Below are 47,444 nucleotides of genomic sequence, written 5' to 3'. Positions count from 1 at the left end.
TCGCGAGGGAGTCCAGGTCAGGCGTCACAACCGACCTTTGGACTCCCTCGCTTCATGTCATGCGTGCCAGCGAGCCCTTGGCATCAATCATCTAGGGGAAATCCGTAGAGGCGCCCCCACGCGCCCCTGTGGTACCCCCCTGCTGGGCCTGCTTGGCCCTCAGGCGTCGCGGATGCGGCGGGCCAGGGAGGCCGCGGCCGCGCCCGGGTCCTCGGCGGCGGTGATGGCGCGGACGACGACGATCCGTCGCGCCCCCGCGGCGAGCACCTCGTCGAGGTTGGTCCCGTCGATGCCGCCGATGGCGAACCACGGACGGTCCGTCACGGCCTTCGCCGCGTAGGAGACCAGGCCGAGGCCGGGGGCCGGGCGGCCGGGCTTGGTGGGGGTGGGCCAGACGGGGCCGGTGCAGAAGTAGTCGACGCCGGCCTCGGCGACCGCCGCGTCGACCTCGGCCTCGGCGTGGCAGGACCGCCCGATCAGGACGTCCTCGCCGAGGATCGCGCGGGCCGCCGGCACCGGCAGGTCGTCCTGCCCGAGGTGCAGCACCTGCGGTCCGGCGGCGTGCGCCACGTCCGCCCGGTCGTTGACCGCGAAGAGCTTGCCGTGGCGGCGGGCCGCGTCGGCGAAGACCTCCAGGTACTCCAGCTCTTGGCGGGCCTCCAGGTTCTTGTCCCGGAGCTGGACGATGTCCACCCCGCCGGCCAGCACCGCGTCGAGGAACTCGGCCAGGTCGCCCTGCTCGCGGCGGGCGTCGGTGCACAGGTAGAGCCGGGCGTCGGCCAGCTGCTCGCGCGGGTCGGCCATCAGAGCGCCATCGCCTGGGCGCGGCGCTTGACCTCGGTGGCACGGTTCTCGTGCAGGGCCTGGATGGGGCTGCCGGGCAGCGACGGGTCCTCGGTGAAGAGCCACTCGAGGATCTCCTCGTCGCTGAAACCGGAGTCGCGCAGGACGGTCAGGGTGCCGATCAGGTGCTTGACCGGACCGTCCGGCGTGATGAACGCGGCGGGCACCTGCAGCGACCTGTTCTCGCCGCGGCGGACGGCCAGCAGGGTGTTGGCCTTCACCATGTTGCGGACCTCCGTGACCTGCACACCCCACAGTTCGGAGATGTCGGGCAGGTACATCCAGGCCGGGACCAGGGCGTCAATCTTGGGATCGATCTCACTCACGGCACCAGACTGCCACCTGCCGGGCCCCGCGCGCACGCAGCCCGCCCGGCCCGCCCGGTACCGATGACGGATCGTGACCGGACGACCGCCGGGGACGGCGGCCCCGGGTGGGCGCGGCTCAGGCCGCGGCGGCCTTCAGCTGGACGGCCGGGTCGGCGGCGCGGGCGCGGTCCAGCGGGGTGCCGCGCTCGATGAGCCGCTTCGCCTGGTTGAGGTCGCGGGGCCGGTCCACGGCGAGCAGGGCGACGGCGGCGCCGCCGCGCAGCCACAGCACCGACCAGGACGGCTCGTCGGGGCTGCCGCGCCACAGCAGCTCGTCGGCGTCGGCGTGCCGGCCGGCGTACTGGACCATGCGCCCGAACTGCTCGGACCAGAAGTACGGCACCGGGTCGTAGGGGGTGTCGGAGCCGAGCAGCGAGGCGGCCGCGGCGGCGCCGGACTGCAGGGCGTGGTCCCAGTGCTGGACGGTGAGCCGGGTGCCGGAGCGGCGCGAGGGGTAGGAGGTGCAGTCGCCGGCCGCCCACACGCCGGGGGCGCCGGTGCGCAGCCGCTCGTCGACCAGGACGGCGCCGGCCGCGTCGAGGGCGACGCCGGAGCCGGCCAGCCAGCGGGTGGCGGGGCGGGCGCCGATGCCGACGACGACGTGGTCGGCGTCGATCCGGCTGCCGTCGGCGAGCAGCAGGCCGGCGGGTTCGACGGCGGCGACGCCGGTGCCGCAGCGCAGGTCGACGCCGGCGTCCGCGTACCAGCGGGCCATCAGGGCGCCGAGCTCGGCGGGCAGGACTCCGGGCAGCGGTGCGGGGCCGGCCTCGACGACGGTCACGTGGCAGCCGAGCTGCCGGGCGACGGTGGCGGTCTCGGCGCCGATCCAGCCGGCGCCGACCAGGGCGATCCGGGTGCCGGGGGTGAGGTCGGCGCGCAGCGCGAGGGCGTCGTCGAGGGTTCGCAGCATGCGGGTGCCGGCGGCGGCGGGCAGGGTGGTGGCCTCGGCGCCGGTGGCGATCACCAGGGCGTCGTGGGCGAGCGGGCCGGCGTCGGTGTGCAGGACGCCGGGTTCGAGGCCGGTGGCGCGGCGGCCGAGCAGCAGCTCGACGCCGAGCTGCTCCCAGTCGATGTCGAAGGCGGTGGAGTCGCTCTTGCCGAGCAGGACGTCCTTGGAGAGCGGCGGCCGGTCGTACGGGCGGTGCGGCTCGTCGCCGACCAGCGCGACCGTCCCGCGGAAGCCGCCCTGGCGCAGGGCGAGGGCGCACTGGGCGCCGGCCATGCCGGTGCCGGCGATCAGGACGCGGTCCGTTCCGTTCAGCTCTGCCACGGCGGCCACCCTATCGCCGGGGTGTCCGGCCCGTGTACGCCCTTTCGGGGTGGGCGACACCCGGCGTTATGGTGGGTGCACACCACACGGGAGCCCGGAGCACCGGGCTGAGAGGCGGGCTGGAGCGGCCTGCGACCGTCCGAACCTGATCCGGGTCATGCCGGCGAAGGGAGAATCAGCGACGTGGCACGGTCCCATTCAGACGTGCTGGTGGTCGGCGGCGGCATCATCGGGCTCGGCGTCGCCTGGCGGGCGGCGCAGCGCGGCCTGGCCGTGGCCCTGGTCGATCCCGTGCCCGGCGGCGGTGCAGCGCAGGTCGCGGCGGGCATGCTGGCGCCGGTGACGGAGCTGCAGTACGGCGAGGAGCCGCTGCTGCGCCTGGGCATGGCGTCGAACGAGCGGTACGCCGCGTTCGCGGCCGAGCTGACCGAAGTGACGGGCCTGGACACCGGCTACCGGCGGACCGGGACGCTGGCGGTGGCGCTGGACGCGGACGACCGCGAGGAACTGCGCGAGTTGCACGCCTTCCAGGCCCGGCTGGGCCTGGACTCGCAGTGGCTGACCGGCCGGGAGTGCCGCCGGCTGGAGCCGATGCTGGCGCCGGGGGTGCGCGGCGGCCTGCTGGTCACCGGGGACCACCAGGTGGACGGGCGGCGCCTCGCCCGGGCGCTGGTGGTGGCCTGCGAGCGGGCCGGGGTGGTGCTGCACCGGGAGTCCGCGGTCGAGCTGCTGGTCGAGGAGGGCCGGGCGGCCGGGGTGCGGACGGACGGCGGCGCCGAGCTCGCGGCCGGACGGACGGTGCTGGCGGCGGGCTGCCGCAGCCATCTGCTGCCCGGTCTGCCGGAGGGGGTGCTGCCGCCGGTGCGGCCGGTGAAGGGCCAGGTGCTGCGGCTGCGGATTCCGGAGGCGTACCGGCCGTTCCTCTCGCGCAACGTGCGGGCGGTGGTCCGCGGGCAGCACATCTACCTGGTACCGCGGGCGGACGGCGAGCTGGTGATCGGCGCGACCAGCGAGGAGCAGGGCTTCGACACCACGGTGACCGCCGGCGGGGTCTACGAACTGCTGCGCGACGCCCACGAGTTGGTACCGGGTCTGACCGAGCTGCCGCTGGTGGAGACCGGTGCCGGGCTGCGGCCCGGCTCGCCCGACAACGCGCCGCTGCTCGGCCCGACCCGGCTGCCCGGGCTGGTCGCCGCCACCGGCCACTACCGCAACGGCGTGCTGCTGACGCCGGTGACCGCCGACCTGCTCGGCGAGCACCTGGCGACCGGGAGCGTCCCGGAGCTCGCCGCCCCCTTCTCCCCCGACCGTTTCCACGCGAAGGCCCTCGCATGCTGAACACCGATCCGGTGCCCGTCCCCCTGACCGTCAACGGCGAGCCGCAGGAACTGCCTCCGGGCACCACGCTGGCCGAGGTGGTGGCCCGGGTGTCCGCCGCGAACACCGGGGTGGCGGCGGCGGTCAACGAGGCCGTGGTGCCGCGCGGCGCCTGGCCGGCCACCGTGCTCGGCGCGGGCGACCGGGTGGAGATCCTCACCGCCGTCCAGGGAGGCTGACGATGGCCGACGACCTGTTCACGATCGCGGGCACGGCGTTCACCTCGCGCCTGATCATGGGCACCGGCGGCGCCCCCAGCCTGGACGTGCTGGAGCAGGCGCTGCAGGTGTCCGGCACCGAGCTGACCACGGTCGCGATGCGCCGGGTCAACGCCTCGACCCAGGGGTCGGTGCTCGACGTGCTGACCCGCAACGGGATCCGGGTGCTGCCCAACACGGCGGGCTGCTTCACCGCCGGCGAGGCGGTGCTGACGGCCCGTCTGGCCCGCGAGGCGCTCGGCACCGACTGGGTGAAGCTGGAGGTGATCGCGGACGAGCGGACGCTGCTGCCCGACCCGATCGAACTGCTGGACGCCGCCGAGACCCTGGTCGACGACGGTTTCACGGTGCTGCCGTACACCAACGACGACCCGGTGCTGGCGCGGAAGCTGGAGGACGTCGGCTGCGCGGCGATCATGCCGCTGGGGTCGCCGATCGGCTCGGGCCTGGGGATCCGCAACCCGCACAACTTCCAGCTGATCGTGGAGGGCGCGGGCGTGCCGGTCGTCCTGGACGCCGGCGCGGGCACCGCCTCCGACGTGGCGCTGGCGATGGAGCTGGGCTGCTCGGCGGTGATGCTGGCCTCGGCGGTGACGCGGGCTCAGGACCCGGTGCTGATGGCGGACGCGATGAAGCGGGCCGCCGAGGCCGGCCGGCTGGCGTACCGCGCGGGCCGCATCCCGCGCCGCTTCCACGCCGAGGCCTCCTCCCAGATGGCCGGCCGCGCCCACCTCGACACCCGCGAACACCCGGCGTTCTAGGGCGACCCCCGCGCGCGCGCCCCCGACTCGGCCGCCCCCGGGGGCGCGATCGCATGTCTCAACATCGGCACAACCGCACCGGAGGCGGCGCCGTGCCGGGCCGGGGGTCACCCCTGCGCCCTACACTCCTCGGGTGGACATGACGCTCGACGACCCCCTGATCGGTGCCCTGCTCGACGGCCGGTACCGGGTTGATCGGCGCATCGCCGTCGGGGGCATGGCCACGGTGTACCGCGGGACGGACACCCGGCTGGACCGCGTCGTCGCGCTGAAGGTGATGCACCCGGCGCTGGCCGCCGACGGCGGCAACGAGTTCACCGGCCGGTTCATCCGCGAGGCGAAGGCCGTGGCGCGGCTGTCCCACCCGAACGTGGTGAACGTCTTCGACCAGGGCGCGGACGGCCGGGCGGTGTTCCTGGCGATGGAGTACGTGCCCGGGCGGACCTTGCGCGACCTGCTGCGCGACCGCGGGGCGCTGTCGGCCCGGGCCGCGCTGGACATCCTGGAGCCGGTGCTGGCGGCGCTCGGCGCGGCGCACCGGGCGGGCCTGGTGCACCGGGACGTCAAGCCGGAGAACGTGCTGATCACCGACGGCGGCATGGTGAAGGTCGCGGACTTCGGCCTGGTGCGGCTGCTGACCGGCACGGAGGGCGCGGGCGACGCCGTCACCAGCACCACCTCGACCGGCACGGTGCTCGGCACCGTCTCCTACCTCGCGCCGGAGCAGATCCGCCAGGACGGCCCGACCGACCAGCGGGTCGACGTGTACGCGGCCGGCATCCTGCTGTACGAGATGCTGACCGGCGCCAAGCCGCACACCGGTGAGAACGCCATGCAGGTGATCTACCGGCACCTGAACGAGGACGTCCCGGCGCCGTCGCTGGCCGCCCCCGGGGTGGGCCGCGAGCTGGACGCCATAGTGGCTGCCGCGACCGCCCGCGACCCGCAGGCCCGCCCGTGGGACGCGGTGGAGATGCTGGCCGCGCTGCAGCGGGCCCGCCGGGCGCTCACCCCGGCGCAGCTGGACGCCGAGCCGCCGGCCTCGACCCGGCCGACCCCGCAGTACCCGACCGGTGAGGTCACCGCGGTGGTGGACCGCCCGGTGGAGCGCACCAGCGTGCTGGACGTGCCGGCCGACCTGCTGACGCCGCCGCGGCCGTACGACGAGTCGGTGCCGGCCCGGCCGCCCCGTGCGCCGCGGCCGCCGCGCTCGCGCGCCCCGCTGATCTGGGGCGCGGTGATCGCGGTGGTGCTGCTGCTGGTCGGCGGGGCGACGTACCTGCTCTCGGACGGGCTGTACACGACGGTGCCGACCGTGCTCGGGCAGACCGAGGCGCAGGCGGTGGCGACCCTGGACAGGTCGGGGCTGCGCGGCACGTTCAGCCAGCAGTTCAGCGAGACCGTGACGGCCGGGCAGGTGATCTCCACCGATCCCGGGGTGGGCGCCCGGGCCCGCAAGAGCGATCCGGTGAAGGTGGTGCTGTCCAAGGGGCCGGACCGGGTGGCGGTGCCGCCGCTGGAGGGCCTGCCGCTGGAGCAGGCCCGCAAGGCGCTCACCGATGCCAGGCTGACCCCGGGGACGACCCGGGAGGCGTTCGACGACGACGCGCCCGAGGGTTCGGTGATCAGCGCGGAGCCGGGCGCCGGCACCTCGGTCAGCCCGAACACGCCGGTCGCGCTGGTGGTCAGCAAGGGCATGCAGCCGGTGCCGGACGTGGTCGGCCTGAGCAAGGACGACGCCACGAAGGCGCTGACCGACGCCGGTTTCAAGGTGCAGGCCACGGGGCTGAACCTGTTCGGCACCGGCAAGGTCTCCGCACAGGTGCCCAAGGCCGGCACCCCCCGTGCGCAGGGCAGCACCGTGGTGATCAGCTTCGGGCTGTTCTAGCGGGTCGTCGGGGGCCGGCGGCCGTCAGCGCAGCGGTCCGTCGCCCGGCTCCTCCTGGTAGGAGTAGCGCTGCTCGGCCCACGGGTCGGCGAGGTTGTGGTAGCCCCGCTCCTCCCAGAAGCCGCGGCGGTCGGCCCGCATGTACTCGACCCCGCGGACCCACTTGGGGCCCTTCCAGGCGTACAGGTGCGGCACCACGAGGCGGACGGGGAAGCCGTGCTCGACGGTGAGCGGCTCGCCGTTGCGGTGGGTGGCGAAGACGGTCTGCGGGTCGGTGAAGTCGGCGAGCCGCAGGTTGGCGCTGTAGCCGTACTCGGCCCAGACCATGACGTGGGTGACGCCGGGGGCCGGTGGCACCAGGTCGAGGACGGTCTTGGCGGCGACGCCGCCCCACTCGTTGCCAAGCATCGAGAAGCGGGTGACGCAGTGCAGGTCGCCGCGGACGGTCACCCGCGGCAGGGCGTGGAAGCCCTCGAAGTCCCAGCGGTGCTTCTCGGCCGAGGCGGTCGCCCCGAACACCTGGAAGTCCCAGCTCTGCGGCTTGAAGCGGGGCACCGGTCCGTAGTGCAGCACCGGCCAGCCGCGCTGGAGGCGCTGGCCGGGAGGGAGCCGCGGGTCGGACGGCTGCGGTGGTTCCGGTTCGTACTGACCCATGCCTCCATGGTCGCAGACGGCGGACGGTCCGTGTCGCGCGCCCCTCGTGCACGCCCCCTCTATCGAACCCGCACATCGGGAAATCGGACATTAGCCATAGACCGGGGTAAGTGTGAACTTACTGGAAACCGTGCCCGCTCCAGTGCCACCATGCGGGCAAGCGACGGACGGCTATCAGGAAGGCACGCCATGCAGGGCGACCCCGAGGTCATCGAGTTCCTCAACGAGCAGCTCACCGCCGAGCTCACCGCCATCAACCAGTACTTCCTGCACGCCAAGATGCAGGAGAACAACGGCTGGACGAAGCTCGCCGCCTACACCCGGCACGAGTCCTTCGACGAGATGAAGCACGCGGAGACGCTGACCGACCGGATCCTCTTCCTGGACGGCCTGCCCAACTACCAGCGGCTGTTCCACGTCCGGATCGGCCAGACGGTCAAGGAGATGTTCGAGGCCGACCGGCAGGTCGAGGTCGAGGCGATCGACCGGCTGCGCCGCGGCATCGTCGTCATGCGGGCCAAGAACGACGTCACCTCGGCCAACATCTTCGAGGCGATCCTCGCCGACGAGGAGCACCACATCGACTACCTGGACACCCAGCTCGAACTGCTGGAGAAGCTCGGCGAGCCGCTCTACCTGGCCCAGCTCATCGAGCAGCCGGAGAGCTGAGGGCCCGGCGCCGCCGGCGGGACCCCTAGGCGGCCTCGAGACCGCGCTCGGGCGCGGTCTCAACCGCGGGATCGGCCAGCCCCAGCTTCGCGGCCAGCCTGGCCGTCGGGCACGGGCGGGCACCGTGCTCCCCGAGCAGGGCCTGGATCCGGCGGACGCAGGAACCGCAGTCCGTGCCGGCCTTGCAGCCCTTGGCTATCTGCCGCGGAGTGACGGCGCCGCCGTCGATCTCCTGCTTGACCTGGGCCTCGGTGACCGCATGACACATGCACACGTACATCGGCGGCTCTCCCGGGCTGGTGTTCCTTGATCGGCAAGGCTGGCCTTACCTCGCTAAGCCTTACCTTACCCAAGGTACCCGCAAAGCGAAGCCCCTCCGCCCCCGGAGACCGGGAAAGCGGAGGGGCCTTTGTCACATTGCGATCATCGCGGCCGCCGGACTCACTGGCTGCGGTACATCTCCGCGACCAGGAAGGCCAGGTCGAGCGACTGGCTGCGGTTGAGCCGCGGGTCGCAGGCCGTCTCGTAACGCTGGTGCAGGTCGTCGACGAGGACCTCGTCGCCGCCGCCCACGCACTCGGTGACGTCGTCACCGGTGAGCTCGACGTGGATGCCGCCCGGGTGGGTGCCGAGCGCGCGGTGCACCTCGAAGAAGCCCTTGACCTCGTCGAGGACGTCGTCGAAGCGGCGGGTCTTGTGGCCGGTCTCGGCCTCGAAGGTGTTGCCGTGCATCGGGTCGCAGATCCACACCGGCTGGGCGCCGGAGGCGGTGACCTTCTCGACCAGGGCGGGCAGGTGCTCGCGGATCTTGCCTGCACCCATCCGGGTGATGAAGGTCAGCCGGCCCGGCTCGCGGTCCGGGTCGAGCCGGTCGATCAGGGTGAGCGCCTCGTCGACCGTGGTGGTCGGGCCGAGCTTCACGCCGATCGGGTTGCGGATCTTCGAGGCGAACTCGATGTGCGCGTGGTCCAGCTGCCGGGTGCGCTCGCCGATCCAGACCATGTGGCCCGAGACGTCGTAGAGGTCGCCGGTGCGCGAGTCGGTGCGGGTCAGCGCCGTCTCGTAGTCCAGGATCAGCGCCTCGTGCGAGGAGTAGAACTCGACCGTCCGGAACTCCTCCGGGGCCACCCCGCAGGCGTTCATGAAGGCCAGCGCGTTGTCGATCTCCCGGGCGAGCTGCTCGTAGCGCTGGCCGGAGGGCGAGTTGCGCACGAAGTCCTGGTTCCAGGCGTGCACCTGGCGCAGGTCGGCGTAGCCGCCGGTGGTGAAGGCGCGCACCAGGTTGAGCGTCGCGGCGGAGGCGTTGTACATCCGCTTGAGGCGCTCCGGGTCCGGGATGCGCGACTCCGGCGTGAAGTCGAAGCCGTTCACCGAGTCGCCGCGGTAGACCGGCAGGGTGACGCCGTCCCGGGTCTCGGTCGACTTCGAGCGCGGCTTGGAGTACTGGCCGGCGATCCGCCCGACCTTGACCACCGGCACCGAGGCGGCGTACGTGAGCACGGCCGCCATCTGCAGGAGGGTCTTCAGCTTGTTGCGGATCTGCTCGGCGGACACGCCGTCGAACGCCTCGGCGCAGTCACCGCCCTGCAGCAGGAAGGCCTCTCCGCGCGCGACGGCACCGAGCCGGGCGCGCAGCTGGTCGCACTCGCCGGCGAAGACGAGCGGCGGATACGAGGCGAGGTCCGCAAGGGTCTTGCGCAGTGCCTCGTGGTCCGGCCATTCGGGCTGCTGCGCCGCGGGCAGGGACTGCCAGGAGAAGGCAGCCCCGTTTGTCTCAGTTGTCACGGTCACGGAAGCAAGGCTACGGGGTGTGACAACCGAATTGTGCCCGCCGCCCGATGGGTGAGACGGGTGATGGACATTTCGGTGAGCGACTTCACACGCCCGGGGCATCCGCTACGCTCGTCCCCGTGACCGCACCGCACACCTTCTCCTGGTGGTGGGCCAGCCCGATGGGCGGCCCACAGCTCGCGCGTCCCTAAGACGACACGACGGCCGCCCCTCGGGGCGGCCGTCTGCGTGTTCCGAAGGAGCAGGCGGCCCTCCCGCGAAGAGCGACCGACCCGCCCGCCTCCCGGAAGGAACGCCGCACCGTGACCCGTCCTGCCGACCTGGTCGCCCGCCTCACCGCACCCGGCGCCCCCGCGTTCGCCCTGCTGCACCGCCGCGCACCCCGGCTCGCCCCGGACACCGTCGAGGTGCTGATCGGCACCGTCGGCGTGCACGACACGCTCGCCGACCTCCCGGTGCCGGACGGCGTGCCCGCCGGCGGCCCACGGCACGACCTGCTCGCCCTCGTCCCCTACCGGCAGATCCGCGAACGCGGCTTCGACGCCCACGACGACGGCACCCCCCTGCAGGCGCTCGCCGTCGAGGAGCAGTACGCCCTCGCCCTCGACGAACTGCTGCCCGCGCTGCCGCAGAGCCCCGTCCGGCTCACCGGCGGCGGCTTCGACATCGCCGACGAGGAGTACGCGGAGATCGTCCGCCGCGTCATCCGGGACGAGATCGGCCGCGGCGAGGGCGCCAACTTCGTCGTCCGCCGGGACTTCCGCGGCCGGCTGGAGGGCTTCGACACGGCGCTGGCGCTCACGCTCTTCCGGCGGCTGCTGGAGCAGGAACGGGGCGCGTACTGGACCTTCCTGGTGCACACCGGGGAGCGGATCGTGGTCGGCGCCTCGCCGGAGGTGCACGTCCGGCAGTCCGGCGGCACCGTCGTGATGAACCCGATCTCCGGCACCTACCGGCACCCGGCCGGCGGGCCGACCCTCGACTCGCTGCTGGAGTTCCTGCACGACCCCAAGGAGCTGGAGGAGCTCACCATGGTGGTCGACGAGGAACTCAAGATGATGTGCACCGTCGGCGACCTCGGCGGCCAGGTGCTCGGCCCCCGCCTCAAGGAGATGGCCCACCTCGCCCACACCGAGTACGAGCTGCGCGGGCGCACCTCGCTGGACGTCCGCGAGGTCCTCAAGGAGACCATGTTCGCGGCGACCGTCACCGGCAGCCCCGTGCAGAACGCCACCCGCGTCATCCGCCGCTACGAGGCCACCGGCCGCGGCTACTACTCCGGCGCGCTCGCCCTGATCGGCCGCTCCGCCAGCGGCGGCCAGCAGCTCGACTCCCCCATCTGCATCCGCACCGCCGACATCGACCCCGCCACCGGCGACCTGGTGGTGCGGGTCGGCGCCACCCTCGTCCGGCACTCCGACCCGCACTCCGAGGTCGCCGAGACCCACGCCAAGGCCGCCGGCGTGCTCACCGCGATCGGCGCCCGCCCCGCCCCCGCCGGGCCCGCCGGACGCGGCGCCGGCCCGCGCCTCGCCGACGACCACCGGGTGCAGGCCGCCCTCGACGCCCGCCGGGCCGGCCTCGCCCCGTTCTGGCTGCGGATGCAGCAGCCCACCGCTCCCGTCGAGGGCCCGGACGCCCTGGTCGTCGACGGCGAGGACACCTTCACCTCGATGCTCGCCCACCTGCTGTCCTCGCTCGGCCACCGGGTCACCGTGCTGCGCTACGACACCCCCGGCCTGCGCGAACGGGTCGCCGCCCACACCGGGCCGCTCGTCCTCGGCCCCGGCCCCGGCGACCCGGCCGACCCCGCCGACCCCAAGATGGCCGTCCTCCGCCCGGTCGTCGCCGACGCCCTGGCCGCCGTCCGCGCCGGCACCCGCACCGCGCCGCTGCTCGCCGTCTGCCTCAGCCACCAGCTGCTCAGCGCCGAGCTCGGGCTGCCGCTGGCTCGCAAGGCCGTCCCCTACCAGGGCGCCCAGGAGAGCATCGACCTGTTCGGCACCCGCCGCACCGTCGGCTTCTACAACACCTTCACCGCCCGCTGCGACGACGCCGCCGCCGAACGGCTCGCCGCCGAGGGGGTCGAGGTCGCCCGCGACCCGCTCACCGGCGACGTCCACGCCCTGCGCGGCCCCGGCTTCGCCGCCCTCCAGTTCCACCCCGAGTCCGTCCTCACCCGCGAGGGCGTCGACATCGTCGCCGGACTCCTCAACAGCACGGCCCCCGTCGCCGGCTGAGCACCCGCACGTCCACCGCCCGGCCCCGGACCACCACCGTCCGGGGCCGGCGCAGGCACCGGACCACGCGGCCTACGAGTGCACCTCGGAAGTGCGCACCGGGAGGTGTCTCCAGGGGCGCGTGGGGGCACCCGCTAGCCCTGGCTCAGTTCGTCGTCCAGGCCCTGCTCGATCGCGTAGCGGACGAGCTCGACGCGGTTGTGCAGCTGCAGCTTGCCGAGGGTGTTCTGCACGTGGTTCTGCACGGTGCGGTGCGACAGCACCAGCCGGTCGGCGATCTGGCGGTACGACAGCCCCTTGGCGACCAGCCGCAGCACCTCGGTCTCCCGGGTGGTCAGCTGCGGCGCCGCGGGGGACGCGGCCGGCGCGGGCTCGGTGGCCAGCCGGCGGAACTCGCCGAGGACGAGCCCGGCCAGGCCCGGGGTGAAGACCGGGTCGCCGAGCGCGGTGCGGCGGACGGCGTCGATCAGTTCGTCCCGGCCCGCGGACTTCACCAGGTAGCCGGTGGCGCCGGACTTGACCGCCTCCAGGACGTCGGCGTGCTCGCCGCTCGCCGAGAGCACCAGCACCCGGGCGGTCGGGTCGTGGGTGACGATCCGGCGGCAGACCTCGACGCCGGGCAGCGCGGGCAGGTTGAGGTCGAGCACGACGACCTGCGGCACGGTGGCCAGGGCGCGGCGCACGGCCTCCTCGCCGTCGCCCGCGGTGGCGACGACGGCGAACCCGGCGTCGGCGAGGTCCCGGGAGACGGCGTCCCGCCACATCGGGTGGTCGTCCACGACCATCACCCGCACCTGATCCGACATCACTGCCCCTTCCTGGGCACCCGCATCTCGACCTCGGTGCCCTCGCCGGGCACCGAGTACAGCTCGGCCGTGCCGCCGAGGTCGCGCATCCGGCCGCGGATGGACTGCGAGACGCCGAGGCGCCCGGCCTGCTCCGCCTCGCCGAGCCGCCCGGCGGCGAAGCCGGCGCCGTCGTCGCGGACGGAGACGGTGACCGCGTCCGGCTCGTCCTCGACGAGGATCCAGGCCCGGGCGTCCTCGCCCGCGTGGCGGCGGACGTTGTCCAGGGCGGCGCCCACCGCGGCGGCGAGTTCGCCCGCGGCGTGTGCGGGCAGCAGCACGGGGGTGCCGGGGGCGGAGAGGGTGACCCGCTCGCCGGTGTGCGGCGCGATCAGCTGACGGAGGTCCCGCTCGGCCGGCAGCGGATCGCCGGAGGCCTGGGCGGGCAGCGGTCCGCCGGTCATCAGCGTCCGCAGCGCGCGTTCCTGTTCGCCGGCGAGCCGGCCGAGGTCGCCGAGGTCCCCCTCGCGGCGCTGGACGAGCGCGAGCACCTGGAGGACGCCGTCGTGGATGTCCCGGGAGAGCCGCTCGCGTTCGCGGGTGGCGGCCTCGACCTGGAGCGCCCGGGTGAGCACCGCCTCGCTGGCGCGGGCGAGTTCGATGACGTAGCCGATGGCGCAGCCGGCCACCATCAGCAGCACGATGTTGTGGATGTTGTCCGGGGTGATGCCGCCGTGGCCGAGGATGTTGGCGAGGCCGACGACGGTGGCGGCGAAGGCGGCGGGCTTCCAGCCGCCCTTGCCGGCGAAGCCGAGCACGGTGCCGGCCGCCCAGATGGTGGGCAGGGTGGGGGCGCCGCCGTGGATGCGCTCCGGCTCGTCGATGATCCCGCTCATCACGATGCCGGTGACGGCGAACGCGAGGTCGGTGCCGAGCACGTACCAGGTGCAGCGCTGCGGTCCGGCGAAGGCCCGGGAGCTGGCGAGCGTCCACAGGGTGAGGGCGCCGAGGTAGATCCAGCCGGAGACCGGGTGCAGGAAGTCGTGGAAGGAGTTGAGGTAGCGCAGGATCGCGTAGGCCAGGGCGAGCACCCGGAAGTAGCCGATCGCCCGCCACAGCGGCATCTCGACGGACATCCCGCCGACGGTCAGCGCGCCGGGCCGTTGCACCGCGGCCGCGACGGCTCCGGCCGCCCGGGTCGCGAGCCCGGCTCTGTGGTCCTCCGCCATCCGTCGTCCCCCCGACCCCTCGTCCCCCGGCCCCCGGCCCCCGGCCCCCGGCCCCCGGCCCCCGGCCCCCGGTGAGCCCTACTCCGGCTTGTCCTGCTTGTCCTGCTCCTGCTGTTCCTGCTGTTCCTGCTGTTCCTGCTGTTCCTGCTCCAGCCGGGCGGCCTCCTCCTTGGCGGCCTTCTCGGCCTCCTTCTCGGCCGCCTTCTCCGCCTTCTGCGCGGCGCGGCGCTCGGCGTCGGCGCGCTTCTTGTCCTCGGTGATCTGGCGCTTGGCGGCGGTGGCGTAGATGTCCACGTACTCCTGGCCGGAGAGCCGCATGATCTCGTACATCACCTCGTCGGTGACGGAGCGGAGGATGAAGCGGTCGTTCTCCATGCCGTGGTAGCGGGAGAAGTCGAGCGGGCGGCCGATCCGGATGCCGGGGCGGATGCCGAAGTTGGGGACGACCTGGCCGGGCGGCTGCACCTTCTCGGTGTCGATCATGGCGACCGGGATGACCGGGGCACCGGTCTGCAGCGCGACCCGGGCGAGGCCGCCGACCTTGCCGCGGTAGAGCTTGCCGTCGGGCGAGCGGGTGCCCTCCGGGTAGACGCCGAACAGCTCGCCGCGCTCCAGGACGGCGACGGCGCTGCGGATCGCCGCCTCGCCGGCGCCGCGCACGCCGGACCGGTCGACCGGCAGCTGGCCGACGCCCTTGAAGAAGGCCGCGGTCAGCTTGCCCTTGAGGCCGGGGGTGTTGAAGTACTCGGCCTTGGCGATGAAGGTGATCCGGCGCTTGATCAGCGCGGGGAAGAAGAAGGAGTCCGAGAAGGACAGGTGGTTGCTCGCGATGATCGCGGGACCCTCGTCGGGGATGTTCTCCGCGCCCTCGAGCCACGGCCGGAAGAAGATCCGCAGCAACGGCGCGACGATCATCTTCATCAGTCGGTAGAACAACCCGGGCCTCCTGTTGTACGGACCGGTCGATCCTAATGCCCACGGCCCCGCACGTGTGCACCGGCAGGCCCGCGATGCGGCGGTTGCGGCCCTGTACGGGCCGTCGCGGCCGTGGGACGATGCCGCTCCGGGTACCCGCGGGTAGCCGGGCCGCCCTCCGACCCCGCCCGAGCGAAGGAGCTCCGAGGATGCCGCTGCTGCCCGGCGCAGAACCGTTTCACCACAAGGGCGGGCCGGTCGGCGTGCTCCTCGTCCACGGCTTCACCGGCTCACCGCGGTCCATGCGGCCGTGGGCCGACCACCTCGCCGCCGCCGGCCTGACCGTCGCGCTGCCGCTGCTGCCCGGCCACGGCACCCGCTGGCAGGACATGCAGCAGACCCGTTGGGAGGACTGGTACGCCGAGGTCGACCGCGAACTGCGGGCCCTGCTGGACGGCTGCGAGCAGGTCTTCGTCTGTGCGCTCTCGATGGGCGGCGCCCTCGCGCTGCGGCTCGCCGCCCGGCACGGCGAGGCGGTCTCCGGCGTCGTGCTGGTCAACCCGTCGGTCCGCTCCGACAACCCGGCCACCGTCCTGCTGCCCGCCCTGCGGCACCTCGTCCCCAGCCTGCCCGGCATCGCCGACGACATCGCCCTGGAGGGCGTCTCCGAGCACGGCTACGACCGCACCCCGCTGCACGCCGCCTGGTCGCTCTCCCGTCTCTGGCGCACCGTCCAGGCCGAACTGCCCGCCGTCCGACAGCCGGTGCTGCTGCTGCGCAGTCCGCAGGACCACGTGGTCTCCCCGGCCAACTCGGAACTGGTGCTCGCCCGGATATCCTCGACGGACGTGACGGAAAAACTGTGCGAACGCAGTTACCACGTCGCCACGCTGGACCACGACGCCGCGATGATCTTCGAGGAGAGCCTCGGGTTCGTGCGGCGGCTGGCACCGGCGGCGAAGACCGATGCGACGACCGATGCCGAGCACCACCTGGGCTGAAGGGCCGGTAGTGAACGAGACCAGCAAGGCGGGCGGCGGCGAGGAGCTGCCCGAGGACGGCACCGCGAAGCCCGGACAGGACCAGGAGACCACCGCCGGTTCCGAACCGCCCGCCCGGCGGCCCGCGGCCGGCAGCCAGGCCGAACAGGACGCGATCTTCGCCGCCCTGGTCGCGCAGTTCGACGATCCCGTCGACCTGACCAACCCGGAGTGGCCGGAGATCGAGAACCTCCGCGCCCAGGAGTCCCCGGCCGCGGACTCCTTCGACGAATTCGCGCCCCGCCCCCGGCCGCGGCCGAGACCGACCGCTCCCGAGCAGGTGGCCGGGCCGGTGTCCGGCCCGCGCGACTACGACCTCCAGGAGGACCCGGACGAGGGCCACTTCGTCCCGCCGGAGCCCCCGCCGCTGCCCAAGGCCGACACCACCGCCAAGTTCGCCTGGCTCGCCGTGCTCGGCGGCCCGGCCCTGCTGCTGATCGACACCGTCGTCTGGCACGAGGTGGCCGGCTGGCCCGCCTGGGTCGGCGTCACCGCCTTCCTCGGCGGCTTCGTCACCCTCGTCGCCCGGATGAAGGACAAGGACGACGACGAGCCGGACGACCCGATGGGCGGCGCCGTCGTCTGACCGCCCGCCGCCCCCGAGCAGTGGCCGTCGCCCGCCCGTAGCCTGGAAGGGCGGAGGCGACGGCCATGGCACGGATCAGCACCCTGGCGGGAACGGCGGCGTTACTGGCGGCGTTGCTCTCGGCGGCCGCCACCGGCTGCAGCAGCCACTCCGTGGTGACGGCCCCGGCGAGCACCCCGACGAGCGGCACGAGCTCCGGTCCTGCCGGGTCACCGCAGCCGGCGCAGGTCGGGGACACCCTGGAACTGGCCGGCAACGAGCAGGGCGCCCGGATGGCCGTGACGGTGACGGCGGTCGCCGACCCGGCGACCGCGGCGCACTCCTTCGACACCCCCGAGGCGGGCAGACGGCTGGTCGCCGTGCAGTTCCGGCTCCACAACACCGGCTCCACCACGTACTCGGACAGCCCGTCCAACGGCGCCACCGTGGTCGACGAACAGGGACAGGGCTTCAACGCGGTGCTCGGCACCGACGTCACCGCCGGCCCCGCGTTCCCCGCCGGGGTGGTCGTCGCCCCCGGGGACACCGCGCTCGGCTACATCTCCTTCGAGATCCCTGCGGGCTCCCGCCTCGCCAAGGCCCAGTTCACCCTGAACTCCGGCTTCGCGAACCAGACCGGCCAGTGGGTGCTGCCCGCCGCCACCGCGGCCCCGACCGCGGCCCCGACCGCCACGGCCGCCCGGACCGCGACCGTCACCACCACGGCCACCACCACCGCCGGTCCCCGGACCTCCGCCGCCGCACCGCGCCAGGTCGTCGAGGACTACTACGCGGCGATCAACACGCACGACTACGCCCGCGCCTGGGCCCTCGGCGGACGCAACCTGTCGCCGAGCTACGGGCAGTTCGTCAACGGCTTCGCCGGCACCGCGGCCGACGTGGTGACCGTCACCGCCGTCAACGGCGACGACGTCTCCGTCCTCCTGGACGCCCTGCAGACCGACGGCACCCACCGCCACTACGCCGGCACCTACACCGTCCGCAACGGCGTGATCGTCGCCGCCTCGATCCACTGACCACCTCGGCCCCGGCAGGGATCCGCCCCCGGCCCCCACCCCCCACCCGCCTCAGCCCCCGGCGGGGATCCGTACCACCGCCACCACCGGCAGATGATCCGTCGCCGCCAACAGGTCCGCCCCCGACACCCCCGCCAACCCCTGCGGCACCCCGCAGGCCAACACCTCGACCCCGGGAGTCACGAAGACCGCGTCGATCCGCTGGTAGGGGTCGGCGGGGACGGAGGTGAAGGTGCCGCCCCAGGGGGCGACGGTGTGGGCGTCCTGGTACTCGGCGGCCAGGCGGCGCCAGCCCGGGCCGTCGGGGTGCTCGTTGAAGTCGCCGGCCACGATGCCGTGCTCGCCGGGGTCGAACTGGCCGGGCAGCAGCGCGAACTGGCGGAGCCGTTCGGCCGGGTCGAGGGAGAGGTGGCAGCTCGTCACCGCGAACGGGGCCGAACGGCCCACCCGCAGCAGGGCGGTGGCGAATCCGCGGGCGTGCAGGCCGCGGGTCTTGGGCAGCAGCCGGTCGCGGACGGCGAGGACCTCGACCCGGAGCTTTCCGAGCAGCAGCGGTCCGGCGGCGATCCGGCCGCCGCCGGAGAGGACGACGGTGCCGGTGCGGTGGGCGAGCCGGGCGGCCTGCTTCCGGGGCCGCCAGTACCGCGGGGACTCCTGGATGCAGACCACGTCCGGATCGCAGGCGCGGATCACCCGGACGAGGGCGTCCCGGTCGTCCCTCAGCGAGCGGACGTTGTAGCTGAGGATGCGGACCCGCTCGGCGCCGTCGGGTTCGGCGCCGGAGTCGGGCAGGGCGGCCGGCCCGGTCGGCGGCACGGGTCCGGGGGCTGCGGACGGCTGCTCGGCAGGCATGCCGGTCATGCTAACGGCGAGGCCGGGGCCGCTGCCCCAGCCTCGCCGTCGGAGTCCGGACGAGCCGTCGGTTCCGTCGGGCCGTCAGACCCGCGCGAGGTCGGCGGCACCGGCGATGCCGGCGGCGGACCCCATGGTCGCGAGCAGGACCTCGGCGCGCGGGCGGTGCGCGCCACCGGTCAGGTAGGTCTCGAAGGCCGCGGCGACCGGGTCGAGCAGCAGGCTGCCCGAGTCGGAGACGCCGCCGCCGAGCACGAAGACGCCCGGGTCGAACAGCGCGGCGAGGTCGGCCATGCCGCGGCCGAGCCAGTCGGCGAGCTCCGAGTAGCACTCCAGGGCGAGCGGGTCGCCCTCGGCCGCGGCCTCGGTGATGTGGATGCCGCGGATGGTCTCGGCGACGAAGTCGTTGAGCTCCAGCATCCGCTTGCCGGCGATCGGGTCGGCGGCGGCCTTCTCGCGGCCGTAGCGGCGCAGCGCGCGGCCGGAGCCGTACTGCTCCCAGCAGCCCTTGCCGCCGCAGCCGCAGGCGAGGCCGTCGGGGACCATGTTGAGGTGGCCGATCTCACCGGCGACGCCGAAGCGCCCGCGGTGCATCCGGCCGTCGAGGACGATGCCGCCGCCGATGCCGGTGCCGACGGTGATCAGGACCATGTCCTCGTAGCCGGCTGCGGCGCCGAAGCGGAACTCGGCCCAGGCGGCGCAGTTGGCGTCGTTCTCGACGACGGTCTCCAGGCCGGTGAGCTCCTCGATGCGCTGCTTGAGCGGCTCGTTCTCCCAGTCGATGTTGGGAGCGAAGATCACGGTGGAGCGGTCGCGGTCCACGAAGCCGGGGGCGCCGACACCGACGGCCGCGACCTCCGGGTACTCCTCCTTGAGCTCGCGCACGGCCTGCGCGATCGCGTCGACCGCCCACTGGGGGTCGGCCGGGGTGGGCACCCGGGTACGCGCAAGGATTTCGCCGGTCTCGTCGACCACGCCGGCCGCGATCTTCGTCCCGCCGACGTCGACGCCGATGGTCAGAGCCATGTGTCCCTCAGCTATTCACTCGTTCCCGCTGAGCGGAACGGTACCCGCTGAGCGGTGCTCCCGTACACACCGAGGCCTACATTAACCGAAGCCAATTTCCGGATTGCCCGGCCGAATGCGTTCAGAAGTCGTAGACTTCGCGGCTTTGAGTGAGGCGTGAAGGCGCCACAGTCACCTCCTCTGACCTGCGGCTTCACTACTTGTCGGTGGCACCGTCGAGGTCGATGTGCTCGGCTTCGGCGTGTCCGGCACCGGCCCAGCGCCGTTCATGACCTGAGACGGCTGCGCGGTACGCGGCGAGCAGTTCGCCGCCCGCGGCGGCGAGGTGTCCGTACACCTCCGGGTTCTGCTCGCGCAGCCGGGTGCCGTACTCCTGGGCCTTGCCGCCGAGGGTGAGCGCGAACCTCCGGACCTCGTCGACCAGCGGCCCGAACTCCGCGCCGAGGCCCTGCCCGGCCGTGCCGTCCGCCTTCTCGTCCGCCATCCGGCGACCTCCCTGGTGCGTCCTCGGTGTGCCTCCGGTGCGACGTCGGGGCGGCACCGGGCCGTCCGGCCGGAACCGGCCGGGATCCAGACGCTACCGGACGGCGCATCGAGGGCCGCCCGGCGCACCGGACGCACGCCGGGCGCGCACGCCCTGTACACACGCCCCTCCGGTGCGACGGCCGACCGGCGCACGGAGGTCCCGCCCGCGCGCGGTCCGGCCCGCACGCGGGTCCGGCCGCGCACGAGGGTCAGCCCTGCGAGGGGTCGACACCGCGAGGGGTCGACGCCGCGAGGGGCCAGCGCCGAGGGGCCTCAGCGGCGCGCCGGCCAGAGGGCGGGGTCCGGCGCGAACCGCACCGACAGCACCCCGTCGTGCAGTCCGGCTCCGCTCACCGTGCACCGTCGCAGCGCGGAGGGCAGCGGGAGCAGCCGGCGGTGGCCGCCGGTGCCCACGACCAGTTCGTCCCCTCGGCGCACCAGTTCCAGGCCGGACCGTTCGGCGCCGGGCAGCGCCAGGTGCCAGACCAGCAGCCCGTCCTCGGCCAGCCGGTCCTCGACCCACGGCTCGGGGGCCTCGCCGGGCCCGGGCTCGCCCCCGGCGTACAGCTGGTCGGCGATCGCCTCCAGGGTGACCTCGGGCCACTCGGCGGTGAGCAGTGGGACGGCGCCGAGCCCGGACGCCAGGTCGGCGAGGCGCTCCCGCTGGCGGGCGGCGCGGCCGGCCAGCCAGGGGTCGGGCGAGGCGGCGGCCGCGGACGGCAGCACCCGGTGGGCGACGACGGCGTCCAGGCGCCGGCCGTGCAGGGCGAGGGCGGCGCGGATGCGGCGCAGTTCCCCGGTGCCGTGGGCGTCGGCGTCCACGACCAGGCGGACGGAGGTGCCGGGTGCCTCGATCACGGCGCGGGCCTCGGCGAGGGCGGCGCAGGCGGCGGCCCGGGCGTCGAACAGCCAGTCCGCGGGCATCGGCACCCCGGCGAGGGCGGCCAGCAGCGGGCGCAGCGCCCGGGCGGCCTGACGCTGCTCGGGCAGCAGCCGGTCGAGGTAGCGGACGAGCTGTTCGGGCAGGGCCAGGGTGGCGATCAGCTCGGCCGGGGCGGGGGCGGCCACCACGACCGTCTCGGCGTCGGCGGCGCGCAGGGCGCGGAGCAGGGCGAGCTGGCGCGTGCCGGGCAGCGGCGTGAGCTCCTCGGGGTCGAGCGGGTCGGCGCCGAGCAGGTCGAGGGCCGGGGCGAGCCGGGCGCCGAAGCCGTCGAGGGCGCTGCGCAGGGCGGCCTGCTCGTCGATCCGGGCCACCGCGAGGCGCTCCCCGTACGGGGCGGGCTCCGCGGTGAGCCGGGTGTCCAGGAGGTCGTCGACGGCGCGGTGCGGGTCGTCGGCGGCCAGCAGCAGGGTGCGCCGGCCGGTGCGGGCGCTGTGCAGGGCGGTGGCGGCGGCGACGACGGCCGAGCCCTCGCCGGTGACGAGGACGGTGCGGGGTGACACCCGGCGTCAGCCTTCGACGCGCTTCTTCAGGCCGGCCAGGGCCCGGTCGATGATGACCTTCTCCGCCTTGCGCTTGATCATGCCGAGCATCGGGATCTTGACGTCGACGGCGAGCTGGTAGGTGACCTCGGTGCCGCCGCCCTTGACCGCGGCGAGGCTGTAGGAGCCGTCGAGGGCGCGCAGCATCTGGCTCTTCACCAGCGTCCAGCGGACCTCGCGGTCGCCGTCCCAGGTGTAGGCGAGGACGTGCTCGTCGCGGATCGCGCCGGCGTCGAGCACCAGGCGCACCTCCGAGCCGCGGCCGTCCGCGGCGGTGCTCAGCACCTCGATCTCCTTGACCTCGCCCGTCCACTCCGGGTAAGCGGCGAAGTCGGCGATCGCGGCCATGACCTCGGCCGGGGTCGCGTCGATGATGATGCTCGACCTGGTGTGCTCCGCCATCACGGCCCTCCGCGTCTGTTCAGATGTGCGCCCAGGGCAGGCTATCGCGCCCGCGGGTGCGCGCCGGGCGCCGCCCTGGGCATCGGGGCTCGTGGAGGGCTCTCGGCGGGCCCGCGGCGGGGCGGACCGGCCGGCAGGCGGCCCGGCCCCGCCGTTCGGCGGGGGGACCGGGGGCTACCGACGCGTCGGGCGGCCGCTGCCGTAGGGTGCGAGACGAAACCATCCCCACCGGTCCTGCGCGGTGTGACTCTTCGAACAACGGAGCCGACAGCTCTGGTCGAATCCGGCTACCGAGCAGTAACGTCCTGCCGTCCCGCAGCGTCGCAGACGAGGAGCAGTCTTGCTCGAGTTCAGCCTTCCGGCCCGCTACCAGGTTCCGAGCGGGGGAAACCTCTCCGACCTGATCCACCAGAACGCCGCGCAGCACCCCGGCGTCGCCGTGATCAGCCGGAAGGTGGCCGGGCAGTGGCAGGACCTGACGGCGGTGCAGTTCCTCGCCGAGGTCCACGCGGTGGCCAAGGGCCTGATCGCCTCCGGCGTCGAGCCGGGCGACCGCGTCGCGGTGATGTCCCGCACCCGTTACGAGTGGACGCTGCTCGACTTCGCGATCTGGTGCGCGGGCGCGATCACCGTGCCGGTGTACGAGTCCTCCTCCGCCGAGCAGGTGCAGTGGATCCTCGGCGACTCGGGCGCCGTCGCGGTGGTCACCGAGACCGCCGGCCACGCCGCCGTCCTCGCGGAGGTCCGGGACCGCCTCCCGCAGCTGCGGCACGCCTGGCAGATCGAGGACGGCGCCGTCGCCGCCCTCACCGCGGCGGGCAGCGAGGTCTCCGACGGGACGGTCGCCGAGCGCCGGGCCGTCCCGGACGCCGACACCATCGCCACCATCGTCTACACCTCGGGCACCACCGGCCGCCCCAAGGGCTGCCAGCTGACCCACGGCAACTTCCTGGCCGAACTGGGCAACGTCACCGTCCGCCTGGAGCCGCTCTTCCGCACCGGCGAGAGCTCCGTCCTGCTGTTCCTGCCGCTGGCCCACGTGCTCGGCCGGATCGCCGAGATCGCGGCCGCCATCGCGCCGATCAAGCTCGGCCACGTCTCCGACATCAAGGACGTCACCGCCGAGCTCGGCTCCTTCCGCCCGACCCTCATCCTCGGCGTGCCGCGCGTCTTCGAGAAGGTCTTCAACACCGCCCGCGCCAAGGCCCAGGCCGACGGCAAGGGCAAGATCTTCGACAAGGCCGCCGACACCGCCATCGCGTACAGCCGCGCCCTGGACGCCGGCGGCGCCGGGATCGGCCTGAGAATCAAGCACTTCGTCTTCGACAAGCTGGTGTACGCCAAGCTGCGGGCCGCCCTCGGCGGCCGGGCCACCCACGCGATCTCCGGCGGCGCCCCGCTCGGCGAGCGGCTCGGCCACTTCTACCGCGGCATCGGCTTCACCGTCCTGGAGGGCTACGGCCTGACCGAGACCTGTGCGGCCACCGCCTTCAACCCGCACGACAAGCCGAAGATCGGCACCGTCGGCCAGCCGCTGCCCGGCTCCGCGGTGAAGATCGCCGAGGACGGCGAGGTGCTGCTCAAGGGCCCGCAGGTCTTCACCGGGTACTGGAACAACCCGCAGGCCACCGCCGACGCCCTGCAGGACGGCTGGTTCGCCACCGGCGACATCGGCTCGCTGGACGACGAGGGCTACCTCACCATCACCGGCCGCAAGAAGGAGATCATCGTCACCGCGGGCGGCAAGAACGTGGCGCCCGCCGTGATCGAGGACCGGATCCGGGCGCACGCCCTGATCGGCGAGGTCATGGTGGTCGGCGACCGCAAGCCGTTCGTCGCCTGTCTGATCACCCTCGACCCGGACTTCTTCGGCAAGTGGAAGGAACTGAACGGCAAGCCCGCCGGCGCCACCCCCGCCGACCTCGCCCAGGACGCCGACCTGCTGGCCGCCCTGCAGGCCGCCGTGGACGACGGCAACCAGGCCGTCTCGCACGCCGAGGCCGTGAAGAAGTTCCGCCTGCTCGACACCTCCTTCACCGAGGAGAGCGGCCACCTCACCCCCTCCCTCAAGCTGAAGCGCAACGTCGTCCTCAAGGACTTCGCCGCCGACGTCGAGGCCATCTACCAGCGCTGAAGCACGGCTCAGCCGAAACAGGGGCGCGTGGGGGAGGTACCCCCCACGCGCCCCTCGGTGGTTTCCCGTGTCTAGGCCAGCAACCCCGTCAGGCGCTGTGCCAGCAGGTCCCAGCGCCAGGAGCGCTCGACCCAGCGCCGTCCCGCCTCCCCCATCGTCCGCCGCAGCTGCTCGTCGTGCAGCAGCCGCACGATCCGCTCCGCCGCCGCCTCCGCGGACCGCCCCGGCACCACGTACCCGGTCTCGCCCTCCAGGACGGCGTCGGGCGCCCCGCCGGAGTCCCCGGCGACCACCGGCAGGCCGGTCGCGGAGGCCTCCAGGTAGACGATCCCGAGGCCCTCGACGTCGAGCCCGCCCCGCCGGGTGCGGCAGGGCATGGCGAAGACGTCGCCCGCGCCGTAGTGGGCGGGCAGCTCCTCCCACGGGACGGCGCCGGTGAAGCGGACGGAGCCGGCGACCCCGCGGGCCTCGGCGAGCTTCTCCAGGTCGCCGCGGTGGGGCCCGTCGCCGACGATCAGCAGGACGGTGTCGGGCACCGCCGCGAGGATCTGCGGCATGGCCTCGATCAGGGTGTCCTGGCCCTTGCGCTTGACGAGGCGGGAGACGCAGACGACGACCGGCCGGTCGCTGAGCCCGAGCCGGGCGCGGATCCCGTCGCCGCCGGAGTCGGGCCGGAAGGTCTTCTCGTCGACGCCGGGCGGCAGCTGCACCATGCGCCGGGCCGCCTCGGGGCCGACCGCGGCGGCGATCCGGCTGCGGGTGTACTCGCCGAGGTAGGTGAGGGTGTCGGTGCCGGCGCCGATCCGCCGCAGCAGCTGCCGGGAGCCGGGCAGCTGGGCCCAGGCGGCCTCGTGGCCGTGGGTCATGCCGAGGAGGCGCTGGGCGCCGGCCTGCCGCAGTGCGGGGGCCATCAGGCCGAGCGGGGCGGCGGCGCCGAACCAGACGGAGCTGCAGCCCTCGGCACGGAGGATCTCGGCGGCCCGCCGGGCCACCCGCGGGGTGGGCACCATCATCTTCGTCCGGTCGCGGACCACCGGGAACGGCTGGCGGGCGTCGAACTCGGCGACCTCCTTGCCGTCGCGCCAGGTCGAGGCGTACACGACGATGGAACCCGCGGGCTGGCGGACGGCCATGTTGTGCACGAACGCCTGGATCCCGCCGGGCCTCGGCGGGAAGTCGTTGGTGACGATGAGGGTCTTGTGCATGCCACGGCTCGCTCGGTCGGGGGTTGCATGGTGCAGGGGTCGGTGATCCGTACCATAGGTCAACACCACGGCCCGCCGGGAACGAAGGATCACAGCGCAACCGTTTCCGGTCCGGGCCGGTCCTATGTGCCGGGGCCCCGTTGCGCGGGCGCCACCGCGACCGGCGTCACGAGTCGAACGAGGGAGCGCAGTGGAGTTGGCCCCGACCGGGCGCACCGGCAGCACCAGCAGCACCGAGCGCCTCGCCCTGACCGGCGCACCGCCGCCCGCACCGGCCGGCGGCGCGCTGTGGGCGCTCGGGGCGTCCTGGGTGGTCACCCGGGTGCTGATCGTGCTGATGGCCGTCGGTGTGCTGCGGATCTCGGGCACCGACGTGAGCTCCGACGTCTCGGTGATCTACCACGGCTGGTACGAGGTGCTGCGGACGGGCACCTTCCCGCTGGACGACGTGACCTGGCAGTACCCGCCGGGGGCGGCGCTGGTGATCCTGCTGCCGGGCGTGCTGCCCTGGTCCTACCTGGTCTCCTTCTTCGTGCTGTGCGGCGTCTTCGACGCGCTGACGGTGGGCGCGCTGATGCGGGTCGGCACCCGGCGGGGCCGCAGCTTCAGCGGGGCCTGGATGTGGGTGGCGGGGGTGCCGCTGCTCGGTCCGACGGTCTACTGCCGGTACGACGTCATCGTCACCGCGCTCGCGGTGGGCGGTCTGCTGCTGGTGCTGCGCCGGCCGGCCCTGGGCGGGTTCCTGCTGGGGCTGGGCGGGCTGGTGAAGGTGTGGCCGGTGCTGGCGCTGGCGGGCACCCCGCGCGGGCGGCGCACGCGCCGGGCGTGGACGGCGGCGGCCGCGACGGCGGCCTCCCTGGGCTTCCTGCTGACCGCGGGGATGAACGGCGCCTTCGAGTTCCTGAAGTTCCAGAAGGAGCGCGGGATCGAGGTGGAGTCGCTGGGCGCGCTGCCGCTGCACTTCGCCAAGCTGTTCGGCGCCTGGGACGGCCAGGTGACGATGAACTACGGTTCGCTGGAGATGCTCGGCCCGTGGGTGCCGGTGGTCTCCAAGGTGTGCGTCGCGGGCACGCTGCTGGGCTTCGGCTGGCTGCTGCTGTGGCGGCTGCGGGCGGTGCGCTGGCAGCCGTCGACGCCGTACGACGCGGCGCTGGCGGCGCTGCTGGTGTTCACCGTGACCAGCCGGGTGATCAGCCCGCAGTACCTGGTGTGGCTGGTCGGCCTGGCCGCGGTCTGCCTGACGGTGCGCGGCACCCGGCAGAAGCCGGTGGCGGTGCTGATCCTGGCGGCGACGGTGCTGACCACCGTCGAGTTCCCGATCCTGTTCGGCGCCGTGCAGCACAGCGAGCCGTGGGGCGTGGCCGTGCTCACCGCCCGGAACCTGCTGCTGCTGGCGGCCACGGTGCTGTCCTGCCGCCGGCTGTGGCGCTCCACCCGCGGTCCGGACGCCCAGGCCACCCTGGTGCTGCCGCCGGAGCCCCCCGTGAAGGGCTACCCGGTGCGCCCGGGCATCGCGTACGAGCAGGCGCTGCTGGACGACCTGGACCGCCCCGTGGGCCGTCCGGCGACCACCTCCTGACCGCACCCCCTGCTGCAAGTTCCTGAAAGACCTTGCAGGCCGGCCCGCGCGGCTGGCAGCATCGTCCGCTGTCAGCCGATGCCGCCCGTGGAGGTTCCGCATGCCCGACGACCCCGACCTCGACGTCCTGGTGGTGGGCGGTGCGGGCGTGGACACCATCGTCCGGGTCGACCGGCTGGAGATCCCCGCGGCGTCCGACGGGCTCGGGGTGCCCCCGGTGCACGACTACGCGGGCCACACCGGCAGCGGGGTCGCGCTCGGCTGCCACCGGCTGGGCCTGCGCACCTCCTTCCTCGACTTCCTCGGCGACGACCCGCAGGGCGAGCTGGTGCGGGCCGCCTTCCGCCGCGCGGGCCTGGACTTCCACCACCTGGTCTCCCCCGCGGGCACCCCGCGCGGGGTGAACCTGGTGGACGCCGACGGGCTGCGGTTCTCCTTCTACGACGGCCGGCACCCGGCCGACCTGCGGCTGCCCGCCGCCTTCTACCTGCCGTTCCTGGAGCGGGCCCGGCACGTCCACCTGTCGATCACCAACGTCAACCGGGACATGCACCCGGACATCGAGCGGCTCGGCGCCACCAGCTCCACCGACCTGCACGCCTGGGACGGCGAGAACGAGCACCACCGGCACTACGCGCTCCGCTCCGACCTGGTCTTCCTCTCGGCCGCGGGCTGCCCCGGGCGGCACGAGGAGGTGATGCGCTCGGTGCTGGACGGGGGCCGGGCGCGGCTGGTGGTCGCGACCGCGGGCGCGGCCGGCAGCTACCTGCTGGAGCGCGGGAGCGACACCGTCCGGCACGTGCCGGCGGTCGACCCCGGGGTGCCGGTGGTGGACAGCAACGGCGCCGGCGACGCCTTCGTCAGCGGCTTCCTCGCCGGCTGGCTGGCGGGCCGGCCGGTGGACGCGTGCATGCTGGCGGGCTCGGTGGCCGGCGCCCACGCCTGCACCGCGGCGGGCACCCACAGCGCCCTGATCGACGGCGAGGGGCTCGCCGCGGGCCTGGCGGCCGCTCAGCGGCGCAGCTGACGCACCAGCTCGGCCGACCAGGCCTTGGTGAAGGCGGGCAGGTCCAGACCGAGCTCGGCCTGGAGGACGCCGTCCAGCCGGGCGGGGTCGCCCATCGCGCCGACCGCCCGGTAGAGCGCGACGAGGCGCTGCGGTCCGAAGCGGTGCGCGACCGTCTCGCAGGCGAGCCAGGCCTGCTCGTAGGCCTGGGCGATGCCGGCGGCGCCGGCGGCGAAGTCGGCGTCGGCCGGCAGGGCGGTAGGCACCCGGCCCGCGGCGACGTCGCGGGCGAGCTCCGGCGCGATCTGGCGGGCGGTGCGGCCGGCGCCGCGGTAGCCGGTGTAGTCGGCGACGCCCTCCGAGAGCCAGAGCGGCGTCCAGCTGCGGGTGGCCGCGCGGGTGGCGACGTGGGTGGCCTCGTGGGTGATCACGACCTGCCGGCCGAGGTCGCTGAGGCCGCGGAAGGCCTCCGGGTTGACCATGATCCGGTCGGCGGGGGTGGCGGCGGGCTCGCCGCCGGCCGCGACGGTGACGGCGGCGATGCCTTGGTAGGAGCCGGCGGCGACGTCGAGCATCCGGGCGAACTGCGGCTCGGTGGCCGGGGTGAGGACGAGCAGCCGGCCGGGCCACTCCCGGCCCCACAGCTCGGAGACGGCGGGCACCGCCTTGTCGGCGACGGCGACCAGCCCGGCGAGCTCCTCGGCGGTGCCGAGGCCGAGCACCAGGCAGTGCTCGCCCTGGGCCGCCCGGACCTCGCCGAGGTCCCAGAGGGCGGCGCTGCCGTCCGGCTCGTCCGCGGAGAGCAGCCAGCCGGCCGGGCCCCGGTCGAAGGTGAGCCGCCGGGAGAGCACCGCGGGGTGCTGGTCGACGCCGCGCAGCCGGTGGGCGAGGCCGGCGGTGACGATGATCCGCCCGTCGGCGTCCGGTTCGGTGACGCCGCTGATCCGGTACTCGACGGCGGAGAAGGGCACGGCGGCGGCCCGGACGGCGGCCTGCTCCTGTGCGGCCCGCGCCGCGGGGGCCGTCCCGGCGAGCAGGGCGGACCGGTCGGCGCGCAGCAGGGCGCGGGCGCGGGTGGCGAGCAGGTCCTCGACGCGGGCCCGGACGCCGGCGCTCGGCGCGCCCTGCGGGTACAGGCCGGCCCGGTCCCCGGTGGCGGGCAGGGCGCGGGGCGCGGAGAGCTGGGCGAGGCCGCCGACGGCCAGCAGCAGGGCGGTGCGCCGGGAGATCCGGCCGTCGGCGGGCAGCGCGGACCGGCCCGCCGCGGCGCGCCGGGGCAGGTCGGTGACCAGGGGCTCGGCCTCCCCGCCGGACGGGCCGGGCTGCCGGTGGAAGGCGCTCAGACCCGCACCACCCCGCTGACGGGCATGGCAGCGACGCTCTCGTAGCGGACCCGGGCTCCGGGGTACGGGGCATGCACGACCACGCCGCCGCCGGCGTACATGCCGACGTGGTGCATGTCCTTGTAGAAGATCACCAGGTCTCCCGGTCGCGCCTCGGACAGGCTGACTCGCCTCCCCGCGTGTGCCTGCGCCTGCGAGGTGCGCGGCAGGGTGACTCCGGCCTGCCGCCAGCTCCAGTACATCAGACCGGAGCAGTCGAACGTGGAAGGGCCGGTGGATCCGTAGACGTAGGGCGAGCCGATCCGGCTGATCGCGGCGGCCAGGGCGGCGGCGGCGCGCTCGGAGGAGGGCGGCCGGTCGCCGAGGTCGATCCGGTCGGTGCCGTGCGCTGCGCTGCGGGCCGCGTCGGCGGCGTCGTCCGCGGCCAGCCGGGCGCGTTCGTCGGTGGTGAGGCCGCCGAGCAGCCGCTGGGCGTCGCCGAGCCGGCGCCGGACCTCGTCCTTGTGGTCGGCGAGCGAGCGGCGGACCTCTTCCAGCTCGGCGAGCTTGGCGGTGGCCTCGGCGCGGCGCTGGTCGAGCCGGCGCTGCCGGTCGAGCACCTGGTGCAGGGTGTCGCTCTGCCGGCTGGCGGCCTGGTCGAGGGCGCGGGCGCGGGTGAGGTAGCCGGCCGGGTCGGACTCCAGCATGAGGCGGACGGAGGGGTCGAGCCCGCCGTCGCGGTACTGGGCGGCGGCGACGGTGGCGAGGTCGGTGTAGAGCCCGTTCAGCTCTTCCTGGCCGGTGGCGATCTGGTCCTGCAGCTGGCCGGCCTCGGTCTGCAGGCGCTTCTGGTCCTCCCCCGCGGCGTTCGCGCGCTCGCTGGCCTGCTCGGCCTCCTCGTAGAGCCGGTCGACCTTCGCCCGGACGTCGGCCGTCCGCCGCCCGGGGTCGGCGGGGGCGCCGTGGGCCGCGGTGCCGACGGTGGCGCCGACGGCCGTGGTCGCCGCGGCCGTGAGCACCAGGGCCCGGGCGAGGGTGTGGCCGCCCGGCAGTTGGGGGCGTCGGTGCGCGGACATGCGGCGGCGGCTCCGTTCCTGCGGACGGACGGCCGCCGCCGCCCGGGTCGGGCGGGCGTCCTCGCGGACATCCGGGGGCAGACGTTAGCGAGTCCGGCCGGGCTAGTCCAAACCCTGCCAGCACCGAATATTTGACCTTCAATCGGACATTCTGCCGACGGGGCCGCCGGTGCGGCAACGGCCGCGGGCCCGGCCCCACAGGGGGGCCGGGCCCGCGGGGAGCCGCCGGACGGGCCGTCAGACCCGGACGATCGCCGAGATCGGCATGGCCGTCGCCGAGACGTAGCGGACGACCGCACCGGTGTGCGGCGCGTGGATGACCTGCCCGCCGCCCACGTACATGCCGACGTGGTGCTGGTCGCTGTAGTAGATCACCAGGTCGCCGGGCTTGGCGTTGGCGATGTTGGTGCCGATGTTGGTGCCCGCGCCGGCCTGGGACTGCGAGGTGCGCGGGATCGAGACGCCGGCCTTGCCGTACGCCCACTGCATCAGACCGGAGCAGTCGAAGGTGCTCGGGCCGGTCGCACCGTACACGTACGGGGCGCCCAGCGCGGACTTTACGGCCGCGATCGCCTTGGCGGTGTACGAGCCCGAGGGCACGTCCGCACTGCCGAGGTCGGGACGGGCGGTGTCCCGCGAGGCGCGGTCCGCGGTGGACTTGGCCGCGGAGGCCGCCTTCGCCTCGGCCGCGGCGAGGTCGTCCTTCTCCTTCTGGGTGAGGGTGTTCAGCAGGGCGCTGGCCTTGGCCAGCTTGTCCTGGAACTCCTCCTTCTTGGCCTTCAGCGCGCGGGTGCTGGTGTCCAGCTCGGCGAGCTTGTGCTCGGCCTCGGCCTTCTGGCCGTCCAGCTTGGCCTGCTCGGCCTTGAAGGACTTGAGGGTGTCGGCCTGGGTGGCGCTCATCCGGCTGACCGCGCCGGCCTGGCCCAGGAACTCGCCCGGGTTGCTGGAGAGCATCAGCTGGACGGTCGGCGAGATGCCGCCGTCGCGGTACTGCTGGGCCGCGACCTCGGCGAGGCGGCCCTGGACGCCACTGACCTCCGCCTGCTGGCGCGCGACCTGGTCCTGCAGCTGGGTGACCTGCTTCTGCAGGTCCTGCTGCTTCTGCTCGGCCGCGAGGTAGGCCTCGTTGGAGGCCTCGGCCTGCTCGTTGAGCTGGTCGACCTGGGCCGCGACCTGCTCCTTGGTGGGGGTCGGGTCCGCGTGCGCGCCGGTCTGCGAGGAGAGGGCCACCGCAGTGGCGGCTGCCGCAGTCAGGATCGAGGCGCGGGTACGGCCGACGGGCTTGGGACGACGATGGGACGCCACGAAGGCGGACTCCTTCTTCCTCACACCGCCTACCGGGTGAGCTGACGGGTTCGGGCCGGAAGCATTGCCCTACGACGCCTCACGCCCGCACCCGCCCGTCCGCGGTCCGACCGCGGCCCGGCCGGCGCGGCCGACCTGACGCCGATTCACCCCGGGGGAAACGTGGTTCCCCGGCTCCGTTCGACAGCACCCCCGCAGGGGCTCCCCGTGGACGGTCGGGACCGTCCTGCTGCGTCGCGGACTCGGCGGCGACCACCGCCGTCGCCCGGGTTGGGCGAACCACTGTGCGGTGATCCGTGGGGATGACCCTAGTAACCGATCCGTGATCCGTTCAAATCCTTGTCAGAAAAACGACGGGGAAATGTTGTCGCGAAAATGTGATTGCGACCGCCGGTGACCGGCGATCCACGCTCGGCTGACGCGATGTCACCCGTCGGCGGACAAAACGCGACGCCCGGGCGTGTCGGAGATCACACGGTGATCACGACGCGCCCGGGCGTGTCATGCGGCATCAGAAACGCCGCAGGTGAGGCTTATGTCCGAATTGCTACCGGAGGGTCAGACGCGGCGGATCGTCTTGATCGGCAGGGTGTCGGCGTCCATCACCTTCACCACGTCGCCGGTGTGCGGCGCGTGCACGACGAGGCCGTTGCCGATGTACATGCCGACGTGGTGGGCGTCCGAGTAGTAGATGACGAGGTCACCCGGCTGGGCGTCGGCCAAGGAGGGTACCCGGGCGCCGACGCTCGCCTGCGACTGCGAGGTGCGCGGCAGCGACACGCCGGCCTTGGCGTACGCCCAGACCATCAGACCGGAGCAGTCGAAGGAGTTCGGGCCGGTGGCGCCCCAGACGTACGGGGTGCCGCGCTTGCCCATCGCCGCGGCGACCGCGGTGGCCGCGTAGCCGGAGGCCGGCGGCAGGCTGCCCAGGTCGTAGCGGCTGTCGCCGCGCGAGGCGCGGTCGGTGCCGAGGACCGCGGCGCGCTCGGCGGCGGTCAGCGTGCTCAGCAGGCTCTGGGCCTCGGAGAGCTTCTTCTGGACCTCCGACTTGGCGTCGTTCAGGACCTGGGTGGAGCGGTCCAGCTCGGACAGGATGGCGGCGGCCTCCTGCTTCTGCTGGTCCAGCCGGCGCTGCTGGTCCCGCAGGCCCTTCAGCGTCGAGGCCTGGGTGTCGGTGGCCTGCTCGTTGCTGGACGCCTTCGCGAGGTAGTTGTCCGGGTTCGAGGAGAGCATCAGCGCGACCGTCGGGTCGACGCCGCCGGTGCGGTACTCGTCGGCCGCGACCGCGGACAGGCCCGACGCCACCTGGGAGAGCTGCTCCTGGCTGCGGGCGATCTGGTCCTGCAGCTGGTCGGCCTGCTTGCGGAGCTGGTCGGCCCGCTCCTTGGCGCCGTTGTACTTCTCGGCCGCCTGCTCCTGCTCCTCGAGCAGCTTGTCGACCTGGACCTTCACCTCGTCCTTGCTCGGCTTCGCCGGCGCGGCGTGCGCGGCGGCCTGGGCCGACAGGGCGACCGCGGTCGCGGCGGCAGCGGTGAGCACGGTGACCCGTGCGCGGCTCGGCTGCTTGGGACGGCGGTGGGAGGCCAAGGGACTAGCTCCTTCTTCCTGCTGGACTCACCCGATCGGGTGGACGTCCGGAAAATAGGTTTGACGCCAGACCCTAGTGAAGATCCGCCTCCTGCGCCACTCCCGTGCCGGGCGAACTTGGCGCGGAACGCTGGATTTCACCACCCCGACACAACCCCGCCACCCGGCCCTCCACCTGGGCCGACGGCCCGTCAGGGCCGGGCGAGCCGGTTGAGCAGCAGGATCGACGCGACCGGGCGTGCACCGGCCTTCCGTACGCCGTCCGCGACCTCCCGATCCGTGGAGACCACCACGACCGGCCGGCCCTGCGGCTCGGCCCGCACCAGGCGGCGGATCAGCTCGTCCGCGGTCTCCCCGGTGCGGCTGAAGCGCACCCGGACCCCGCGCGGCGGCGCCATGATCACCGGGACGTCGAGGTCCTGTCCGTCGAAGACGCAGGTGACCTCGGCCTGGGTGCGCTGCGCGAGCATCGCCAGACCGCCCAGCAGCCGCATCCGCTGCTGCTCCAGCGGCAGCGTCGGGTACCCGGTCTTGGTCACGTTGTAGCCGTCGACGACCAGGTGCACCTGAGGGATCGCCAGCAACTGGTCGAGCAGTGCGGGGTCGTCCTCCGCCAGACCGCGGCGCGCCACGTCGTGCGGGTTGGCCGAGCCCGGCTCGACCGCCTCCACCAGGTCGGCCGGGCGCAGCTGCGCCACCGGCAGCGCCAGCTCGCGCTGCAGGCCCTGCGCCGACTGCAGCACCGTGTCGAGCAGCAGCCGCAGCCGCATGTCCTCCACGCTGCGGCCCTCGCGCGCCGACCGCCGGCCGGCCTCGGCGGCCGTCTCCAGCTCGGTGATCCGGTGCCGCAGCCGCCGGGCCTCGCCGTCCGCCGCACTGCGCTCGGCGGCCGCGGCGGCCCGCGCCGCCTCCAGCTCGGTCGCCAGCTTGCGGGCCTCGGCCTGCGCCCGCCGGGTGTCGCTCTCCAGGCTCCGGACGCGCTTGCGCAGCGACTCCGCCTCCCGGCGGACGCCCTCCGACTCGGCTCGGTGCCGGTCCAGGTCCGCGCGGGCGGCGGCGCGCACCTCCGTCAGTTCGGCCTGCAGCTTCTCCACCACCCGGGCGGCCTCGGCGGCGGCGCCCTCGGCGTCCGCCCGCTCGACCTCGTCGCCAGCCTCGACCACCAGCCGGCTCCAGCCGGCCGGGCGCAGCAGGTAGGCGGCGGCGGCCACGTCCATCGGGTCGGCGGCGGCCGGCACCGCGCCGGACTCCAGCGCCTTCACCAGGTCGGGCTGGCCGAGCCGCAGCCGATCGGCTATCCGGACGCGGAAGACCGGCTCCGCGTCCAGCGCCGCGGCCAGCGCGGTCGCCGCGTACTTGGCGCGCCGGGCCGGGGTGAACTTGGCGTACGGGCGCAGTCCCGCGGGCAGTTCGCCGGGCGGGATGGCGCCGAGCGCGTCGGCGGCGATGCCCACGACCCGGCGGCGGACCCCTTCGGGCAACGGCCGGTCCAACTGCTCGGACGGTGCGTCCCCGGCCGCGGGCTCCTGCCCGGCCCCGGCGGCGTCCGGCAGCTCCGCGTCCGCGGCGGGCTGCTGCCCCTGCGGCTCGGCCGGCCCGCTCGCTGCGTCCACCACGTCCTCGGCTCCGATTCTGGTCCCCGGGCCCGCGCGGCCGGTGGCCGCTGCCCTCGAAATGCACCGCTCTGTGCAATTGTCCCGTCTACCGTGCCCCGCCGGGCACCGTGCCACACACCCCGGCGGCGCCAGGGGCTCCACCGGGGTGTGTCGGAAGCGCGAGGCTCAGGCCTTCGGCTCGTCCTCGGCCGGCTGCTCGGCGGCGTCGGCGCCGGGGCGGGCCACCAGTTCCACCTGGTCGACCGCGTTGCACCAGCGGCAGCGGACCGACTCCAGGGTCTCGCTGAGCACCTCGGTCTCCTCCACCTTGGACTCGCCGCCGAGGTCGAAGTGCAGGTACTCCACCACCCGGGCCGAGCGCGTCACGTCGAAGCGGGTGAGGTTCCCGCAGAGCGTGCAGCGCCAGCGGGTCTCGGCGGTGGGGGCGGCGATGGTCATCGGAGGTCCTCTCGGATGGTCCGGGTCCGGTCCTCCAAGCCTATTGCCTGCGGCTCTTCCGGCGGTCACCGGTCCTGAAGGGCGGACAGGTCACCCGCTTGCAGCACCGGGCGGTGTCACCGCGGGTGCACCGAGGAATGCTCGCTGTCATGGCCGTCCCCGCCCCCGTCCCCGCCCCCGTGCGCGCAACGGCGGGCCGGGACGCCGCCGCGCCGGCGCGCACGCCGGTCGTCACCTACGCGCTGATCGCGCTGAGCGCCCTCGTCCTGCTGGCCGGCCCGAGCTTCGGCCTCAATCCGCGGTACGGCACCGGCAACGCCCGCGTCTGCGCGGAGCAGCGCTTCGAGCAGCACTGGGGGGCCGTCCCCGCGGAGCTGCTCGCCAACCGGCCGCTGGACGCCGGCCGGCTGGCGGCGCTGCCCCCGGCGGTGCCGGGCTGCACCGTCCCTCCCACCCCGCACAAGATCCCCTTCCTGTCGGTGCTCAGCTCGCTGTTCGTCCACGCGGGCTGGCTGCACCTGGTGGGCAACCTGCTCTTCCTCTACGTCTTCGGCCCGGACGTGGAGGAGCGCCTCGGACGGCTGCGCTTCCTCCTCTTCTATCTGGGCATCGGCTACCTGGCGACGTACGGCTGGGCACTGGCGGAGTCGGACTCCACGGAGTCGGTGCGGGCGCTGGTCGGCGCCTCGGGGGCGATCGCCGGGGTGCTCGGCGGGTACCTGCGGTGCTATCCGCGGGCCCGGGTCACCGCGCTGGTGCCGGTGCTGTTCTTCCTGCCGCTGCGGTTCCCGGCCTGGCTGGTGCTCGGCCTGTGGTTCGCCCTGCAGTGGTGGCCGGTGGGCCCGGCGGTGCCGGGCGTGGCCTACCTGGTGCACGTGATCGGCTTCAGCGCGGGGTGGCTGCTCGCGCGCCCGGTGCGGCCCCGGACAGGGCAGACGCGCCGCCTGACGGCGGATACGCTGGGCGGAACCCCACACACAGGAGCCGAAGAGTGATCACCGCGATCGTCCTCATCAAGACCAGCGTCGACCGGATCCCCGAGATCGCCGAGGCGATCGCCGCGATCGAGGGCGTCAGCGAGGTCTACTCGGTGACCGGCAGCTACGACCTGGTGGCGATGGTCCGCGTCCGGCAGCACGAGGACCTCGCCGAGGTGATCCCCGGTCAGGTCAACAAGGTCCCGGGCGTCGAGCACACCGAGACCCAGATCGCCTTCCGCACCTACTCCCAGCACGACCTGGAAGCCGCCTTCGCCCTCGGCCTCGACGAGTAGGTGCACCCCCCACGCGCCCCTGAGTGCGCACCCCGAACGTCTCAGGCCGCGCGGTCGGTGTCCGCGACGCAGCGGCCGCCCTCGTTGCGGTAGGACCAGCGGGCGCCGTCGGTGACGAGCTCGCGGACGGCGGCCAGGAAGCGGTCCACGTGCTCCTCCGGGGTGCCCGCGCCGAAGCTGACCCGGATCGCGTTGAGGCTCCGCTCCCCCGGCAGCGACGGCTCCGGCGCGCCGCACGCGGACGGCGCCGCCTCCTCCCCGCCGAGCAGCGTCCGCACCAGCGGGTGCGCGCAGAACAGGCCGTCGCGGACGCCGATGCCGTACTCGGCGGAGAGCGCCGCCGAGAAGTGCGAGCTGTTCCAGCCGCGGACGACGAAGGAGAGCACGCCCACCCGGGCGGACCGCTCGCCGAACAGGTTGAGCACCCTGACCTCGGGGATCCCGGCCAGCCCGGCGGTGAGCCGCTCGACGAGCGCCTGCTCGCGGGCCTCCAGGGCGTCGAACCCGGCCTCGGTGAGCGCCCGGCAGGCGGAGGCGATGGCGTAGGCGCCGATCACGTTGGGCGAGCCCGCCTCGTGGCGGGCCGGGCCGGTGTGCCACTCGACGGCCACCGAGCCGTCGGCCTCCCGGGCGACGGTGCGGCTGGCGCCGCCGCCCGCCAGGTAGGGCTCGGCGGCGTCAAGCCAGTCGCTGCGGCCGGCGAGCACCCCGGCGCCGAACGGCGCGTAGAGCTTGTGGCCGGAGAACGCGACCCAGTCGACGTCGAGTTCACGGACCGACAGGCGGTGGTGCGGGGCGAGCTGGGCGGCGTCCAGCACCACCCGGGCGCCGTGCCGGTGGGCGGTCCCGGTGAGTTCGGCGATCGGCCACAGTTCGCCGGTGACGTTGGAGGCGCCGGTGACGCACAGCAGGCGCGGGCCGTCCGGGGATCCGGCGGCGAGGGCGGCGTCCAGGGCGGCGACGGCCTCGGCGTGCGAGCGCGGGGCGCGCAGGTACTCGACCGTCAGACCGGCGTGGCGCCAGGGCAGCAGGGAGGCGTGGTGCTCGGTCTCGAAGGCGAACACCCGGGTGCCGGCGGGGAGGGCCCCGGCGAGCAGGTTGAGCGAGTCGGTGGTGGCGCGGGTGAACACCACCTGGTCGCCCTCGCGCAGGTCGAGGAAGTCGGCGACGGTGCGGCGGCTCTGCTCGAACAGGTCGGTGGAGAGCTGCGAGAGGTAGCCGGCGCCGCGGTGGACGCTGCCGTAGTAGGGGGCGTAGGCGGCGACGTCGTCCCAGACCCGCTGCAGGGCGGGGGCGCTGGCGGCGTAGTCGAGTGCGGCGTAGCCGACCTTCTCACCGGTGGCGAGCGGCACCCGGACGTCGTGGCCGAGGACGGCGAGCGGGGCGCAGAGGTCGGTGGAAAGCGACATGAGGATGCACTCCTTCACGGGGTGGGGACCCCGGGGATGCATCGCCGGAAGTCCGCGCTTGCCACGCGGACGGTTCTCCGCACGGCCCGGTCCTCACCCAGGGCACCCCGCCACGGACGGAGGGTTGCCGGACAGCAAGCTGGGGCTTGACGCTGCCACTCATGACCTGCGCAGGACTCTAGGTGACCGCTGTGCGACGGGTCAAGCACGACGGGGCGCGCGGGGGACCGGCCCTCGGCCGGATGCCCCCGTGCGCCCCGTGCGGCTCGCCGGCGGCCCGCTACTTGTTCGTCGCCTCGGCCCAGCGCTTGAGCGTCGCCTCCGCCGCGCCGGAGTCGACGGCCGCGGCCGCCCGCTCGATCCCTGCGGCGAGCTGCTCGGCGAGCGGTGCGTCGGTGAGGTCGAGCACCGCCAGCGCGGCGGCCGTGTTGAGCAGGACGGCGTCCCGCACCGGGCCGCGCTCACCGGCGAACAGCCGCCGTGCGACGGCCGCGTTGTGCTCGGCGTCGGCCCCGCGGAGGGCCTCGATCCCGGCCAGTTCGATCCCGACGTCCCGCGGGTCGAAGTCCGTCTCGGTGACGGTGCCGTCCTTGACGATCCACACGTGCGAGGTGGTGCAGACGGTCAGTTCGTCCAGGCCGTCGTCGCCGCGGAAGACCAGTGCGGTGGCGCCGCGCCGGGCGAAGACGCCGGCGATCAGTCCGGCGAGCCGGGTGTCGAAGCAGCCGACGGCGTGCGAGGTGACCCGGGCCGGGTTGGTCAGCGGGCCGAGGATGTTGAAGGCGGTGGGCACGCCGAGCCCGGCCCGCGCGGTCGCCGCGTGCCGCATCGCGGGGTGGAACTTCGCCGCGAAGCAGAAGGTCAGGCCGACCTCCTCGGCCACCTCGGCGACCCGCCGGGCGCCGAGGTCGAGGCTGATGCCGAGCTTCTGCAGCACGTCGGAGGAGCCGGACGCGGAGGAGGAGGCCCGGTTGCCGTGCTTGACGACCTTGGCGCCGGCCGCGGCCGCGACGATCGCCGACATGGTGGAGATGTTGACGGTCTTCGCGCGGTCGCCGCCGGTGCCGACGATGTCCACGGCCGGGCCGGGGATGTGCAGCGGCTCGGCGTGCGCGTACATCGCGTCGACCAGGCCGGCGATCTCCTCGACCGTCTCGCCCTTGGCGCGCAGCGCGACCATGAAGCCGGCGACCTGCACGGGCGAGGCCTCGCCGCTCATGATCTGGTCCATCGCCCAGGCGGTGTCCGCCTCCGCGAGGTCCTCGCCGCGCAACAGTGCCGTCAGGACGTCGGGCCAGGTGCGGACCACCTGCACGGGGTCCTTGCCGCCGTTCGCAGGGTTCACGTTCACCATGGCCGACTCCAGCTCTCATCGGTAGTGCGCCGATACAAGGGACGGAGTCAGCCTAGCGAGCGGCGGCGGGCGGCCGTGCCGATCCCGCCGCCCCTTCTCTCCTGGTGAGACGGGTGGTGCCGGAGGCCCGGTCAGCGGCGGGCGGGCGTCCGCTTGGCGATCCGGGCGCGGAGCAGGGTGGCGGCGGCCTCGGCGAGGGCGACCGGGTCGACCGGCTGCGCGATGGCGGCGTCGGCGCGGCTCCAGGCGGCGAGCCAGGAGTCCTGCGGCCGGCCGATCAGGACGAGCACCGGCGGGCAGCCGTAGATCTCGTCCTTGAGCTGGCGGGTGAGGCCGAGGCCGCCGGCGGGGACGGCCTCGCCGTCCAGCACGCAGAGGTCCACGCCGCCGCGCTCCAGGGCGCGGAGCACCGCCGGGGTGGTGGCGCACTCCAGGTACTCGACGGCGGGCAGGTCCGCGGCGGGCCGGCGGCCCAGGGCCAGGGTGACCTGCTCGCGGGTGTTGCGGTCGTCGCTGTAGACGAGAACGGTGAGCGTCTCGTCGGTCGTGTGCGCCATGGGCCCTGCTCCCGGGTGCTCGTCCTCTTATATGTGCCGCTCCGAACGGCCCAGTGTGACCCGGACCACGTTCACCTCCGGATGCTACTCCGGCGGGGCCCTCCCGGTGAGTCCCTGACGCGATCTCCCTCAAGCCGCCGCGCCCGAATCTCACCCGCGCGGGGTACTCCGCCTCGCCCACCCCGAACAACCGTCAGAAAACGGACACCCGGGCGGAGCAGCGCCGGACGTCCGCGCAGGCCAGCGCCAGGGGGGCGTACCGCACGCACCGGACACTCCGAGGAGCACCCCCCGGCGTGAAGACGGAATAAGGGACCGACATAATGTCCGTCGTGGCGACAGCAACAGCAACAGAAACCGGACACGCGCACGGAGCGGTCAACAGGCCGAACCTGGTCAGCGTCGGAACCATCGTCTGGCTGAGCTCCGAGCTGATGTTCTTCGCGGCCCTGTTCGCGATGTACTTCACGCTCCGCTCGGTCATGGGATCGGAGTTCTGGACGGAGAAGGCGGACGCCCTCAACGTGCCGTTCTCCTCGGTGAACACCACGATCCTGGTGCTCTCCTCCCTCACCTGCCAGCTCGGCGTGTTCGCCGCCGAGCGCGGTGACGTGAAGAAGCTCCGCTCGTGGTTCACGATCACCTTCGTGATGGGCGCGATCTTCATCGGCGGCCAGATCTTCGAGTACACCGAGCTGGTCAAGGTGGACGGCCTGTCGCTGTCCTCCGACCCGTACGGCACGGTGTTCTACCTGACCACCGGCTTCCACGGCCTGCACGTGACGGGTGGTCTGATCGCCTTCCTGCTGGTCCTGGGGCGGACGTACGCCGCCAGGCGGTTCACGCACGAGCAGGCCACCGCCGCGATCGTGGTGTCGTACTACTGGCACTTCGTCGACGTCGTGTGGATCGGCCTGTTCGCGACCATCTACCTGATCAAGTAAAGGCTGATCAGGTCGCTGGCCGCCGGCCGGAGAGCACCCGCCCCGCGCGGGAGCCCCGCCGACCAGTCCGCCCCGACCCGGGTACCGGCCCCGAGCAGACCGGTCCCACGGGCGCAGCCACCCAGCCGACCAGATCCTGACACCGGGGTTAATCCGTGAAAAAGCTCTCCGCACGACGGCGCCACCCACTGGCGGCGCTGGTCGTCCTACTTCTCGCCCTGGCGGCCACCGGGGGGCTGTACGCCGCGTTCGCGCCCGCCGAGAAGGCGCAGGCCGACACCTCCGCGCAGTCGCTCGCGATCGAAGAGGGCAAGAAGCTCTTCGCCGTGGGCTGCTCCTCCTGCCACGGCCTCGACGGCCAGGGCAGCTCCGACGGCCCGAGCCTGGTGGGCGTGGGTTCCGCCGCGGTCGACTTCCAGGTCGGCACCGGTCGCATGCCGGCCCAGCAGAGCGGCGCCCAGGTGCCCTCCAAGAAGGTCGTCTACTCCCAGGCGCAGATCGACCAGCTGGCCGCCTACGTGGCCTCGCTCGGCCCCGGCCCGGTCGCTCCGACCAAGGAGCAGTACACCTCGACGAACCCGAACGACGTGGCCAAGGGCGGCGAGCTCTTCCGGACCAACTGCGCCCAGTGCCACAACTTCGCGGGCAAGGGCGGTGCCCTGACGAAGGGCAAGTACGCCCCGACGCTGGAGAACACCTCCCCGAAGCACATCTACGAGGCCATGCAGACCGGCCCGCAGAACATGCCGTCGTTCCCCGACACCACCATGCCGGAGGAGCAGAAGAAGCAGATCGTGGCCTTCGTCAGCCACACCAACGACGAGCCCAGCCCCGGCGGCCTGTCCCTGGGCAGCCTCGGTCCGGTGACCGAGGGCCTGTTCGGCTGGATCTTCGCCCTCGGTGCGCTCATCGTGACCGCGATCTGGGTCGCCGCCCACACCACCAAGGCCAAGAAGTCATGAGCCACGAGATGTCTGACGAGAAGCTGCCGGAGTCGCACGGCTCCGAAGGGCACGAGGTCGCCGTCCACGGCGACCCGTTCGCCGACCCCGGTCTGCCGGCCCACGAGCCGCGCCGGACCGACATCGACGAGCGCGCCGCCAAGCGCGCGGAGCGGCAGGTCTCCCTGCTGTTCATCGTCTCGATGCTCGCCACCGTGGGCTTCATCGCCTCGTACGTGGCCATCGACATCGACAAGATCGTCTACATCTTCCCGCTGGGCCACGTCAGCGCGCTGAACTTCGCGCTCGGCATGACCCTCGGTGTGGCGCTCTTCTGCATCGGCGCGGGCGCCGTCCACTGGGCGCGCACCCTGATGTCGGACCACGAGATCCCGGCCGAGCGCCACCCGATCGAGGCCGACGACGAGCTGCGTGCCGACGTCATCGAGCAGTTCAGGACGGGCGCCGCGGAGTCCGGCTTCGGCCGCCGCAAGATGCTCCGCAACACCCTGATCGGCTCGATGGCCCTGGTGCCGCTGTCCGGCGTGGTGCTGCTGCGCGACCTGGGCCCGCTGCCCGAGGACAAGCTGGCGCACACCGGCTGGGAGGTGGCCACCCCGGCCAAGCCCCTCAAGCTGATCAACATGAACACCAACGAGCCGATGAAGCCCGAGGACATCGTCACCGGCTCGCTGACCTTCGCCAAGCCCGAGGGCCTGGAGGAGGACCAGGAGTTCTTCCAGGAGCAGATCGCCAAGGACGCCCTGATGATCATCCGGATCGCTCCGGAGGACCTGAAGGACCAGAAGTCCGCGGACCTCGGCTTCGAGGGCATCCTGGCCTACTCGAAGATCTGCACCCACGTCGGCTGCCCGATCAGCCTGTACGAGCAGCAGACCCACCACGCGCTCTGCCCCTGCCACCAGTCGACCTTCGACCTGGCGGACGGCGCGCGCGTCATCTTCGGCCCGGCCGGCCACCCGCTGCCGCAGCTGAAGATCACCACTGACGAGAAGGGCTTCCTGGTCGCCACCGGCGACTTCCAGGAGCCCGTCGGCCCGAGCTACTGGGAGCGGCCGTGAGCACCGCGAGCAACGCCAACTCCGGCGCATCCAAGCCGGCCAGCACCCGTGCCAAGCCTGCGAACAAGTTCGAGGCGGCCGCTGACTGGACGGACGGACGGCTGGGTATCTACACCCTCGCCAAGTCCAACCTGCGCAAGATCTTCCCGGACCACTGGTCCTTCATGCTGGGCGAGATCTGCCTCTACACCTTCATCATCATCATCCTGACCGGCGTCTACCTGACGCTGTTCTTCAAGCCGAGCATGGCCGAGACCGTCTACCACGGTTCGTACGCCCCGCTCAACGGCATCCGGATGTCCGAGGCGTACGCCTCGACCATGGACATCAGCTTCGAGGTGCGCGGCGGTCTGCTGATCCGCCAGATCCACCACTGGGCGGCGATCGTCTTCGTCGCCGCGATGCTGGTGCACATGATGCGCGTCTTCTTCACCGGCGCGTTCCGCAAGCCGCGCGAGATCAACTGGCTCTTCGGCGCCGGTCTGCTCTTCCTCGGCATGTTCGACGGCTTCATGGGCTACTCGCTCCCGGACGACCTGCTGTCCGGTACCGGTATCCGCTTCATGGAGGGCGCGATCCTGGCGGTGCCGCTGGTCGGCACGTACCTGCAGTTCTTCCTGTACGGCGGTCAGTTCCCCGGCACCGACATCGTGCCGCGGTTCTTCACCATCCACGTGCTGCTGATCCCGGGCATCATGCTGGGCCTGCTGGTGGCCCACCTGATCCTGGTCTTCTACCACAAGCACACCCAGTTCGCGGGCCCCGGCCGCACCGAGAAGAACGTCGTCGGCATGCCGCTGATGCCGGTCTACATGGCCAAGGCCGGTGGCTTCTTCTTCCTGGTGTTCGGCGTCATCGCGGCCGCCTCGGCGATCGCGACCGTCAACCCGATCTGGGCGTACGGCCCGTACCGCCCCGACCAGGTGTCCACCGACGCCCAGCCGGACTGGTACATGGGCTTCTCCGAGGGCCTGATCCGCGTCATGCCGGGCTGGGAGATCCGCGCCTGGGGCCACACCCTGAACCTGGGCGTGTTCATCCCGCTGATGGTCTTCCCGCTGGTCCTGATGGCCATCTGGGTCTACCCGTTCATCGAGGCCTGGGTCACCGGCGACAAGCGCGAGCACCACATCGCCGACCGCCCGCGCAACGCCCCGGTCCGCACCGGCTTCGGCGCGGCCTGGATCAGCCTGTACGTGCTGCTGCTCATCGGCGGTGGCAACGACCTGCTGGCGACGCACCTGCACCTGTCGATCAACTCGATCACCTACTTCGTCCGTGTCGGCTTCTTCGTCGTCCCGGTGCTGACCTTCTTCATCACCAAGCGGTGGTGCCTGGGTCTGCAGCGCCGCGACAAGGACAAGGTGCTGCACGGCCGCGAGAGCGGCATCATCAAGCGCCTGCCGCACGGTGAGTTCGTCGAGATCCACGAGCAGCTGCCGCAGGACAAGCTGTACAAGCTCACCGCGCACGAGCAGCCGCAGCCGCTGGAGCTGCCGGCCGAGGTCGACGAGAACGGCGTGGCCCGCAAGGCCGGCCGGATCGCGAAGACCCGCGCCAAGCTCTCCGAGGCCTTCTACGGCGAGGGCGGCCAGATCGCCAAGCCGACCGCCGAGGAGCACCACGAGATCACCAGCGGCCACGGCCACCACTGATCCCGTAGAGATCGCCACAGCCCGAGGGCCCCTGCCGAACCGGCAGGGGCCCTCGGCCTTTCCGCACCCGGGCCGGACCCGGGCCGGACCCGGGCCGGCCCTGCCGGGCCCTGCCACAATGGGCCCGTGCAGCTGACCATCGATCACACCGCCGCCACTCCCCCGTACGAGCAGGTGCGGAGCCAGATCGCGGAGCGCGCCCGCAGCGGCGAGCTGCCCGTGGGCCTGAAGCTCCCCACCGTCCGGGCGCTGGCCGAGGAGCTGGGGCTGGCGGCGAACACCGTCGCCCGCGCCTACCGCGAGCTGGAGGCCGACGGGGTGGTGGAGACCCACGGCCGGCGCGGCACCACGATCGCCGCCACCGGGGACAGCGCCCACCGGCTGGCCGCCGCCGCGGCCGCCGAGTTCGCGGAGCGGGTGCACCGCCTGGGCCTCGGCCGCGACGAGGCCCTGGCGGCCGCTCACACGGCCCTGCAGGCGGTCTACCGCGGCTGAGGCCCAGAGGGGTGTCAGGGCTGGGGCTGCATGTCCCCGGAGGCCTGGACGGCCGTGTCGGCGCTGCCCGCGGTGGAGACCCGGGCACCCGTCGCCGAGTGCTTCACGTAGTCCGTCCAGCTGATGTTCCAGTCGCCGTAGCCGTTGCCGAACGGCTCCATCTCGTGGCCGAGGCTGTTGACGACCTGGACGATGTCGCCGACCCGGGTGTTGTCGAAGAACCACTTGGCGTTCTCCGTGCTCATCCCGGTGCAGCCGTGGCTGACGTTGGCCTTGCCCTGGGAGCCGACCGACCAGGGGGCGGCGTGCACGTACTCGCCGCTCCAGGTCACCCGGGTGGCCCATTCCACCTGCAGGTCGTAGGAGTCGGCGCTGCCGGCGGCGATGCCGATGGTCTCGCCGCTCATCCGGACGCTGGCCTCCTGGCCGAGGACCACCTTGATGCCGTTGCGGGTGTCGAAGCCCGGCTTGCCGGTGGTGACCGGGATCGTGCGGACCACCTCGCCGTTGCGGCGGTACGTCAGCTCGTGGGTGGCGGCGTCCACGACGGCCTCCACGCGGTCCCCGGTGCGGAAGGAGAGGCTGCTCGGCTCGCCGCCGTACAGGCCGTCGGACACCGCGGCGCCGGTGAGGTCGAAGGAGAGCTTCACCGTGGCGTTGGCCGGCCAGTACTGCTCGGGGCGGAAGTGCAGGTTGCTGTCGTCCACCCAGTACCAGGCGCCGGTCACGGCGGGCTGGGAGGTGACGGTGAGGCCCTGTTCGACCTCGCGGCGGGCCGCCGGGTCCTTGACCGGGGCGGAGAGCTTCACCGTGAGCGGCTGGCCGACGCCGTAGACGCCGCTGCCGGAGGAGTCCGGGCCGAGCTGGGCGGTGAGCAGGTTCTGCGCGGCGAGCGTGCTGAACGCCGTGGTGGTCTCGCCGCGGCCGCCCTTGCCGTCGTCGGCGGCTATTCGGGCGGTGTAGGCGGTGCCCGCCCGCAGCCGCCCGGTGGTGTGCCAGCTGCGCCCGTCGTCGGCCAGCTCACCGGCCACCAGCCGGCCGTCCGGGCCCGAGACGGTGACGTCCGTGAGGGTGCTGCCCGGTTGGGCGGTCACCGTGAAGGGCTTGGCGGGGTCCACCCGCTCCCCGGCCGAGGTCCGCACCAGCGGTGCGGCGTCGACGGTGCGGGTGACCGGTCCGACGGACCGGTCCTGGCTTCCGGACGAGCAGGCCGCGATCGGGGCCAGCAGGATGAGGGCCGTTATGCCGGCCTTGCCGTGTGCGAGTCTCCGACAACCGTTCACCGGTGCCTCCGAGGTCTCCCGACGATGTACCAGAGCCTAGGAACGGCGGGGAGCCGTCAGCACCCCGGGAGGCGGCCCGGTTGGACCGGGCGGGTGAGACGGCGACGGAGCGTGAGTGCGGGCACGGCGAAGGGCCGGGCTCCCCCGAGGGGTGCCCGGCCCTTGGCCTGACGTGCCGGAACCTACTGGTTCTGGTCCTCGCCGCGGTAGAACTCGAAGACCCAGCCGTAGAGGCCGATCAGGATGATCGGCAGCGACCACCAGAGCAGCCACCAGCCGAAGATCACACCGAGGAAGGCCAGCGCGCCGCCGATGGCGAGCGCGAGCGGCTGCCAGCTGTGCGGGGCGAAGAAGCCCACCTCGCCGGCGTCGTCCGCGACCTCGGCCTCGGGGTTGTCACCCGCGCCGCTGTCCACCCGGCGGGCGGTGAAGGCGAGGTAGTACCCGATGAAGGCGCAGAGGCCGAACGCCAGGAACAGCGCGGTGGTGCCGGCCGGCTCCTTGGACCACAGGCCGTACACGACGGCCATGATCAGGATGAAGGCGGCGAAGCCGCCGAAGATCTTGCCCTGCTCCTTCATCAGGCGTCGCCCTCCTTCTTCTTGTCCAGCTGCGGACGGTCGTACTGCGCCGGGGTCACGCCCGCGAAGTGCTTCGCCGGCTCACCGTGGTTCTCCAGGTAGTCCAGCGCGGCGATCTCGGGGTGGTGCAGGTCGAACGCCGGGGATTCGGAGCGGATCCGCGGCAGCGTGAGGAAGTTGTGCCGCGGCGGCGGGCAGGAGGTCGCCCACTCCAGCGAGCGGCCGTAGCCCCACGGGTCGTCCACCTCGAGCTTCTCGCCGTACTTGGCCGTCTTCCAGACGTTGTAGAGGAACGGCAGGATCGACAGGCCGAGCAGGAACGAGCCGACGGTCGAGACGCTGTTCAGCGTGGTGAAGCCGTCCGAGGCCAGGTAGTCGGCGTAGCGGCGGGGCATGCCCTCCGCGCCGAGCCAGTGCTGGACGAGGAAGGTGGTGTGGAAGCCGATGAACAGCGTCCAGAAGGTGATCTTGCCGAGACGCTCGTCGAGCATCTTGCCGGTCATCTTCGGCCACCAGAAGTGGAAGCCCGCGAACATCGCGAACACCACCGTGCCGAAGACCACGTAGTGGAAGTGCGCGACGACGAAGTACGAGTCCGAGACGTGGAAGTCGATCGGCGGGGAGGCGAGCAGAACGCCCGTCAGACCGCCGAACAGGAAGGTGAC

The 47,444-nt window shown here is 73.4% G+C and carries 45 protein-coding genes, 1 pseudogene and 3 riboswitches (1 of these 49 cut by a window edge); of the genes and pseudogenes, 19 read left to right on the top strand and 27 right to left on the bottom strand.

The window, feature by feature from the left end:
- Positions 1 to 159: 159 nt before the first annotated feature.
- From thiE to AB0442_RS10945, 3 genes are all read right to left on the bottom strand, one after another.
- Complete coding sequence (gene thiE / locus AB0442_RS10955; protein ID WP_366162122.1) at positions 160 to 804, bottom strand: thiamine phosphate synthase; 645 nt, start codon at positions 802 to 804, stop codon at positions 160 to 162.
- The gene (locus AB0442_RS10950; RefSeq protein WP_344625988.1) at positions 804 to 1,169 is read right to left on the bottom strand and encodes an Rv2175c family DNA-binding protein; all 366 of its coding nucleotides are present in this window, start codon (positions 1,167 to 1,169) and stop codon (positions 804 to 806) included. The genes thiE and AB0442_RS10950 overlap by 1 nt, the downstream gene beginning before the upstream one ends.
- 118 nt (positions 1,170 to 1,287) lie before the next feature.
- On the bottom strand, positions 1,288 to 2,490 hold the full coding sequence (locus tag AB0442_RS10945; RefSeq protein ID WP_366162120.1) for an FAD-dependent oxidoreductase: 1,203 nt from the start codon (positions 2,488 to 2,490) through the stop codon (positions 1,288 to 1,290).
- A 67-nt stretch (positions 2,491 to 2,557) separates the two neighbouring features.
- A riboswitch (TPP riboswitch) is annotated at positions 2,558 to 2,670 on the top strand.
- Here AB0442_RS10945 and thiO point away from each other — a divergent pair.
- The 4 genes from thiO to pknB all read left to right on the top strand — a co-directional run bounded on the left by thiO (position 2,665) and on the right by pknB (position 6,725).
- A complete protein-coding gene (thiO, locus tag AB0442_RS10940; protein WP_366162119.1) occupies positions 2,665 to 3,819 on the top strand; it encodes a glycine oxidase ThiO in 1,155 nt (384 codons plus the stop codon). It overlaps the preceding riboswitch by 6 nt.
- The gene (gene thiS, locus AB0442_RS10935) at positions 3,813 to 4,037 is read left to right on the top strand and encodes a sulfur carrier protein ThiS (protein ID WP_030262890.1); all 225 of its coding nucleotides are present in this window, start codon (positions 3,813 to 3,815) and stop codon (positions 4,035 to 4,037) included. The genes thiO and thiS overlap by 7 nt, the downstream gene beginning before the upstream one ends.
- A gap of 2 nt (positions 4,038 to 4,039) precedes the next feature.
- Positions 4,040 to 4,837, top strand: a complete 798-nt coding sequence (locus AB0442_RS10930; RefSeq protein ID WP_366162117.1) for a thiazole synthase — start codon at positions 4,040 to 4,042, stop codon at positions 4,835 to 4,837.
- 139 nt (positions 4,838 to 4,976) lie between these two features.
- A complete protein-coding gene (gene pknB / locus AB0442_RS10925; protein WP_366162133.1) occupies positions 4,977 to 6,725 on the top strand; it encodes a Stk1 family PASTA domain-containing Ser/Thr kinase in 1,749 nt (582 codons plus the stop codon).
- A 24-nt stretch (positions 6,726 to 6,749) separates the two neighbouring features.
- On the opposite strand, the gene AB0442_RS10920 is transcribed toward pknB, so the two are convergent.
- On the bottom strand, positions 6,750 to 7,379 hold the full coding sequence (locus AB0442_RS10920) for a sulfite oxidase-like oxidoreductase (RefSeq protein ID WP_363546515.1): 630 nt from the start codon (positions 7,377 to 7,379) through the stop codon (positions 6,750 to 6,752).
- Positions 7,380 to 7,568: 189 nt separating this feature from the next.
- Between AB0442_RS10920 and bfr the strand changes: the two genes are divergently transcribed.
- Positions 7,569 to 8,048, top strand: a complete 480-nt coding sequence (gene bfr / locus AB0442_RS10915) for a bacterioferritin (RefSeq protein ID WP_030262899.1) — start codon at positions 7,569 to 7,571, stop codon at positions 8,046 to 8,048.
- Positions 8,049 to 8,073: 25 nt separating this feature from the next.
- On the opposite strand, the gene AB0442_RS10910 is transcribed toward bfr, so the two are convergent.
- Both AB0442_RS10910 and AB0442_RS10905 read right to left on the bottom strand, forming a co-directional pair.
- Entirely contained in the window at positions 8,074 to 8,328 is a 255-nt protein-coding gene (locus AB0442_RS10910; protein ID WP_363546518.1) for a (2Fe-2S)-binding protein, read from the bottom strand.
- A gap of 161 nt (positions 8,329 to 8,489) precedes the next feature.
- The gene (locus AB0442_RS10905) at positions 8,490 to 9,839 is read right to left on the bottom strand and encodes a class II 3-deoxy-7-phosphoheptulonate synthase (RefSeq protein ID WP_363546521.1); all 1,350 of its coding nucleotides are present in this window, start codon (positions 9,837 to 9,839) and stop codon (positions 8,490 to 8,492) included.
- 302 nt (positions 9,840 to 10,141) lie between these two features.
- Between AB0442_RS10905 and AB0442_RS10900 the strand changes: the two genes are divergently transcribed.
- A complete protein-coding gene (locus AB0442_RS10900) occupies positions 10,142 to 12,079 on the top strand; it encodes an anthranilate synthase family protein (RefSeq protein ID WP_366162115.1) in 1,938 nt (645 codons plus the stop codon).
- A 134-nt stretch (positions 12,080 to 12,213) separates the two neighbouring features.
- On the opposite strand, the gene AB0442_RS10895 is transcribed toward AB0442_RS10900, so the two are convergent.
- The 3 genes from AB0442_RS10895 to AB0442_RS10885 all read right to left on the bottom strand — a co-directional run bounded on the left by AB0442_RS10895 (position 12,214) and on the right by AB0442_RS10885 (position 15,014).
- Positions 12,214 to 12,885, bottom strand: a complete 672-nt coding sequence (locus tag AB0442_RS10895; protein WP_344625997.1) for a response regulator transcription factor — start codon at positions 12,883 to 12,885, stop codon at positions 12,214 to 12,216.
- Complete coding sequence (locus tag AB0442_RS10890) at positions 12,885 to 14,000, bottom strand: DUF5931 domain-containing protein (RefSeq protein WP_366162132.1); 1,116 nt, start codon at positions 13,998 to 14,000, stop codon at positions 12,885 to 12,887. The genes AB0442_RS10895 and AB0442_RS10890 overlap by 1 nt, the downstream gene beginning before the upstream one ends.
- 171 nt (positions 14,001 to 14,171) lie before the next feature.
- Positions 14,172 to 15,014, bottom strand: coding sequence for a lysophospholipid acyltransferase family protein (locus AB0442_RS10885; RefSeq protein ID WP_366162130.1), 843 nt, complete (start codon positions 15,012 to 15,014; stop codon positions 14,172 to 14,174).
- A 203-nt stretch (positions 15,015 to 15,217) separates the two neighbouring features.
- On the opposite strand from AB0442_RS10885, the gene AB0442_RS10880 reads away from it, so the two are divergent.
- From AB0442_RS10880 to AB0442_RS10870, 3 genes are all read left to right on the top strand, one after another.
- The gene (locus tag AB0442_RS10880) at positions 15,218 to 16,009 is read left to right on the top strand and encodes an alpha/beta fold hydrolase (protein ID WP_366162113.1); all 792 of its coding nucleotides are present in this window, start codon (positions 15,218 to 15,220) and stop codon (positions 16,007 to 16,009) included.
- Between the two features lie 10 nt (positions 16,010 to 16,019).
- The gene (locus AB0442_RS10875; RefSeq protein WP_366162111.1) at positions 16,020 to 16,634 is read left to right on the top strand and encodes a hypothetical protein; all 615 of its coding nucleotides are present in this window, start codon (positions 16,020 to 16,022) and stop codon (positions 16,632 to 16,634) included.
- 65 nt (positions 16,635 to 16,699) lie between these two features.
- Positions 16,700 to 17,650 (top strand): DUF4352 domain-containing protein, encoded by a 951-nt coding sequence (locus AB0442_RS10870; RefSeq protein ID WP_366162109.1) that lies wholly within the window; start codon positions 16,700 to 16,702, stop codon positions 17,648 to 17,650.
- Positions 17,651 to 17,701: 51 nt separating this feature from the next.
- Here the strand turns inward: AB0442_RS10870 and AB0442_RS10865 are convergent, their stop codons facing one another.
- The 5 genes and pseudogenes from AB0442_RS10865 to AB0442_RS10845 form a co-directional block, all read right to left on the bottom strand.
- On the bottom strand, positions 17,702 to 18,502 hold the full coding sequence (locus tag AB0442_RS10865) for an endonuclease/exonuclease/phosphatase family protein (RefSeq protein WP_366162107.1): 801 nt from the start codon (positions 18,500 to 18,502) through the stop codon (positions 17,702 to 17,704).
- Between the two features lie 84 nt (positions 18,503 to 18,586).
- Positions 18,587 to 19,528, bottom strand: a complete 942-nt coding sequence (locus AB0442_RS10860) for an ROK family glucokinase (RefSeq protein WP_366162106.1) — start codon at positions 19,526 to 19,528, stop codon at positions 18,587 to 18,589.
- Between the two features lie 196 nt (positions 19,529 to 19,724).
- Positions 19,725 to 19,886, bottom strand: a pseudogene (locus tag AB0442_RS10855) (DUF5304 family protein); the annotation flags it as partial.
- A gap of 440 nt (positions 19,887 to 20,326) precedes the next feature.
- Positions 20,327 to 21,496: an ArsA-related P-loop ATPase gene (locus AB0442_RS10850; protein ID WP_366162104.1), complete on the bottom strand. Its 1,170-nt coding sequence runs from the start codon at positions 21,494 to 21,496 to the stop codon at positions 20,327 to 20,329.
- A 6-nt stretch (positions 21,497 to 21,502) separates the two neighbouring features.
- A complete protein-coding gene (locus AB0442_RS10845; RefSeq protein ID WP_263105767.1) occupies positions 21,503 to 21,937 on the bottom strand; it encodes an SRPBCC family protein in 435 nt (144 codons plus the stop codon).
- Positions 21,938 to 22,277: 340 nt separating this feature from the next.
- Here AB0442_RS10845 and AB0442_RS10840 point away from each other — a divergent pair, with 340 nt between their 5' ends.
- A complete protein-coding gene (locus AB0442_RS10840) occupies positions 22,278 to 24,071 on the top strand; it encodes an AMP-dependent synthetase/ligase (RefSeq protein WP_366162102.1) in 1,794 nt (597 codons plus the stop codon).
- 71 nt (positions 24,072 to 24,142) lie between these two features.
- Here the strand turns inward: AB0442_RS10840 and AB0442_RS10835 are convergent, their stop codons facing one another.
- A complete protein-coding gene (locus AB0442_RS10835; protein ID WP_366162100.1) occupies positions 24,143 to 25,276 on the bottom strand; it encodes a glycosyltransferase family 4 protein in 1,134 nt (377 codons plus the stop codon).
- 190 nt (positions 25,277 to 25,466) lie between these two features.
- Between AB0442_RS10835 and AB0442_RS10830 the strand changes: the two genes are divergently transcribed.
- Both AB0442_RS10830 and AB0442_RS10825 read left to right on the top strand, forming a co-directional pair.
- The gene (locus AB0442_RS10830) at positions 25,467 to 26,855 is read left to right on the top strand and encodes a glycosyltransferase 87 family protein (RefSeq protein WP_344628132.1); all 1,389 of its coding nucleotides are present in this window, start codon (positions 25,467 to 25,469) and stop codon (positions 26,853 to 26,855) included.
- Between the two features lie 100 nt (positions 26,856 to 26,955).
- On the top strand, positions 26,956 to 27,882 hold the full coding sequence (locus AB0442_RS10825; protein ID WP_366162098.1) for a PfkB family carbohydrate kinase: 927 nt from the start codon (positions 26,956 to 26,958) through the stop codon (positions 27,880 to 27,882).
- On the opposite strand, the gene AB0442_RS10820 is transcribed toward AB0442_RS10825, so the two are convergent.
- The 6 genes from AB0442_RS10820 to AB0442_RS10795 form a co-directional block, all read right to left on the bottom strand.
- Positions 27,867 to 28,832, bottom strand: a complete 966-nt coding sequence (locus tag AB0442_RS10820; protein ID WP_366162096.1) for a hypothetical protein — start codon at positions 28,830 to 28,832, stop codon at positions 27,867 to 27,869. The two genes, AB0442_RS10825 and AB0442_RS10820, sit on opposite strands and share 16 nt — an antisense overlap.
- Positions 28,833 to 29,200: 368 nt before the next feature.
- A complete protein-coding gene (locus tag AB0442_RS10815; protein ID WP_366162095.1) occupies positions 29,201 to 30,259 on the bottom strand; it encodes a C40 family peptidase in 1,059 nt (352 codons plus the stop codon).
- 237 nt (positions 30,260 to 30,496) lie between these two features.
- Positions 30,497 to 31,564, bottom strand: coding sequence for an NlpC/P60 family protein (locus tag AB0442_RS10810; protein ID WP_363546558.1), 1,068 nt, complete (start codon positions 31,562 to 31,564; stop codon positions 30,497 to 30,499).
- A gap of 10 nt (positions 31,565 to 31,574) precedes the next feature.
- A riboswitch (cyclic di-AMP (ydaO/yuaA leader) is annotated at positions 31,575 to 31,763 on the bottom strand.
- A 359-nt stretch (positions 31,764 to 32,122) separates the two neighbouring features.
- A complete protein-coding gene (locus tag AB0442_RS10805; protein ID WP_344626715.1) occupies positions 32,123 to 33,151 on the bottom strand; it encodes an NlpC/P60 family protein in 1,029 nt (342 codons plus the stop codon).
- Positions 33,152 to 33,342: 191 nt separating this feature from the next.
- On the bottom strand, positions 33,343 to 34,704 hold the full coding sequence (locus tag AB0442_RS10800) for an NYN domain-containing protein (protein WP_344626720.1): 1,362 nt from the start codon (positions 34,702 to 34,704) through the stop codon (positions 33,343 to 33,345).
- 228 nt (positions 34,705 to 34,932) lie between these two features.
- Positions 34,933 to 35,205, bottom strand: a complete 273-nt coding sequence (locus AB0442_RS10795) for a hypothetical protein (RefSeq protein ID WP_363546561.1) — start codon at positions 35,203 to 35,205, stop codon at positions 34,933 to 34,935.
- Between the two features lie 149 nt (positions 35,206 to 35,354).
- Here AB0442_RS10795 and AB0442_RS10790 point away from each other — a divergent pair, with 149 nt between their 5' ends.
- Both AB0442_RS10790 and AB0442_RS10785 read left to right on the top strand, forming a co-directional pair.
- Positions 35,355 to 36,200, top strand: coding sequence for a rhomboid family intramembrane serine protease (locus tag AB0442_RS10790; protein ID WP_363546563.1), 846 nt, complete (start codon positions 35,355 to 35,357; stop codon positions 36,198 to 36,200).
- The gene (locus AB0442_RS10785) at positions 36,197 to 36,478 is read left to right on the top strand and encodes an Lrp/AsnC ligand binding domain-containing protein (protein WP_030262969.1); all 282 of its coding nucleotides are present in this window, start codon (positions 36,197 to 36,199) and stop codon (positions 36,476 to 36,478) included. The genes AB0442_RS10790 and AB0442_RS10785 overlap by 4 nt, the downstream gene beginning before the upstream one ends.
- 41 nt (positions 36,479 to 36,519) lie before the next feature.
- On the opposite strand, the gene AB0442_RS10780 is transcribed toward AB0442_RS10785, so the two are convergent.
- The 3 genes from AB0442_RS10780 to AB0442_RS10770 all read right to left on the bottom strand — a co-directional run bounded on the left by AB0442_RS10780 (position 36,520) and on the right by AB0442_RS10770 (position 39,798).
- Complete coding sequence (locus AB0442_RS10780; RefSeq protein WP_366162092.1) at positions 36,520 to 37,887, bottom strand: aminotransferase class V-fold PLP-dependent enzyme; 1,368 nt, start codon at positions 37,885 to 37,887, stop codon at positions 36,520 to 36,522.
- A 49-nt stretch (positions 37,888 to 37,936) separates the two neighbouring features.
- Positions 37,937 to 38,054, bottom strand: a riboswitch (SAM riboswitch).
- 113 nt (positions 38,055 to 38,167) lie between these two features.
- Positions 38,168 to 39,241 (bottom strand): anthranilate phosphoribosyltransferase, encoded by a 1,074-nt coding sequence (trpD, locus tag AB0442_RS10775; RefSeq protein WP_363546568.1) that lies wholly within the window; start codon positions 39,239 to 39,241, stop codon positions 38,168 to 38,170.
- 131 nt (positions 39,242 to 39,372) lie between these two features.
- Positions 39,373 to 39,798 (bottom strand): hypothetical protein, encoded by a 426-nt coding sequence (locus AB0442_RS10770; RefSeq protein ID WP_366162091.1) that lies wholly within the window; start codon positions 39,796 to 39,798, stop codon positions 39,373 to 39,375.
- 323 nt (positions 39,799 to 40,121) lie between these two features.
- Here AB0442_RS10770 and AB0442_RS10765 point away from each other — a divergent pair, with 323 nt between their 5' ends.
- The 5 genes from AB0442_RS10765 to AB0442_RS10745 all read left to right on the top strand — a co-directional run bounded on the left by AB0442_RS10765 (position 40,122) and on the right by AB0442_RS10745 (position 44,915).
- Positions 40,122 to 40,742 (top strand): heme-copper oxidase subunit III, encoded by a 621-nt coding sequence (locus AB0442_RS10765; RefSeq protein WP_030262982.1) that lies wholly within the window; start codon positions 40,122 to 40,124, stop codon positions 40,740 to 40,742.
- A 155-nt stretch (positions 40,743 to 40,897) separates the two neighbouring features.
- A complete protein-coding gene (locus AB0442_RS10760; protein WP_366162089.1) occupies positions 40,898 to 41,704 on the top strand; it encodes a c-type cytochrome in 807 nt (268 codons plus the stop codon).
- 8 nt (positions 41,705 to 41,712) lie between these two features.
- The gene (locus AB0442_RS10755; protein WP_366162088.1) at positions 41,713 to 42,765 is read left to right on the top strand and encodes a Rieske 2Fe-2S domain-containing protein; all 1,053 of its coding nucleotides are present in this window, start codon (positions 41,713 to 41,715) and stop codon (positions 42,763 to 42,765) included.
- On the top strand, positions 42,762 to 44,420 hold the full coding sequence (locus AB0442_RS10750) for a cytochrome bc complex cytochrome b subunit (RefSeq protein WP_366162086.1): 1,659 nt from the start codon (positions 42,762 to 42,764) through the stop codon (positions 44,418 to 44,420). Before AB0442_RS10755 ends, AB0442_RS10750 begins: the two co-directional genes overlap by 4 nt.
- 126 nt (positions 44,421 to 44,546) lie before the next feature.
- On the top strand, positions 44,547 to 44,915 hold the full coding sequence (locus tag AB0442_RS10745) for a GntR family transcriptional regulator (RefSeq protein ID WP_344626706.1): 369 nt from the start codon (positions 44,547 to 44,549) through the stop codon (positions 44,913 to 44,915).
- Between the two features lie 14 nt (positions 44,916 to 44,929).
- Here the strand turns inward: AB0442_RS10745 and AB0442_RS10740 are convergent, their stop codons facing one another.
- The 3 genes from AB0442_RS10740 to ctaD all read right to left on the bottom strand — a co-directional run.
- A complete protein-coding gene (locus tag AB0442_RS10740) occupies positions 44,930 to 46,198 on the bottom strand; it encodes an Ig-like domain-containing protein (protein WP_366162085.1) in 1,269 nt (422 codons plus the stop codon).
- A gap of 182 nt (positions 46,199 to 46,380) precedes the next feature.
- The gene (locus AB0442_RS10735; protein ID WP_363546584.1) at positions 46,381 to 46,779 is read right to left on the bottom strand and encodes a cytochrome c oxidase subunit 4; all 399 of its coding nucleotides are present in this window, start codon (positions 46,777 to 46,779) and stop codon (positions 46,381 to 46,383) included.
- Positions 46,779 to 47,444: the 3' end of a cytochrome c oxidase subunit I gene (gene ctaD, locus AB0442_RS10730; RefSeq protein ID WP_363546637.1), read on the bottom strand. 1,017 nt of this gene lie beyond the right edge of the window; the window shows 666 of its 1,683 coding nt (coding positions 1,018–1,683); the start codon falls outside the window, past its right edge; it ends in the stop codon at positions 46,779 to 46,781. The genes AB0442_RS10735 and ctaD overlap by 1 nt, the downstream gene beginning before the upstream one ends.

It is taken from the genome of Kitasatospora sp. NPDC085895, assembly GCF_040702125.1.
GTDB lineage: Bacteria > Actinomycetota > Actinomycetes > Streptomycetales > Streptomycetaceae > Kitasatospora > Kitasatospora arboriphila.
This window is presented reverse-complemented; position numbering and strand designations above follow the sequence as displayed.

Bases quoted from the DNA above. Each gene is read 5' to 3' on its own strand.
- AB0442_RS10765 (WP_030262982.1), top strand. From the start codon at position 40,122: ATGTCCGTCGTGGCGACAGCAACAGCAACAGAAACCGGACACGCGCAC.
- AB0442_RS10755 (WP_366162088.1), top strand. From the start codon at position 41,713: ATGTCTGACGAGAAGCTGCCGGAGTCGCACGGCTCCGAAGGGCACGAG.
- AB0442_RS10895 (WP_344625997.1), bottom strand. From the start codon at position 12,885: ATGTCGGATCAGGTGCGGGTGATGGTCGTGGACGACCACCCGATGTGG.
- AB0442_RS10885 (WP_366162130.1), bottom strand. From the start codon at position 15,014: ATGAAGATGATCGTCGCGCCGTTGCTGCGGATCTTCTTCCGGCCGTGG.
- AB0442_RS10780 (WP_366162092.1), bottom strand. From the start codon at position 37,887: ATGTCGCTTTCCACCGACCTCTGCGCCCCGCTCGCCGTCCTCGGCCAC.
- thiS (WP_030262890.1), top strand. From the start codon at position 3,813: ATGCTGAACACCGATCCGGTGCCCGTCCCCCTGACCGTCAACGGCGAG.
- AB0442_RS10890 (WP_366162132.1), bottom strand. From the start codon at position 14,000: ATGTCCGTCGAGATGCCGCTGTGGCGGGCGATCGGCTACTTCCGGGTG.
- AB0442_RS10770 (WP_366162091.1), bottom strand. From the start codon at position 39,798: ATGGCGCACACGACCGACGAGACGCTCACCGTTCTCGTCTACAGCGAC.
- AB0442_RS10860 (WP_366162106.1), bottom strand. From the start codon at position 19,528: ATGGCTCTGACCATCGGCGTCGACGTCGGCGGGACGAAGATCGCGGCC.
- AB0442_RS10880 (WP_366162113.1), top strand. From the start codon at position 15,218: ATGCCGCTGCTGCCCGGCGCAGAACCGTTTCACCACAAGGGCGGGCCG.
- trpD (WP_363546568.1), bottom strand. From the start codon at position 39,241: ATGGTGAACGTGAACCCTGCGAACGGCGGCAAGGACCCCGTGCAGGTG.
- AB0442_RS10825 (WP_366162098.1), top strand. From the start codon at position 26,956: ATGCCCGACGACCCCGACCTCGACGTCCTGGTGGTGGGCGGTGCGGGC.
- AB0442_RS10735 (WP_363546584.1), bottom strand. From the start codon at position 46,779: ATGAAGGAGCAGGGCAAGATCTTCGGCGGCTTCGCCGCCTTCATCCTG.
- bfr (WP_030262899.1), top strand. From the start codon at position 7,569: ATGCAGGGCGACCCCGAGGTCATCGAGTTCCTCAACGAGCAGCTCACC.
- thiE (WP_366162122.1), bottom strand. From the start codon at position 804: ATGGCCGACCCGCGCGAGCAGCTGGCCGACGCCCGGCTCTACCTGTGC.
- AB0442_RS10795 (WP_363546561.1), bottom strand. From the start codon at position 35,205: ATGACCATCGCCGCCCCCACCGCCGAGACCCGCTGGCGCTGCACGCTC.
- AB0442_RS10835 (WP_366162100.1), bottom strand. From the start codon at position 25,276: ATGCACAAGACCCTCATCGTCACCAACGACTTCCCGCCGAGGCCCGGC.
- AB0442_RS10865 (WP_366162107.1), bottom strand. From the start codon at position 18,502: ATGCCTGCCGAGCAGCCGTCCGCAGCCCCCGGACCCGTGCCGCCGACC.
- AB0442_RS10790 (WP_363546563.1), top strand. From the start codon at position 35,355: ATGGCCGTCCCCGCCCCCGTCCCCGCCCCCGTGCGCGCAACGGCGGGC.
- AB0442_RS10845 (WP_263105767.1), bottom strand. From the start codon at position 21,937: ATGGCGGAGCACACCAGGTCGAGCATCATCATCGACGCGACCCCGGCC.
- pknB (WP_366162133.1), top strand. From the start codon at position 4,977: ATGACGCTCGACGACCCCCTGATCGGTGCCCTGCTCGACGGCCGGTAC.
- AB0442_RS10930 (WP_366162117.1), top strand. From the start codon at position 4,040: ATGGCCGACGACCTGTTCACGATCGCGGGCACGGCGTTCACCTCGCGC.
- AB0442_RS10910 (WP_363546518.1), bottom strand. From the start codon at position 8,328: ATGTACGTGTGCATGTGTCATGCGGTCACCGAGGCCCAGGTCAAGCAG.
- AB0442_RS10815 (WP_366162095.1), bottom strand. From the start codon at position 30,259: ATGTCCGCGCACCGACGCCCCCAACTGCCGGGCGGCCACACCCTCGCC.
- AB0442_RS10870 (WP_366162109.1), top strand. From the start codon at position 16,700: ATGGCACGGATCAGCACCCTGGCGGGAACGGCGGCGTTACTGGCGGCG.
- AB0442_RS10920 (WP_363546515.1), bottom strand. From the start codon at position 7,379: ATGGGTCAGTACGAACCGGAACCACCGCAGCCGTCCGACCCGCGGCTC.